The organism is Neorhizobium sp. BETTINA12A, from assembly GCF_023006485.1.
Lineage (GTDB): Bacteria > Pseudomonadota > Alphaproteobacteria > Rhizobiales > Rhizobiaceae > Neorhizobium.
In genome coordinates this window covers 1-47,767 of the sequence record NZ_JALBGW010000030.1, presented here as the reverse complement: position 1 = coordinate 47,767, position 47,767 = coordinate 1, and the positions used below count along the sequence as shown (strand labels likewise).

Below are 47,767 nucleotides of genomic sequence, written 5' to 3'. Positions count from 1 at the left end.
AGGTGCGCTCCGAGGGTGCCCTCACCGGCTGGGCGGCCGTGGTGGGCGCGGGCGACGACGCCGCTTTCCGTCGTTTCGTCGAACGTATCCGCGCCACCTCCGTCTCGTTCGACACCAACAGCAAAATGCTCAGCCTTTCGCCGCCGGACCGCGAAACACTGACGCTCTTTTATGCCGGCGAACTCACCGTCGGCGGAGAGCCGCGACCCTTCATCCACGACCAGCCCGTGCCGATCCTGACCTATGACAGCACGACCGCCGGCGACGGCGACCATCCATTCTATGCATAAAGGACATTCCGACCGATGGATTCGATGACCCTCAACAAACCGGCCCTGCAGGAGACGATCGATCAGGTCGCGGTCGCGTTCAGCCGCCTCAAGGGCATCAAGGAAGGCCTCGCTGGTGCCGATGCCAGCGGTGGTATCCAGTTCGACGAATGGGACTGGGAAGTCGGCGTCGGCCTCTACGGCTTCCTGCGTCGTGCTCTTGCCGCCGGCGACTGGAAGGCCATCGACGACCTCGTCGCCTGGTACGGCCGGCAAATCGGCCGGGGCCTGCCGCCGCGGCAGATCAACAGCACGGCCCCCATGCTGCCGCTTGCCATTCTCATCGAACATGTCGACCGGCCGGATTTCCGTGCGCTCGTCGAGGATTGGGCGGACTGGCTTGTCCACCGGCTTCCGAAGACCGAGGACGGCGGCTTTCAGCACGTCGTCAAGGAACGGCTGAACGACGGCGAGCTCTGGGACGATACGCTGTTTATGGCCGCACTGTTTCTGGCACGCGCGGGCGTCGCCTGCGGGCGTCGCGACTGGATCGACGAGGCCGTCTACCAGTTCATGGTGCATGCCCGCTATCTGTCCGATCCGGTCACCGGGCTCTGGTATCACGGCTGGACCTTCAACGGCCGGCACAATTTCGCCAGGGCCTTCTGGGCGCGCGGCAACGCCTGGATCACGGTTGCCATTCCCGAACTGTTCGAGCTCGTTCCCGATCTCGAGGAAAAGGACAAGCGGTTCCTGTCGAACGTGCTTGCAAGCCAGGTGCGTTCGCTGAAGCGACTGCAGCGCCCCGACGGCATGTTCCATACGCTGCTCGACGACCCGACATCTCCCCTTGAAACATCGGCGACGGCCGGGATCGCCTACGGCATCCTGCGCGGCATCGATGCGGGCATCCTGGATGCCTCCAATCGGGTGCATGCGGAACGCGCGCTGGCGGCCGTGCTCTCACAGGTCGACGACGAGGGCGTCGTCCAGGGCGTCTCGGACGGCACGCCGATGGGGCACGATCTGGATTTCTATCGTCGTATCCCCAACCTGCCGACCCCCTATGGGCAGGCGCTGACGATGCTGCTTCTGACGGAAGTCCTGCTCGAGGGCGGGGAGGGCGCATGAACAGGTTCCCGTCCCTTCTCATCGAGCCTGTGCAGGAGGACGAGACGGCGCGCATTCAGGCGGCAATCGACCAGATGGCCGCGCGCGGAGGCGGCTGCGTGGAACTTACCGAAGGTATCCACAATACGCGCGGGCTGAGGCTGCAATCCGGCGTCGAGCTTCATCTGGCCAGCGGCGCGATCCTGCGCCCGGCCGCCGACTACGGAGCTTATGATAAGACGTCGGTTTCGGTTGTCGCCGAGAAGTCGAACCGCGCCATGATCGTCGCAGGAAACGCGACGGACATAGCCTTGACTGGCCCTGGACGGATCGAGGCGGGAGGTGAACATTTCATCGCCGGCAACGATGAGGCGATGGGCACCTTTGTCCCGGCGGAATACCGCCCGCGGGTGGTGGTCTTCGAATCCTGCCGCGGCGTCAGGATCGAGCGATTGGAAATCGTCGATTCGCCGATGTGGACTCTGCACCTGGTCAATTGCGACGACGTTTATGTCGGCGGCGTAAAGATCTCGAACAACCGGCGCATGCCGAACACCGACGGCCTCGTGCTCGACGCCTGCCGGCATACGGTTGTGGAGGACTGCGACATAGCGACCGCGGATGACGGCATCTGCCTGAAGACCAGCGCCGGACCCGACGGACAAGCGATCGGAGAATGCGAAAACGTGCTCGTGCGCCGCTGCCTGGTCGAAAGCAACAGCTGCGCGCTGAAGATCGGCACGGAATCCTACGGCGATTTCACCGACGTTGTCTTCGAGGACTGCCGCGTCCAGAATTCAAACCGCGGACTGGGGCTGTTTTCGCGCGACGGCGGCCACATGACCAATATCCGCTTCTCGCGGATAGAAGTCGATTGCCACGAGACGCTCGATGGCTTCTGGGGATCGGGCGAAGCGCTGACGGTGACGGTGGTGGATCGCATCCCCACCCGCCGGGCCGGCGCCGTTCGAAACCTGATCGTCGAGGACCTGCGCGGCCAAATGGACGGGGCGATCGCGCTCGTCTCGACGTCCGCCGCAGGAATCGACGGCGTCAGGCTTTCGCGGCTGCGACTGCGGCAGAGAAGAGGCCCGCTCGGCACCGGACTTCGCTATGATCTGCGGCCGACCAACGCGGATATCGCACCGAGCGCGGACGCTGCCGGCCGGGCGAATGCATGGACGAAGGGCGCGGACGGGCGGGTGGTCGGCCTTATCGACTACCCGGGCGGCATGCCGGCGCTTTTTACCGCCGGCATAGAGGAGATTACGATCGAGGAGGCGCATTTCGAGAGGCCGCAACCGATACCGGAAGGCTGGAACGTCGAGAGCGTCGTCCATAAAGTGACTGAACCTGACGGGAGCAGGGAATGGGAAATCTGAAACTTACGAATGTCACCAAGGCGTTCGGCGCGCTGACCGTTCTGCACGGCATCGACCTGACGATCGACAACGGCAAGTTCGTCGTTTTCGTCGGTCCATCCGGCTGCGGCAAGTCGACCCTTCTGAGGATCATTGCGGGGCTGGAGGACATCAGCGCCGGCGGCATCGAGATCGGCGGGCGCGACGTGGTCCAGCTTTCGCCGGCAGAACGGAAGATCGCCATGGTCTTCCAGTCCTATGCGCTTTATCCCCATATGAGCGTGCGCAAGAACCTCGCCTTCGGGCTCGAAAACCTGAAATTCAAGCGCAGTGAAATCGAGACGCGGATCGGGGAGGCGGCCCGCATGCTGGCGATCGAGCCCTATCTGGATCGCAAGCCACGGCAGCTTTCCGGCGGCCAGCGCCAGCGGGTCGCGATCGGCCGCGCCATCGTGCGCAACCCGGACATCTTCCTCTTCGACGAGCCGCTCTCGAACCTCGACGCGGCGCTGCGCGTACAGACAAGGGCGGAAATCACCCGGCTGCATCGCCAGCTGAGAACGACGATGATCTACGTCACCCACGACCAGGTGGAGGCGATGACCATGGCCGACGAGATCGTCGTGCTCAATGCCGGCCGGATCGAGCAGGTCGGAACGCCGCTCGAACTCTTCGACAACCCGAGGAACCTCTTCGTGGCGGGCTTCTTGGGATCCCCACGGATGAACATGCTCAAGGGCCAGGTGACGGCGATGGGCGAAGCCGGGGTGACGATCGACGCCGGCTACGGCGCTCCGCTCACCGCGTCGATCGACCCCACCGCGGCGAAGATAGGCCAGGCCGTGCTTGTCGGCATACGGCCCGCGCATTTTTCGGTCGGCGACCAAGGACTGCCGTTCGTCGTCCAGTATCACGAGAGCCTCGGGACCGAGACCTATGTCTACGGGACGCTCGAGGGACGGGACGAACAGATCATCGTCCACCAGACCGGCCATTTCGCGCCGCGGCCCGGCGACCTTCTGCGGATCATGCCGCTATCCGGCCGGGTGCACGTCTTCGATCCCGATAGCGGCCTGGCTCTGCCGCAATCCGTTCGCCAACGGAGTGATGTCCATGAGCACGCCTAAGGCGACCGATCTCGGCGGCCGTGCCCTCGACTTCGTCATGGGCATCGTCGAGGCGCCCATCAACGGGTTCGAGCGGCTGATGGGCAAGAAGCGGATGCCCTATCTGTTCCTCGCGCCGAACCTCATCCTTTTCGGCATCTTCACCTTCCTCCCCATCGCCATCGCGGTCGGCTACGCCTTTACCGGCGGCACCGGCCTTTTCGTGTCGGAGCGGCCTTTCGTCGGCTTCGATAATTTCCGCCAGCTCCTGCAGTGCGAGGACTACCTTCGTCCGGGTAGCTGCCGCGAATCCCTGTTCTGGACGGCGGTCTGGAACACGCTCTGGTTCGTCGGCTTCAACGTTGCCGCGACGCTGCTCGTGGCATTGGTGACGGCGCTCATCCTCAACCGGGCGATGGCCGCCCGCGGTTTCTTCCGGGCCATGTTCTTTTATCCCGTCCTGCTGTCGCCGGTCGTCATCGGCCTGATCTGGAAGTGGTTCCTGGACCGCAACGGCCTGCTCAACGCCTTCCTGCAAATGCTCGGCGTGCCGCCGGAAATCTTCCTGCTGGACGTCGGCTGGTCACGCTTCTTCGTGGTGGTCGTTTCGGTCTGGTTCCACATGGGCTTTTATACGCTGATCCTTCTCGCCGGCCTGCAGGCCATTCCGAAGGATCTCTACGAAGCCGCCTCGATCGACGCGGCTTCGCCCCGGCGCACGCTTTTGCGGATCACGCTTCCGCTTCTCGGGCCGAACCTGCTCGTCGTGCTGATCCTCCTGATGATCCGCTCGGTCCAGATATTCGATGAAGCCTGGGTGCTGACCAATGGCGGCGGGCCCGGCACCGCGAACAGCTTCATCGTGCAGTACATCTACCAGATGGCCTTCGGCAGCGACCTGCGCCTTTTCGGCCTCGCCTCGGCGGCCTCGGTACTGATGGGCCTCGTGCTGCTGGCCCTGACGCTCATACAGCTGCGGCTTGGCCGCAAGATGGAGTCCTGACCATGTCGCAAGGCCTCTCACCCATCGCCTTCCTGACCCGCACCCGCCGGCCGGGCCGGATCGGCGTCACCGACATGCTCTCCTGGGCTTGGCTGATCCTGGGCACGCTTGCCGTGCTCATTCCGGTAGTCTGGGCGGGCCTTTCCTCGTTCAAGCCCGCCGCCGAGATCACCCGCTTTCCGCCGACGCTGCTGCCGCGTGCGGCGGTTCAGCAGACCGTACCGGGTTTCGACGCCCCGCTCAGCCTCTGGACCGTCGACGTCGACGGCCAACGGCGCGAGATGGCGATGGTGCGGCGCATCGGGCTGAAAGCCCAGATGGTCGATCCGAGCAATCCCGGACCGCCGGTCAGCGTCGACGTCAAGAACATGTCGCCGGTCCAGCGGCTTACGATCGCGACCGAGAACTATACCGATCCGCTCACCCGGTTCGACTTCCTCACCTTTCTGAAGAATTCGGTCTTCGTTACCTTCGTGGCGACGCTGCTGACGCTCGTCGTCAACGCGCTTGCGGCTTTCGCGCTGTCGAAATACCGGTTCCGGGGCGAGAAGGCGATTTTCGTGTTGATCATCTCGACGCTGATGATCCCCCTGACGGTGGTCATGGTCCCGGCCTATCTGGTCGTCGTCGGCGTCGGCCTGGTGGACAGTCTGTGGGGCATCATCATTCCGACCGTTGCCTCGCCGACTGGGGTCTTCCTGCTGCGCCAGTACATGCTTACCATCCCCGACGAACTCATCGAGGCGGCCCGTGTCGACGCGGCAAGCGAGTTCCGGATCTTCTGGCGCATCATCCTGCCGCTGACGGCACCGGCGCTCGCGGTGCTGGCGATCTTTTCCGTCCTGTGGCGGTGGAACGACTTTCTCTGGCCTTTGATCGTCTTGAGCAGCCGCGAAAACTTCACCCTGCAGGTCGGGCTCAACGCCTTCCAGGGCGAGTTCTCCGTGCAGTGGAACTACATCCTCGCCATGACCTTCCTGAGCCTGGCACCGGTCACGGTCGTCTTCCTGTTCCTGCAGAAATACATCACCACCGGCATTGCCGGCACCGGAATGAAGTGAGGTTCACCTGCGGGGCGGAGCGACGCTGCCCCGCAGCACCAGCTTGCAGCCGAGTTCCAGCCGGTAGGCCGGCCGCAGCGGATCGTTGGCGACGAGCCGTTGTTCCAGAAGGCTGATTGCGGCGGCCCCCAGCCGGTCGGTCGGCAACTGGACCGTCGAGAGCGGCGGTGTGCTGAACTCGCCGGGCACGATGTCGTCGAAGCCGAGCACGGACATTTCTTCCGGCACGCGCATGCCGAATACCGCAAGCGCCCTCAGGCAGCCGAGCGCCAGGTTATCGGCGGCGCAGAAGATCGCGGTCGCGCCGCGCAGGCTGCTATCTTCGGAAAGCAATTGGCGGATCGCCTGCTCGCCCTGGTGGGGCTCGTATCCCTCCGCCTCGACGATCATCTCTGGCGATATGGCAAGGCCGGCCGAAAGATGCGCATCGGCGTAGCCGTCATATCGGCGGCGAATGGTGGTCCTGCCCTTCCACGTCAGATGCAGGATGCGGCGATGGCCGAGCGAAAGCAGGTGCTCGGTTCCCTGGCGGGCGCCGAAGCGGTTTTCACCGGTGACCGTATCGACCAGCATCGAAGGGTCCTCGCCATTCAGGATGACGAGCGGTATGCGACCTGCGGCAAGGACGCGGATCAGTTCCGGCCGGTCGTCGTTGAGGATGACGATGCCGTCGACATTTTCGACCTGCGCCATGCGGCGCACCTCGCTCGCGTCGATCCGGCTGCCGGTGCTGACGAAAGGGACGATCCGGATGCTGAGCCGCTCGCATTCCTGGCGCAGGCTGTTGAGCATCGTCCAGCTGACGAGATTGACGTCGCTGTGAGGCGCCGCATCGCTGGTAATCGCCAGGAGGATCGTGCGAAGCGTGGCGATCGTCGCCCGGCTTCTGCGCTTTTCCAGATATCCCAGCCTTTGCGCGGAATTAAGAACCCGCTCCCGAACTTCTATGGATATGGGCGCGGTTCCGTTGAGAACATGGGACGCGGTACTGAGCGAAACACCGGCATCCAGAGCCACATCTTTCAAGCCTATCTTGGCTTTCAATAGAATTTCTTTCGATTTAAGCTGGGTTTTCGAAGCGCCAATACGAGCAAACAATGTCTCGCATTGTTCGTGCCGGCCATTTGGATATCCCCGCGCAGACCTGTTGCCGGAGCGATGCCTCATCCCCGCTGATGCAATGAACTTCTCCATCATGCATGTTTGCAGCGGTCCAACGCAAGACAATCTTGACGCTGCCTTCCGCCGAAAATCTGCGTCGGGTTGTTGTGGAATCGCTTCGTCTCCACCCTAAGCACCGTCTTTCTATAGGTGGCTCGTCGGTCCGCGTGTGATGAGAGCTCAATTAATTATAGCAGCTTTCTGGCCGTCGATGATCACCAACGGTGCGGAGCCTGGAGGTCAACAGTGACATCGTGACCGTATCGCACGGAAGTGTCGAACGCTCTGCACTTTTTCCTTCCGTCCGCGCGCCGGTGCTTTATCTGATGACGGCGAGTGAATATACAGGTTTTAACGGTGCCGTTCAAAGCTAGGAGCAACCGCGATGATCGCAACCTATATCGACGAGTTCATCATGTTTTGCGCCGGGCTGTGGATGACGTCCCTGGGCTTTGGCTATCTGTCCTTGTCGCGAAATCCGGCGCACAAGTTGCCGGTGGTTCGTCATTTCAGGTGGATGGGCCCCTTGCTGCTCGTCATCGCCGTTATCCTGGCGATCGCCTCATGACCTCATGATCAGAAGCAATGTGCGCGGTTAAATTTGGGCCATGAATAGTATGTTACTCTGTAGGGCTTGCGGATTGGAGAAAACGGAATCGGTCGTCCACGGCGGCTCGTATATCCTGCGATGCGCTGCCTGCGGAGAAATGATTGTCGCGACATCGTTCATAGCAATGCTGGAGTTGGATCACGAATGTTCGGCCTTCATTGATCCGGGTCCGGGAAAACACCCGCCGCCGGAGATGCTCATCGCCCGCGGACCTCTCCGGCAGATCGCAGCGGCGATCATTGCTGCGGCGATGGACGGAACTTTGATACGGTTGTCTCCCTAGCGCACAGGATTGACGCCGCCCGGGTTCGATAGCTTTCCCCTCGGCTTTCAAGCCTGCGGCGTCGTTGCTTCCGGATCCGGCCGCGGTCTTTCGGGCCGTTGTTCCTGGATCAGCTGCAGGGTGCCGTCATTGGGGCACGGTTGCCGAGTGCCCACAGCCTGCTGATCATCTAGCGTTAGATGTCCAGTCTCCTGGCAGCGTCACGTTCGGATGTTCAGCAATGTCATCAAGGATTTGGAAGCCAGGCAGGCCCCACCAGGACACTGTCTACATCTCGGTTCGGGAGTTGGGGCGTCCACATTGGAACTCCCACAGCGGTGGCGTAGTTCGGCGTCTTCAGTGATCACAGCATTGGAAACGGCATGGAAACGCGGAAAACGAGTCGTGGCAGTGACCGTTCGAAAGCATAGTTCGGAGCTGGTACGATGATCTGATCGGATGCTGCGTCGCATTGGCGATAGCAGGGCTCTTCATTGGAGCCATCGTCATTTATGGCGGGATCCACGCTTGTTAGCGGTCTTGTCGCGAGGGCAGGGGTCGCCTGCTGCGCCAAGGCTATAGATTGCCGGCGCGAAAGTGGCTATTTGCAAGCCTTGCTGCGATACCGAACGCGTCGCCGAACACATCACCGCAGACACCCGAGGCCTCTCAAAGTGAAAAAAGTCCAGCGCAGCTTTGCCGTCGAGTACAGATCGGGTCGGCGAAAACTCAATTCCAATCCGAACTCGATCTGGGGAGACATGGACCTCAAATCCGTGGCGCAGGATCTGCGGGACGAGGCAATGCCATTTATGTCTTCAACTCCTCAGACCAGAAGCAGCGAAATGCTTGTACCCGCAGAACAACAGGCGGCAGTGTTGTTGACACTGCCGAACGAGCAGGAGACAAATGCATCGGCTTTACAGGAGACCATAATGGCCGACGATATTGACACGATAAGCGATGCTGACACGCCGGCCGTAGCGGCGCCCGCGCCGAAGAAAGAGCGCAAACCTCGCGCCAAAAAGGCGGCGCTTGAGACGGCCTCAGCTGCAGTTTCGGCGCAACCGGCAGCGGCTTCGAATGCCGTAGCTGCAAAGCCGAAGAGAGGACGCAAGGCAAAGTCCGACGAAGGTGCGCCAAGCGCCAAACGTGCGCCTGTCAAACGTGCTCCGAAGGTTGTGCAGGTGGCGGCTACTCCTTCGACGGCGGTCGTTGACGAGTTTGCGGATCTCCTGCAGCTGGAAGAGGAAAACCAGAGACTGCGCAAGCAGCTGGCCGAGAAGCTGCGTGCTGAAAATGCCGATCTGCGAAAGCGGCTCAACCTCGGTTGATCGACAGCCGTCGGTCAAGCGCCGGCCGCATTCTCATGTTTATCGAAATGAACATTTTGGCGGCGGTTCGTTCTGCCGCCAAGGCTTTTGGCCGCAGCCTGGCTGTGGGGTAGAATACGAGGTCGAATAAAATGGCGTCTCCATGGAAACTTCTTGCCCGGCTGGTGTCGCCGCGACGTCAGCAGAGGCAAGAACAGGGGCCGGCCGATGACGTGAAGCCGAACGTCTTGGCTATCGCCAAACCGACAGAAACCGCTGCTGAAAACGGATTGAACACAGCGGATCCTCCGATCAACGAAGAGCCGGTCGCTTACGGTCGATCGGAGGCGGTGTCGGCGGACCCGGATCATTCCAAAGAAACGGCAGGCGGTGTTCACGGCACGGCAGATATCGAAGGCGCCAAGCCCGTGGAGGCGGCTGATCCGGCCTTATCCGATAACGCCAACCCGGCCGCACGCGACGCACCGAAACCCTCGCAGACTGGCGAAGGTGCAACGCGAAAGCGCAAAAGCCGGGGCAAGACAGCGGCAGGGGGTGAAGCCGTTCCGCCAGCCTCTCCTGGCCTTCCCACCGTTTCTGGTGACGCAATCCGCCTTGATGAGGAGATCAGGCTGCTGCGCGACCAGCTGACGCGCAAGCTTCAGCTGCAGAATGCACAACTGAAGAGGATGCTGGAACGGTTCGACCGCTGAATATGTCACCGGATCCACCTTTCCGTACTAATTCCAATCCGACCGCCGTGCCAGTCTAAGCTTGTAAATCCAGACCGGGGAGATCTGTGTGTCCGCTAAACCAAGGCAATGTAAATTCTTCAATCGACCGGATCTCCAGCGTTTGTTGAATGGTTTTTCGCTTGCGATCATCCGATAGGAGCTACTTGGCGCCCTGCGATTGCAATTCATCCAGTATGCTGTAGCGGCCAACTAAGATCCCCAGTGGCAGTATCGTGAACGCTTGTGTTCCGTCCTGGACACGGACAAGGCGCTCAACGATTAGCGACCTCAGTCGGTCGTGGCGGAAGTTCGGCGGCATGGTACTGCCCTTGGCCGCGATCTCCTCAGCGAGGGTAGCAAGCCCGTTCACGAGCGTCTTGTTGCTCCGCCACCCTTCCTAAGCTGCAGTGCGGTATTCATTCTGGGCGGCCTCCCAGACTTCCCTCGCTGCATCCATGTTCACTGCAGCGATGCCCAGGCCGACGATTAGGTCGGGCCATCCCGAGTTCCAGACAAAGTTTATGACGAAGCCCGCCCCCATGATGGCAATGTTGGCGAGGGCATCATTGCGTGCGGAAAGGAAAGCCGCCTTTGTGAGACTGCCGCTCTCGTGACGGAACGCTGCCAGCATGAGGGCACAGGACAGGTTGATCGCGAGTGCTCCTGCACCGGTAATGGTCAAAAGGAAGGGCTGTGGAGGGGCTGGATCGACGAAGCTCTGGTAGGCGGCCAACAGCGTTGCAATGCCGGGAACCATTAGTGTCAGCGATAGCGCGATCCCAACGCGAGCCCGGTTCTTGAGCGACCATCCAAGCGCGAGTAGGATCAGCAGGTTGACTGAAGCATCTTCAAGGAAATCAACGCTGTCCGCAAACAGCGACACGGAGCCGATTTTGAGCGCTACAGCGAACTCGATCCCGAAGTATCCCAGATTCAAGAGCGCCACAAGGGCGGCGATCTTGCGTAGTGGAGTGTCGAGGTATCGGTTCAGCACTGGCCTGGCTCCGCAGCAATTGACTTGTAACTTTATCCCGCAACCATTGAGCCCGCGATACCGTGGACATCGCCTCTAGAATCCTTGATTGTCCCCGCTCATGTCATGAGTGAGGATCTGCTCGAGTTGGGTTTGGGTGAGGCCGCGGCTTCGCCTGATATTCGCAGCCAAGCCGAGCGCCTTCTGTCCGATTTCGCTGTCAAGCGTCTTCTCGTTCTTCCGGCACCAGTTTTCAACAGCTCCCATCACGTCCTCCAGTTGATCGTCGGTCAGGTTGAGAAGCGATTGCACGAGCATCGTTTGCTGCCAATCAGAGGAAATCGCATCACGTAAACGAGGATTCAGGTGACGCCTGGCGGATGGCTCTGCTCTGCAGCAATTCGCCCTGCCGTTCGAGGATCGGATAGGCGGTCGCTGCCACAAGATGTGAGTTGATCTGCTTGAAGTCGCGGAGCAGGTCGAGGTGGAGCGAGCTTGTTTCGGTGGTATCTAGATCGCCCGTTCGCATGCGCCTGAAATGGTCGCTCATCCCTTCGCGTTCCGCCTTGCGGAAGACGATCTTTTCATCCGCAAGCATTCTGGCCACACGTTCGTCCTGAGACATAAACAATGCGGAGGCGGTCCTGAGATTTGTGGAGAGGCGGTCAATCAGATCTGACAGTTCGCGCTGCCCCTCTTTCGAAAACTTAAGGCCGCGGCGCAGCCTTTTGGCCAAATGGGGAAGGACGTTCTGGTCAAGCACATCGCCCGCGTTTTCGAGGCCGGTAGAAAAAATCAAAATTTCATCGAGCCGATGTTGATCGGACTCACTGAGTTCATCTCGATCAATCGAGGTTAGATATTGTTTCACTGCCCTGTTAAGTCGGTCCAGGATCGTGTCCATCTTTCGCAAGGAAGAAAGTGCACGTCGATCGTTGCTTGTCAGAGCTGCTTTCGTTCCCGCCAACATGTCGCCGAGTATGTCCACAAGCCGCAGCACTTCTCTAGCGGCAGCTTGCAACGCGACGACCGGCGTCTCTTTGGCAGATGCGTCGAGATAACGGGGACGGCCAGGATCGGTCGCGTCGATCTTCTGCGGCAATAGTCTGACCAAAAGGTTGGCGAAAGGCGTAAGGAATGGCATGACTGCGACGGCGACGATGAGATTGAATGCAGTATGAAAATTCGCGACTATCCGAGCGCCGTCGGTATCGATTGCCGTCATCCAACTGACGACAGGTGAGAGTGCTGCGAAGACGATACCAATCCCTGCAAGACGCGTTGCGAGGTTTCCCAAAGGCAGCCGTTTGGCGGAATAATCACCCGTGGTATTGCCTTCCACAACCGGATTTATCGCTGTGCCGAGATTGGCCCCGAGAGTGAGTGCGAAGGCCTGATAAGGATCGATCAATCCTTTGCTGCATAAAGACATGACGAGCAAGACTACGGCAACGCTCGAATGTGCTGCCCAGGTCAGAATGGCGGCGAGTATCACGCTTGATGCGGGCGTCTTGGAAATTGCCGAAAGCACGGCTTCGAAAGCCGGCGTGTCCGCGTATTCAGTCAGCACCGCAAGCAATTGGTGTAGCGCAAGCAGCATAAAGCCGAGACCGACAAAAACACGCCCCAGGTCGTGGATTTGCGGGTTTTGACCACGGCGAAACATCAGCGCACCCAGGAGAATGAGCGCGGGCGACATAGCGGCGACGTCGAAGGACAGGGCCTGAACGATCAAGGTCGTTCCAACGTTCGCGCCAAGCATAACAGCGAGCGCCGGCACGAGATCGACTAGCCCGCCAGCAGCAAAGCCCGATGCCATCAAGCCTGTGGCCGTGCTGCTTTGCAAGATCGCGGTCACACCCAGTCCGGCCAGAAATGCTTTGAAGCGGTTGCTCAGGGCATGACCCAAGAACGACCTCAGGCTGGGACCAAAGGCTCGCTGGATCCCGGTCTGGACCATTCTCGTGCCCCAGAGAAGAAGGGCGATGTGTCCTGCAAGTGCGAGGATGGCGATGATGAAGGTCATTTTGGAGGCACCGGCCACGAATTTCCCTCGATATCCAGAATCCACGTAGCCGCATGCCTGGCGGCCTCAATGAGCACCGGCTTCGGCGCCTTGTACCACTCTTTTTCGGGAAGCCTTCGCTGTGTCCGGACAAACGCGATGGCACTTTCGAGCGTGGGGAATTCCTGCGGCAAAGTCGCGTGCAGGAAAAGCGAGACGACGACGACGGAGCGGGATCTCCCCCCTCGGCAATTGATAAGCACGCCGCCTTGTTCGCGGCGCGGATAGGATGGCTTTTCGGGCAAAACTTGCTCGAGCGCCGCTTTCAGAATGTAATAGGCGGCGAGCATCTGTGTGTCGGGATTTCCGCTGCCGTCAATGAGGCCGATTTTGTAGTAACGGATTTCCCCCGGCCCGTAGACACTACCCTCATGGTCCGCAACCAGTGTCGCTGGCTGCACGTAGTTGAAGTCAAGATTGACTGCGCAGTTGACGACAGTGGTGATGCCGTGCTCGCGCAGCATGGGTAGATCGCTCGCACCTTCCTTGCCGGAGATGTAGAGGTCCACACCATAGGCCGGATGCTTTTCATAGATGAGGCTCAGCTTTTCGAGCGATTGCGCTTCATCTTTTTCGGCAATGAATTCGTTCTTTGTGCTCAACATGTCCGTCACGCCGCCCCGTTGCTCCCCGAAACCTTGCCGTTGCGAGCGTTAGAGATTTCCCGCGCGATCCGATTGAGGGTGGGGTAGTCTCCTCCATTGCCGGTAGCGACATAACCTGGGCACATGAAGTCAGCGCTGCCTGGCGGCACCTTTCCTAACGTCATGGGCTCGTAACGACCACCCGCGTTCTTCAGGATCAGGATTGCGGCCGCCACATCCCAGGCGTTGACGCCGAAACCTGCCGCCGCGTCGATAAAACCGGCCGCCACATGTGCGATGCTAAGTGCCGCGCTACCCGGCCGGCGCACGGTTGAGAATGTGTCAACGAGATCGCCAAGATGGGCCAGAGCAATGTCTCGTCCGTCGAGATGAAAATCGCGCGACACGGGATAGCCGGTGATCAGCGTCGCACGCCGCTCGTCGTCTGCGGCTTTTGATTGTATGAGCCGGCCGTTCAGGTAGGAATGCTCGAGATCGGCTGAGAACAGTGCGTTCGCAACCGGATCGAACACCACTCCGGCCATGAGGGTGCCATCCCGAACCGCCGCAATAGATACGCACCAGAAAGCAAAACCGCTGGCGAAGTTCGCCGTGCCATCGATGGGATCGACATACCATTGGATGTCGCCATCGCCGATCTGTCCGCCTTCTTCCCCAAGGATGGCCGAATTTGGCTCGTTGTCGAGAATGATGTTGCGGATGGTAGTTTCAGCGTTCTTGTCGTGCACGGTGACGACATCGTGCAGGTCGCGTTTGTAGCCTATCTCCATATCCGATCTGAAAGCAGCCATGAGCGGCGCCTGCACCGCGCTGGCAGCCATCATCGCCACAGCCATGAGGCGCTTTGCCTCCGCCACGCGCTGTTCTCGAGTTTCTGGAAAATCGTCCGAAGCTTTCTGCAAACTGGTCATGTCATCTTTCCATCATCAAGGTCCCGACACGCGGACAGGGTCGACCGCGTGCCGGCATGGGTCATTTGCTGTAGTTCAAGCGCCAGAAGTCCTGCCATTCCTCACGGCGTTCGAAATCCGTCAAGCCGGTCGATGCTTCATAGGCAAAGAGACGGTTGGAGACAGCCGCCAATCCCGACGGCTCGTTGGCAAGCATTTTTACATCGATATTGGTAGGCAGCTTGCCATCCTTCATCTGTGGGGCGATGCCCTCTTCCGTCAGAGCGTAACGAATGAAGAGCTTCGCCATATTGGGGCTCTTCGTCTTGGAGGCGATCAGACCGAGTTTGGTATAGGTCCAACCCACCCAAGGCTGCAGATCCTTGCAAAGACCGAGCTTGTAGCCTTTGTCCTTGTTGTCCCTGAACTTGGCGGAACTCAGGAGCCCGAAGAATGGTGTCCTCTGCCCCGGCGCACCGATCGCTTCCGAAGCAGGATCGTCACCATCGACCAGCAATGGCGCATTTGCCGCGACCGCCTTGATCCAGGCTGCGGATGCGCTTTTTTCCTTGGTCTCGAACGGCTTACCATAAAGCATCTTATAGGCGTCTGAGACCTTGCCGTCGGCATGCTTCTCCATCTGGCTGAACCAGTCCGTGTAGGTGCTCTTGGTCAGCGGATCGACAAGCACGACCTTGCCCTTCCATTTCGGACCAGTAATCTCCCAGATGTTTTCGACCGGGCATTTATCATAGACCTCCGTATTGTAAGCCCAGACGTTGGCATTGGTGGAGATCGCCAGCGGATTCTGGAACTCCGTGGGAATCTTCGCCTTCATGTCATCCGGCAGGTAGCTCTGCGCGAAGCCCTGCGGCAGCAACTGCGCGAGCGCTGCCGGAGTGTCGGTGATTAGCGCGACGTCGCCCTGAACATTGCCGGCCTGGCTTTCGCGGATGATCATTTCGAGCTGGTTGTTTGCCGAAACTTTCACCCCAGTCGCCTTGAGCCCGTATTTTTTGGTAAAGCCTTCCGCCATTTCGACAATCTTGCCGGTGCTGTCATAGACGTTGATCGGCTTTTCCGTCTTCGCGGCTTCGATCAACGCGTTGAGATCGTCTGCAGCGCGTGCGTGCGGAACACCGAGCCCCACTGCAAGAGCAAAGACCGAAATTTTCATGCGTTTTTTTGCAATCACTTCGTTCACCTTCCCCTCCCAAGGAATGGCGCGAACAGGGGTTCGCGCTTGTTCATTTCCTGTAGTTGACGCGCCAGAGGTCCTGCCAGCTTTCGCGCCTGTCGAGATCGTCGTCTGACGTTGTGGATTCGAAAGTCATCAGCCGGCCGAGATATGCCGAGACCCCTGACGGCTCATCCGCAGACAGGCTGATCTTGGAATTGCCGGAGAGCTTTCCGTCCACTGTCTGTGGCGCGACGCCTTCCTCCGTCATCAGATAGCGGATGAACAGCTTGGCTGCGTTGGGGCTCTTCGTCTTTGCAGCAATCAGGCCGAAGCCCGGATAAAGAAAACCTGCAAACGGCTTGATATCGGTACACATACCGAGCTTGAGACCGCTCGTGATATTGTCACGGTATTTGGCCGTGGAGGTGATAACGAAGAAGGGGTTCGGCTGATTGGGCGCACCAGCGGCATTGGCAACCGTGGCGGAGTCCGACAGCAAAGGGCCGTTCTTGGCAAAGGCTTTTACCCAGGTAGCGGTTGCGCTTTCCTTGCCTGTATCGAGCTTCTTGCCGTAGCGGAGTTCATAGGCACGCGCCATGTCTCCGTCATGATGCTTTTCCATCTGGTTGAACCAGTCGGCATAGAGCGGCTTGTCGAACAGGTCGAGCATGGCAACCTTGCTCTTCCACTCCGGTTCGGTCAATTGCCAGACGTTGTCGATGGGGCATTTGGCATATCTCTGGGTGTTGTAGGTCCAGACATGCGGGTCAGAGACGACCACGAGCGGGTTGCGGTATTTTTCCGGGATGTCGGCGGCAATATCGGGCGGCGTCCAGCTTGTGGCGATGCCCTCCGGCAAGAGCTGCCCCATGGCCGAGGCGACATCGGTCGCGACGCTGATGTCGCCAACGACGTTCCCCGCCTGATGCTCGCGGATCATAAGTTCGATCTGCGTGGCCTCATTGACCTTCTTGCCGGTCGCCTTCACTCCATATTTCTCGGAAAATGCCTTCGCCGTCTCGACGATCTTTCCGGTTACGGCATAGACCGTGATGGGCTGTTCCTTGCGTGCCGCCTCAATGAGGGTATCGAGATTGAATCTATCGTCTTGCGCCGCCGCGATGCCGGCAGGCAGCAAGGCAGCCAATGCCCAACCCGCCACACCGGGAGTCCTATGCTTTCTCCACGTCTTCATTTGTCCCTCCCGTTACTTTCGATAGTTCAAGCGCCAGAAATCCTGCCATGCGTCCCGTTCATCCCAGTCGTTAAGGCTTGTCGCCATCTGGTAAGGAAGAACCTGGCTAAGCAGGGCACCGACCCCTGACGGTTCGCCCGCAGGCAGGGAGACGTCACGGTTGGTGGATATCTTACCGTCTTCTGCCTGGGGTGCGATGCCTTCGGCAGTCATGATGTAGTGGATGAACAGCCTTGCGGCATTAGGGCTCTTGGTGCCCTTGGCGATCAGGCCGATCCCTGGATACATCCATCCCAGCCACGGCTTCAGATCCTTGCAAAGACCGAGCTTCATGCCCTTGTCCTTGTTGTCACGAAACTTCGCCGAACTGATCATTCCCATGAAAGGCTGGGTCTGTCCCGGTGCGGCGACGGCATCGGCCGCGCCGGCGTCGGCGTCGGTGAGAAGCGGACTGTTGGCGGCGAGTGCTTTGACCCATGCAGCGGTGGCACTGCTTTCGTCCGGAGCCAGATCTTTGCCGTAAAGCTCCTTGTAGGCAGCGGCGATCTTATCGTCGCCGTGCTTCGACATCTGGTTAAACCAATCGATGTAGGATGACTTTCCCAGCGGATCCTGCATCGCCACTTTGCCCTTCCACTTGGGCTCGGTAAGCTGCCAAATGTTGGTCACGGGGCACTTGTCAAAAAGAGCGGTGTTGTAAGCCCAGACGTTGGCGCTCGTGACGACTGTCAGAGGGGCCTGATATTCCGCCGGGATTTTGGAAGCCATGTCCGGCGGCAGCCAGCTTTCCGCGAAACCCTGCGGCAGAAGTTGAGCCATGGCCGCTGGAGCGTCGCTTACGATCGAGACGTCGCCCTGAACGTTCTTCGCCTGGGCCTCACGGATCATCATTTCTAGCTGGGCCGCTGCCTTGACCTTCGCTCCCTCTGCGCGAAGCCCGTATTTGGCCGAAAAGGCTTTCGCCATGTCTACGATCTTGCCGGTGCTGTCGTAGACAGTGATCGGGGCCTCCTTTTTGGCCGCTTCGACCAGGGCCTGCAGATCAAAGGCGTCTGCTGCGATCGATCCTCCAGCCGTTCCAGTCAGAAATGCCGCCGAGAGAAGCATCGCCTGCGCCCTTCGGTAAAATGTGTTGTTCATGCGAGAAATCATCGACCTTTCCTCCCTTGAGTCGTCGTTTTCCTTGCAGTGATTCAGTTAATGGCTGCGTCTCTAAGGAGGCTGTCCGCTTCGGCGATCCTCCTGCCGGCCTTGTCAAAAACGTGCAGCGCGCCCGTTTCCGCATAGAAATGTGTTTTTGTGCCAAGCTCTACCCGAGGCAGTACCGACGTCGTCAGAAAGAGCGTGTTGTTGTCGCTTCTGAGCTCGAGGATCCAGCTTCCGCCTGTCGGCAGCACGCCCGTCACGATCATCTCGCCGCTGAAACTGCCGGACGGGATCTGCACCTTGTCGGCAGTATAGCCGATTGCCTCTGGGCGGAGACCGATCGCACCGATTCCCTTCAGCGACGGATGTCGCGCGGAGAGGAATACGGCCGCCTCCCGGGCGACGTCGGTCATGTCGGCGGTGTCCAGATCGAGGATGTTGATCGGGGGACTGCCGACAAATTCCGCAACGAAACGATTGGCCGGGCGATCGTAGATCTCGTTCGGAGTGCCCATCTGCTGAAGAGTGCCATTGTTCATGACGGCGATCGTGGTCGCGAGCGTCATTGCCTCCCATTGATCATGGGTGACGAAGACGATCGTCGTCTTGAATTCCTTGTGAATACGTTTGAGCTCCGCGCGCATTTCAAGGCGCAAGCGGGCATCAAGGTTGGAAAGCGGCTCGTCGAGCAAGAGAACACCGGGATTGACCGCGAGCATCCGGGCGAGAGCCACGCGCTGCTGCTGGCCCCCCGAAAGCTGGGACGGATAGCGGTCCCGATATTTGGCGATGTCGAGCGCCTGCATGACCTGTTCAACCCGCGCTTCGCGCTCGGCCTTCGGCAGCTTGCGCAGACGCAGGCCGAAATCCGTATTGCGTTCGATCGTCATGTGCGGCCAGAGGGCATAGCTCTGGAAGACGAGGCCCATTTCACGCTTTTCCGGCGGTACGAAGACACCCTCCTGAACTGAGTCCACAACCCTCTCGCCGATCCTGATTTCGCCACCGGATAGGTTCTCCAATCCGGCGATCATCCGCAGCGTCGTTGTCTTGCCGCAGCCCGATGGTCCCAGAAGGCACATGAACTCGCCATCGCCGATTTCGAGATCCAGATCGGAGACTGCATTGGCTGAATTGACGCCGTAATTTTTCTGTGCGCCGTTGAGATTGATAGTCGGCATCAGCTTCCGAGTCCTTCTGCGAGATTGGTTTTGGTGAGTTTTTGGGCCGCCAGCGTTCCGAGATAGGCGATCGTCGCGATCATGAGCACGACAGCATTGGCCGCCTGCGTGTAGTGGTAGTCGACGAGGCGCAGCGAATAGGTCGTCAAAACGTCGGTGCTTGGCACGGCGAGGATAACGAACAGGCTCAACCCCTTGATGCCGGAGATGAACGGCAGCAGAACGCCGGTGACGAGCGACCCCTTCTGGATCGGGATGACAATCAAAATCATGCGGCGGAGCCACCCTGCGCCAGCAATCTGCGCAGCCTCTTCAGGCTCCTTGCCAAGCTGAGTCATGGCGGAGATGCCCGCACGGGAGGCGTAAGGCATCTGGTCGGCGATCAGCGCCAGCACCAGGATGGTCACCGTGCCGTAGAGAGCCGGCATGGGACCGCGCGGGACGGCAAATAGCGACAGATAAGCAGCAGCAAATGCGATGCCGGGAACAAGATAGGGCAAAAAGGTGACCTGCCGCAGATATATCGACAACGCGCGGACCGGCGTGCGGATGACGACATATCCCACCAGCAGACCGAGAATACCGGAGGTGAGCGATGCAAGACCGACGATCGTCAGGGTGTTCTTGGCGGCAGACCAGAGGTCCGGGCTCAGGAGCACGCCTGTCTGCAGCGCGACGGTATTGAGGTTGGTGCCAATCCAGTAGTCGAGTGTGAAATTGTCGAGCGTGAAGCGCGCCGGCATCTTCATGACCGTCGACAGAAACAGGGTCACGAGCGGCAAGCCGACACTCAGAACAAAAATAGCCGCCGCGAATACCGTCGCAGGAAGTCGCATCTTGCCAAGGCGGTTCTGCCGGTTCATCGACCCCTTGGAGCCGACTGTGACGAAGCGGCGCGCTTCCCGCACAAGCCGCGCATCGATTATCAACGTTATGATGCCGATGATCATGATCGATGCGGCGACGACGCCAGCGACACCCGTCTGACGGGAGGCAATGCTGCGGAACAGCGATGTGGAAAGGACTTCGAATTTTACCGGCAGGCCGAGTACGTAAGGCACACCGAATTCGCCGAGGCATTTTGCAAAAATCAGAACCATCGACGAGAGGAGTGCCGGGCGCATCAGCGGCAGGATGATCTTGAGAGCGACCTGATATCGCCGGGCGCCCAGAATTCGAGCGGAGTCCTCGAGCTGCGAATCGAAGCGACGAAGAGCCGAGCCAAATAGCAGAAGGACGAACGGCGTATAGTGGAGGGCCAGGATAATGGTGATCGGGAAGCGGCCATAAGCGACCCAATCCGGCGGCGTGAAGCCCGTGGCCTCGAACCATCCCGGCTGGCCGCCGACGGTACGGTTCTTGAAAAGGGTCGTCCAAGCAAGCGCAAACGTCCACGCAGGCAGCATGTAGGGAACGATCAGGGCGGTTGCGAACCAGCGTCGGCCAAACATATCCGTCCGGCTGATCAGCCAGGCGAGAATCCCGCCAATGACGAGAGACAGCAATATGGCGCCGACCGCCACCGTCAATGTATTGAACAACGGCCGCCAGAAGAGATCCACCGAAACAGGCGACATGAAGACGCGGTCGAGATAATAGCTCGTTAGATCACCGATATCCTTGCCGAGCCGCCGTTCATGCCCGAACTGTACGCGAACGGCGTCGAGTACGATCGAGACGATCGGTACGGCGATAAGGTAGGTGAATAGAAGTGCGGTCAGCACGCCGATCAGCGTTGTGGGTTCGCGTGATGCGACCTTCGCCCGGTAACGCCACCCCTGCCAGGCGGTAGGCTGGCGCGTGCCGCCACTGGCGGGCGACGCCTTCGTTGCTTCACTGAATAAGGCCATTCTCTTCCCCTTTGGAATTCGGAATGCGACGATCGGGTAGCGAGCGGCGACATTGCGTGCAGGGAAGTGGCGCGAGACTGTCGTCCGATATACCGGGCAGGACCGGCATCTGCAGGACAGAAGTCGCGTTGATCTATACCAATCCTCCCTGCTCGCATCCATCGTCGGCATCGCTGCCCACCTGGATATCGATCTTCGCAAACTCCCCAAGCGAAGGCCGACCATCGCGAACCCGCGCAGAACAAAAATTCTATTTAAGTCCCGCCCATGGAATGCATAATCTGCTCGCGTGGAATTTTTGTCAATAAAAAAATGCACACGTGATCATCGAGTTAAGCCACTGGTTCTTATTGATTTATTTTAATGTCTGACAAGATTTTTGTACGCCTCCGTCCTGACGCAGACAAATTTGCTGCGATGGGCTTTCGTATGGCGAGTGCCGATAAGTAGGCTTGTTGTGAGCGCTTGCAGACATCTTGATTTCCGGACACTTATGTAAGCGCCGCCACGCAGGTGGCGCAGGATGAACGAAACCGGAAGTTCGGCGACAGGAGGGTGTATGGCGCGAGCGTTCGTGACGGCTGAAGAAGTGGCAAGGCGGGCCGGGGTCTCCCGTTCCGCAGTCTCGCGGACGTTCACCGAAGGCGGAAGTGTTTCGCCCGCGGTCAAGCGCAAGGTCCTTAAGGCAGCTCGGGAACTCGGTTATCGGGTGAACCGGTTGGCGCAGGGCCTGAACAATGACCGGTCGAACTTGATCGGCGTCGTCGGTGCCAATCTATCTTCGCCCTTTATCGCGAAACAGCTGGATCTCCTGAGCATCGCGCTTTTGCGAAAGGGCATGCAATGTCTTCTTCTCAATGCAGCCGATGCCCGCAGGGACATTGCGCCGCTGATCGAGCTTCTGTTCGAATTTCGGGCCAGGGCAATTGTCGTTCTCTCCGGCGAGCCACCCTCAACCATCATTGATCAATGCACGGCAAACGGCGTCAGGCTCGTTCTTATCAACCAGATGCTCGAACGCACTGACACGAGCCTGGTGCTGACGGATGATTCTCGCGGCGCGGATCTCGCGGCGCAACGCCTGCTGCAGGCGAAATGTACGAAAGTCGCGCTGGTGACAAGCGGTAGCAACACGCCCGCTCAGGTCCGCCGCGCGACGGCATTCAGCCAGCGGATGAAAGCCTCAGGCGCCGAGGTCATCCCGTGGTCGGAAGGACCGACGAGCTATGACAGCGGTTACCGGGCCGGCTGCGCGCTTCTCGAAGATCGCTCGATTAATGGCGCATTCTGCGTAACTGATCTTCTGGCGCTCGGATTTATGGACGCGGCCCGCAAGGAAGCGGGACGCAAGGTGCCCGAGGACCTGTCAGTCATCGGTTTCGATGACATTCCACAGGCCGCATGGAAGAGCTATGAATTGACGACTGTGGCGCAATCGTTCTCGGTCCTTACCGAGAGCGTGGTTGCGGCGCTCGAATCCGACGATCAGGAAACACGTCTTCAGGTCGTGCCGGTCGCAATGGTTGAGCGCAAGACAGTGCGGTAATGCCTGGCGATTGGCACCATTCGGTCATGCTGCAGAGCGGATTCAGGTTAACACGTCGTCTCGAATTCCTGCTTCAGAGAAATCTCGAAAGACTTGGCACCGCGCTCGGCACGATCCAGAAAATCGGCAAATGCACCGAGGAAAATAGCCAGAAATGTTTCGACCGTTCCGTCGCTGCCTTGAGCGGGGTCACGACCATAGGATTGCGCCAGCTTACGGTAAACATCACGCCTTTGCGCCGTGACGTCGCCCAAGGCCAGCACGGCCGCCTGCCTCAGGCAATACCAATCGACGATCGCGTCGATTATGCCGATTGCTGCCAGACCGTCATCCGCAGGCGCTTTGCCATCAATGATCCGGCAAACCTCTAGCAGATTCAGGTCCGATACCGCGTCGACGACATCCTCCGGCCATTCCTTGGGAAAGTAACGGTGATGGATGAGGGCCTCCTTATGTGCCCGTAAGTAGGCGCCGTAGTTCTTCGTGTCGAAAGCCGCATCCTGTGATGTGCCCGATCGATTGCTTTCCTGCCGATATGCGGCGAAGATGTTTTGATCAAGCGTCAGGCCAGAGAGTTCCACGGTTTCGACTTCGATGCTGTCGGGGCTGAGCCGCGCAACCTTGAAAGCGGCCGGATAGGCGACTATCGAGGGAACGGCAATGTTGACGATCTCACGCTCGCCGCGGCTCCGGCGGGTAATGCCCTCGACATGCAGGTGTCCGCTGAAATGCACGACCAGTCCAGCGTCCAGAAGTCCGTCGGCTACGGCGGCGCGCGGTGTTCTGCGAGCCACGTTTGTTTCTCCGAAAAGCACCCGTTCCGCGGCGGTCGCACCATCGAACGGATCGAGCGCAGGATAATGTGAAAACGCAAGGAGCGTCTTGCCCAGGGCTTTTGCTCGCGAAGAGACGTCAGCGATCCAATCGATGATGAAAGGCTTGCAGCGCAGAAGCGCGTTCCACCCCGCTGCGGTACTATCGACGAAGGCCGCTTCTTCCCCTGCAACGTAGGATCCGTCACGCGGCTCGAAAACGTTTGCGTCTATCATCAAAAGCCAGAGTCCGTCCTCCGGCTCGACGAGATAGGAGGCATCCATGAGGTGATAATGGTTGCGGCCATCAGGCGAAACGGCATCGTATCGCCGAGCCTCGATCGCATCGGACGCGCCGAAGGGCGTTTCCCAATGCAGATAATGCAGTTGGCGAAAGTAGCCGAACTCAGCCATCGCGTCCAGCCCAGCGGGATAACCTTCGCAAAACATGCCAGCGCTGAAAATGGTGCCAGGTGCCATATTTTGGCTATCACTGGTCACCTGCACGGCGTCGGCATTTTGCCCGACAAATTCCTTGGTGTGATGGCGGCCGGCGGGGCCGAAAATATCATGATTGCCGGGTAGGGCGTAGAAGTTCGTCCCGTTTTCGCGAACATGCCTGGTCAAGATCTTTCGAAGGCTTGCGAGCGTTTCACGCTGGCCATCGTCCGAATAGTCTCCGAGCAATACGACATGTCTTATCTCGCGCCGTTTCACCTCATCCAATGCGGCGAAGAGGGCCTGCGTACTTTCATTGAATACGCGCGTGGACTGGCGTGTGTCGACCCAGGTGCGAAGAGCCATCCGATCGCCTTCGATCGTGATGCCGGGAAAATCAAACCCGGCTTTGACATCATGAAAGTGTGCATCGGCGATGATGGCGATGGAAGGCAATTTAGGCATTGGAGATCGCATTGTCCGATGGAGCCGTCGTGATCAGGTCAATCCATTTCGATGCAAGACGAGCAGCCTCGTAAAGCATAGGCTTTGGCGTTTCGAACCACTCGTCGGGACGCAGTTGGCGATACTCACGAATATGGGCAACCGCCGCGTCCAATGTCGGATAAAGGTGCGGCTGCTGTTTGTGAAGGAACAGTGCCACAAGCGAAACAGAGCGACTGCGACCGCTGCGGCAATTGACGAGAATATTGCCGCCGTCGGGAAACGGATAGGTGTGCCGCTTCGGCATGCTCTGGCGCAGGGCGCCGTCGAGAATATAATAGGCGCCCAGCATCATCGTGTCCGGGCTGCCCTGGCCATCAATCAGTCCGAGCTTGTAGTAGCGGATACCTGCGTAGCCGCTCCCGTAAATCTCGTCGGATGCGGGCTCGTCCGGTGCCGTGACAAGATTGATGTCGAGATTGACGGCGCAGTTGACGACGACCGTGATGCCATGGCGGTTCAGCAATTCGCGATTGCTGGCGCCTTCCCTGCCGCCGATGTAAAGATCGGCGCCGTGTGGCCCGAGACCACGGCCGATTAGGCTGATATCCGGGCGAGTATAGATTGGGGCATCCATATCGTTTCCTTTCCGCCGGCAGCTTCAAGCCTCCCGACGCTTTATTGTTATCCTCTGGCGCGATGCAGGTCAGTGGTGAGGAGATGCGGCGCGGCGAGCGGAATTCGGCTTGCCTGGCTTACGCCAACGGCAATAGCCCTGGTCGAGGCGAGTACCGGACCGCCCTCGGCGAGAGTGCCAATTTCCATGAACGGGCAAACGGCGCCGCCGGCTTCTTCAACCAGCAAAAGCCCGGCAGCACAGTCCCAGGAGTTCATGTGCAACTCGACATAGGCATCGGAACGTCCATCGGCCACATAGGCGAGTGCCATAGCGCCGGATCCGGTTCGCCGGACGTTCGTGCCAAGTGCGAGAAGTTCGCCAATGGTCCGGATGTAGATTTCGTTCGGCACGCGGCCGGACCAACCCAATTCGACCGAAGCCGAATCGAAGCTTCTGGTGGCCGAAACGCTGATTTGCTTCTCATTCAGCGTCGCGCCGGCGCCACGGCAAGCGAAATAGAGCTCGTCTTGGGCCGGATTGTAGATCGCACCGATTTTCCAGTCGTAGTTCTCCACATAGGCAATCGAAATGCAAAAATGCGGAATGCCTCTGGCAAAATTGGCAGTACCGTCGATCGGGTCGACGACCCAAAGCCGATCGGTAACCTTCCCGCCTCCTTCTTCTCCGAGAAAGCCATCCACCGGAAAATGCTCGGAAATCGTGCTCCGGATCAGTGCTTCGGAGGCCGCATCCGTTTCGGTAAGAAAGTCCTGCGGACCCTTCATGGAAGTGGCGCGCCCGGTATTATCCTGAAAGCCCTTCAACACGAGCGCGCCGGCAGCCTTGATCACGTCCTTGCACAACAAGGCGCGACCCGACAGATCATTTGAATAGGAGGATTTGGCTGGCAATTGGGTTGTCCACTTGGTGCACACGTGTGCATTTACACGCAAGGTTAGAATTACCGTCACTCGTGAGCGGACGGAGGCCGGAAAATGATTTCATCGGCCTCGAGCGTTTTGCCGAGGCCGACATTGAGCGGACTATCCGCCGATTACGATGGTCTTGCTTTCCTTGACTGCGCGCAATGCCGCGTCGGCAAGCGCCAGTGCAATCAAGCCGTCCTCAGCCGAAGGCGAGGGCCCCGAGCCGCTTTCGAGGCTGTCGATGAAGGCGGAGATCTCCGCCGCATAAGCCTCGGTATAACGGGTCATGAAGAAATCATGCAGCGGCGGGCGGATATAGCCGTCCTTGTTGGCGACCTCAATCGAGACCGGCCGCTGGTTTTCGGCGGCCACGGACCCGAGCGATCCGTGCACCTCAATGCGCTGGTCATAACCGTAGCTCGCCCGGCGGGAGTTGGAGATGATGGCCTGCCTGCCGCTTTTCGTGGTCAGGATGAGGCTTGCGCTGTCATAATCGCCGAGCTCGCCGATTTTTGGGTCGACCAGGACGGCGCCGGACGCCATGACGCTGTGGATTTCCTCACCGAGCAGGAAACGCGCCATGTCGAAGTCGTGGATCGTCATGTCGCGGAAAATGCCACCTGAAACCTTGATATATTCGGCCGGCGGCGGGCCTGGATCGCGGCTGGTGATAGTCACCATTTCCACCTTGCCGATCCTGCCGTCGTCGATCGCCTTACGAACTGCAAGGAAATGTGGGTCGAAGCGGCGGTTGAAGCCGAGCATCACCTTGGCGCCGGTCTTGCGCACCGTTTCCAGGCAGGCTTTGGCGCGGTCCACGTCGAGATCGATCGGCTTTTCGCAGAAAATCGCCTTGCCAGCCTTGGCGAAACGCTCGATCAGGTCGGCATGAGTATTGGTCGGCGTGCAGATAATGACCGCGTCGATATCCTTGTCCGTCTCGACGGCTTCGATCGTGCTAACGGCGCAGCCGGCGCTATCGGCGATCGCCTTTGCCGCATCCGCCATGGCGTCGACGACCGCGACTAGGTTCGCACGCTTGTCTTGCGTGATGGCACGCGCATGCACTTTGCCGATACGGCCTGCGCCGACAAGCGCCAGTTTCGTGACCATGATGTCCTCCCATTGTAGCTCGACGGATCCCATCGCAAGCGTCCGGCCCCAGTCATTTCGGCCTTTTCCTTGGTCGCTGCGAAGATCATTATCGCTTGTCCAAAGCAGATTTGGAACATATATTCTATTTTGCTAGATCGTCATTGTGTTTATGTCAAGCGGGATCAAGGAGGAAAGCGTGGCGAATTTCTCACCACCGGCCAATGTAAAGGCTTTCGAGGAGCGGCTTCTCGAGGTTTCGGAAAACCTGCCGAAACGCTTACGCCAATGTGCCGACTACGTCGCGGCAAACAAGGATAGGATCGCCGTCTCAACCGTTGCCGAAATGGCCGAAGGTGCAGGGGTGCAGCCTTCAGCTTTCATGCGCTTTTGCCAAATTTTAGGGTTCTCCGGCTTTTCCGAAATGCAGCGGCTGTTTCGCGAAACCTATGTGGGTGGGTGGCCGGACTATTCCACCCGGCTACTGCATCTGAGGGAAAAACCAGAAGGAAGCCCGTCCGCTCTGCTGGGCGAATTTGTCGAGGCCGGCAGGGCATCGATTGAAAGTCTGCTGAGCACGGTGGACCCGGTCGCTCTCAACGAAGGCGCCAATCTGCTTGTGGCTGCGGGAATGATCCATATCATTGGTCTCGGACGTTCGTTCTCGGTGGCGACATACGTTGCCTATCTCTTTGAGAAAATGGAAGTTCCTGCGGTTCTGCATACTTCGCTAGGTAAACTGGACAATCGGCATGCGATTCGAGAAGGCGATGCGCTGTTGGCGTTCACCTTTGCGCCTTATTCGGCGCCGACACTTGAACTTGTCGAAGACGTGGCTGCACGCAAGATTCCAATTGTAGCCGTAACTGACTCTGCGATTGGCCCGCTTGCGAAATTTCGCCCAACGACGCTTCTGGTTTCCGAGATTGATTTTGGGGCTTTCCGATCGCCCGCCGCAACGCTCTGTCTGGCAACTGCGCTCGCCGTCATCGTCGGTACGGCAAAATCGCAGAGGGCTTGAATTTTTATGTTGTGCTCTCTTAAAATGGAATTTATGATCCATTTTAAGTCTCGATAAAATGCCGCGGAGGGTGGCGCTATCTTGAGAGGGAGGAAATCTTGGCGTCACTGGATCTCATCACGATCGGCCGCTCGTCCGTTGATCTCTACGGCGTGCAGGTTGGCGGGCGTCTGGAGGATATGGCCTCCTTCAACAAATATATCGGCGGCTCGCCGACGAACATCGCCGCGGGTGCGGCAAGGCTCGGGCTGAAATCGGCGCTGATCACCCGCGTCGGCGCCGAGCATATGGGCCGGTTCATCCGCGAGCAGCTCGTCCGCGAGAAGGTCGACGTGCGCGGCGTCAAGACCGATCCGGAGCGGCTGACGGCACTCGTTTTGCTCGGCATCCGCGACCAGCATCAGTTTCCGCTGATCTTTTATCGCGAGAACTGCGCCGATATGGCGCTTTGCGAGGACGATATCGATCCCGGCTTTATTGCAGAAGCGGGCTGCGTCTGCGTCACGGGCACCCATCTTTCCCATCCGAACACCGAGGCTGCCGTCTTGAAGGCGCTGCGGCTCGCCCGCGAGAATGGCGCCCGCACGGCCCTCGATATCGACTATCGTCCGAACCTGTGGGGCCTTGCGGGCCACGAGGCGGGAGAAAGCCGCTTTATCGAGTCCGGCAAGGTGACTGCCAAGCTGCAGTCCAGTCTGCATCTGTTCGACCTGCTGGTCGGGACGGAAGAGGAATTTCATATCGCCGGCGGTTCGACCGACACGCTCGAGGCGCTGAGAGCGGTTCGCGCCGTTTCCAAGGCGACGCTGGTCTGCAAGCGCGGCCCGATGGGCGCCGTCGTCTTTGAAGGCGAGATTCCCGACAGTCTCGACAAGGGCCAGACGGGGCAGGGTTTTCCAATCGAGGTCTTCAACGTGCTCGGTGCCGGCGACGGCTTCATGGCGGGCCTGCTGAAGGGCTGGCTCACCGGCGAGGACTGGCCGACGGCGCTGAAATACGCCAACGCCTGCGGCGCCTTCGCCGTCTCGCGCCACGGCTGCACGCCGGCCTATCCGAGCTGGGAAGAGCTGCAGTATTTCTTCCGCACCGGCATCCGGGACAGGGCGCTGCGCAAGGACGGCGCGCTTGAGCAGGTGCACTGGTCGACCAACCGGACGGGCGCGTGGCCGCAATTGCGGGTCTTCGCCTTCGATCACCGCATGCAACTCGAAGCGATCGCCGATGAGGCGGGACAAAGTTCGGAGCGGATCGACGAGTTCAAGGCACTGTGCCTGAAGGCCGCGCTCGACGTATCGGACGGCAGGCAGGGCTACGGCATTCTTTGCGACGGGCGGCTCGGACGCGAGACGCTTTACAAGGCGACGGGCACGGGATTGTGGATCGGCCGGCCGGTGGAATGGCCAGGCTCGCGCCCGCTGACCCTGGAGCCCGAGCTTGGTCCCGATCTCGGTGGCATCACAGAATGGCCGGTCGAGAATGTTGCCAAGGTTCTCTGCTTCTACCATCCCGATGACCCGGCAGAGATGCGGGAGAAACAGGAAGAGGTGATCCAGCGCCTGTTTGCCGCCACCCGCCGCAACCGGCTGGAAATGCTGCTGGAGGTGATCCCGTCCAAGGTCGGACCGGTCAACGATCGAACCGTTGCCGATATCATCGAGCGTTTTTATGAGATCGGCGTCTATCCCGATTGGTGGAAGCTCGAACCGATGACGAGCGAGGCCGCCTGGGCGAATGCCTGCGCCGCCATCGAGAAACATGATTCCTATGTGCGCGGCATCGTCGTGCTGGGGCTCGATGCGCCGATGGCGGAGCTGGAGGAAAGTTTTGCCACCGCGGCAGGCTTCGACCTTGTGAAGGGTTTTGCCGTCGGCCGGACGATTTTCGGCGATGCGGCGCGGCGGTGGTTTGCCGGCGCGATCGGTGATGACGAGGCGGTGGCCGACATGGTGCGAAAATACCGCGAACTCTGCACGGCCTGGGACACGGCACGCGCAAGAGCGGGCAGCGGAGGAGGAAGCAGCCAATGACAACAGTGAGACTGACCGCCGCGCAGGCGATGGTGCGCTATCTCGCAAACCAGATGACGGAGGAGGGCGTGCCCTTTATCGCCGGTGTCTGGGCGATCTTCGGCCACGGCAATGTCGCCGGCATGGGCGAAGCGCTGGCGGGCATCCGGCCGGACCTGCCTACCTATCGCGGCCAGAACGAGCAGTCGATGGCCCATGCGGCGATCGCCTATTCCAAACAGCTTCGCCGCAGCCGAGCGATGGCGGTGACCTCTTCGATCGGACCGGGCGCGCTCAACATGGTCACGGCGGCAGCACTTGCGCATGTGAACCGCCTGCCGGTGCTCTTCATCCCAGGCGATGTCTTCGCCAATCGCGGCCCCGATCCGGTTCTGCAGCAGATCGAGAATTTCGGCGATGGTCTTGCCAGTGTCAACGACTGCTTCCGACCGGTCAGCCGTTATTTCGACCGCATCAGCCGGCCGGAACATCTTTTGACTGCACTGCCGCGCGCCATGCGGACCCTGACCGATCCTGCCGATTGCGGCCCAGTGACATTGGCTTTCTGCCAGGATACCCAGGCCGAGGCCTATGATTATCCGGAAAGTTTCTTCGAGCCGAAGACGTGGCATTGGCGCCGGCCGCGGCCGGATGAGAACGAGCTTGAGCGTGCAGTCGAGGCGATCCGAGCAGCAAAAAATCCGGTCATCGTCGCCGGCGGTGGCGTGCATTTTTCCGGCGCGACCGGGGCGCTCGCGGCGTTTGCGAGCCGGCACAATATCCCGGTCGTCGAGACGCAGGCCGGCAAGTCGGCGCTGCCCTGGGACCATACATCCAATTTCGGCCCGGTCGGCGTGACCGGCGCTTCGAGCGCCAATGCCGTTTGCGAAAACGCCGATCTGGTGATTGGCGTCGGCACACGGTTCCAGGATTTCACCACCGGCTCCTGGGCGCTCTTCAAGAATCCGACGCGCCGTATCCTGTCGCTCAATGTCCAGCCCTATGACAGCGCCAAGCACGAAGCGATCCCGCTCGTCTCGGACGCGAAGGTCGGGCTGGAGCTGGTGAGTGCGGCGCTCGGCGATGATCGTTTCCGAGGAGTGGATGCCGGCCTCAAGGAGGACTGGTTCGCCAATGCGGATGCCGTCACCGCTGCCCCCGAGGATGGCAATCTGCTGCCGACCGACATGCAGGTGATCGGTGCAGTCCAGCGCGCCTCGCGCGACAATACGGTCGTCATGTGCGCCGCCGGCACCATGCCGGGCGAGCTGCATCAGCTCTGGAAGGCGGGAAGGCCGCTCTCCTACCATATGGAATACGGCTTCTCCTGCATGGGCTACGAGATCGCCGGCGGGCTCGGCATCAAGATGGCGGAGCCGGATCGCGACGTGATCGTCATGATCGGCGACGGCTCCTACATGATGATGAACTCCGAGCTTGCGACGGCCGTTGCCATGGGCGTCAAGATCACCGTCGTGATCACCGACAACCGCGGTTACGGCTGCATCAACCGGCTGCAGATGGCGACCGGCGGCGAGCAGTTCAACAACCTCTATGCGCACACCAATCAGGCGAACCCGATGCAGATCGATTTCGCCGCCCATGCCGCCGCAATGGGCGCCGATGCCCGCAAGGTCTCCTCGATCGCCGATCTGGAAGCGGCATTGAACGGTGCGCGGGAAGCGAAGGTCGCAACCGTTATTGTCATCGACACCGATCCCTATCCGACGCCTGAAGGCGGGGGATACTGGTGGGACGTCGCGGTGCCGGAGGTCTCGACCCGCGCTGAAGTCACGCAAGCTCGCGCCGCCTACGAAGCCGCACTCAAGGAAAGACGCTGACATGATCCTCTACGGTACCAATCCCATCGCCTGGTCGAACGACGACGACCGTTCGCTTGGCGCCCATATCAGCCTCGACCAGTGCCTCGACGAGACCGCCAAGATCGGTTTTGACGGCATCGAGAAGGGCCACAAGTTTCCGCAGGAGCCGGCGGCGCTCAAGGCCGTGCTGGAGCCGCGCGGGCTGCGCTATGTTTCCGGCTGGCACTCCCTGAACCTGCTCGTCAACTCCGTCGAGGACGAGAAACGAGCGATGCAGCCGGCGCTCGATCTCCTCAAGGCGATGGGTTCGAAAGTCATCATCGTCTGCGAGACGTCGAATGCCATCCACGGCGACGACGGCAAGGCCGTCAACGACCGTCCGAAACTCCCCGACAGCGAGTGGAAATCCTTCGGCGCCGGCGTCGAGGCGCTGGCGGAGTTTGCGGCCGAGCAGGGCATCAGCCTCGTCTATCACCACCACATGGGCACGATCATCGAGAGCGAAGCCGAGATCGACAGGCTGATGGCAAATACCGGCCCGCATGCAAAACTCCTGCTCGATACCGGCCATTGCCTGTTCGGCGGCGGTAACCCGGAGCGCGCCGCAAGCAATCACATGGCCCGCGTCGGCCATATCCATGCCAAGAACGTCCGCCCAGACGTCGCCGCGCAGGTGCGGAACGAAGGCCTTTCTTTTCTCGAAGGCGTGCGCCGTGGCGTCTTCACCGTCCCGGGCGACAAGGAAGGCGGCGTGAGTTTCCCCCCGGTGCTGAAGGTCGCCGCCGACCATGGTTATGAAGGCTGGCTGGTGATCGAGGCCGAGCAGGACCCGGACGTGCGCAATCCCTTCGAATACCAGAGCATGGGCCTCTCGTCGCTGAAGGTGATGGCGCAGGCAGCCGGCCTCGACAAGGGGAGGGGCGACGCATGACGAACCTGCTGCGCAAGCCGAAAGACGCATCCGGCAAGGTGCATGACGTCACGCCGAAGGATGCCGGCTGGGGTTATGTCGGCTTTGGCCTCTACCGCCTCAAGCCGGGCGAAAGCGCTGCCGAAAAGACCGGCGAGACGGAAGTCATCCTCGTGCTGGTCGAGGGCAAGGCGGATATCTCCGGAGGCGGCAAGGCTTTCGGCGAGCTCGGCGACCGGATGAATGTCTTCGAGCGCAAGCCACCCCACTGCGTCTATGTGCCCGCTGGTTCCGACTGGAGCGCCAAAGCGACCACCGAATGCACGCTCGCTGTCTGCACCGCGCCGGCCAAGCCCGGACGCGAAGCGGCAGTGATCGGGCCGGAAGGGCTTTCCCTCAATACCCGCGGCAAGGACGCCAATACCCGCTACATCTTCCCGATCGCCATGGAGGAAAGGGACGTCGCCGACAGCCTTCTGGTCACCGAGGTGTTCACCCCGGCCGGCAACTGGTCGTCCTATCCGCCCCACCGGCATGACGAGGATAATTTCCCCGATATGACCTATCTGGAAGAGACCTATTACCACCGGCTGAACCCGGCGCAGGGGTTCGGCTTCCAGCGGGTCTTTACCGAAGACGGCTCGCTTGACGAGACCATGGCCGTTTCGGACCACGATCTCGTGCTGGTGCCAAAAGGCCATCATCCCTGCGGCGCGCCTTATGGCTACGAGATGTATTATCTGAACGTCATGGCCGGCCCGATCCGCAAATGGCGGTTCAAGAACCACCCGGACCATGACTGGATCTTCAGAAGGGACAATCCCTAAGCCGGTTGCCTAAATCAGTTCTCTGGGATGCTCGGCGATGTCGCCGATCTCGGCCATATAGGTGTCGAGCTTGTCGAGCATCTCGCGGAAAATTCCCGCATAGGCCGGATCGTCCGCGACGTTTCTCAATTCGTGCGGATCTTCCACGCAATCGAATAATTCCCATTCCGGGGGGGCGCCATTCGGTCTGGCGCCTGGCTGTCCCAGATCGTCATTGTACCAGTAGATGAGCTTGTAGCGGGCGTCGCGCACCCCGTAATGCGCCCAGGCGCCGTGGATGGCATCGTTGTGCATCCAATAGCGATGGTACACCAATTGCTGCCAGTCGCTCGGGGTCCGCCCCTCCAGCACAGGTCGCATCGACCGCCCTTGCATGAAGGAAGGCGTCCGCACCCTTGCATAGTCCAGGAAGGTGGGCGCAAAATCGACGTTGCAGGCGAGATCACGACTGGTCGTGCCACCCGGAATCGCCGCCGGATAACGCGCCAAAAACGGCATCTGCAGACTTTCCTCATACATGAAACGCTTGTCGAACCAGCCGTGCTCACCAAGGAAGAAGCCCTGGTCGGAGGTGTAGATCACCAGCGTGTTCTCGGTCAGGCCTTTTTCGTCGAGGTAGTCGAGCAGGCGGCCGACATTGTCGTCGATCGATTGAACCGTCCGGAGGTAGCGCTTCATGTAGCGTTGATATTTGAATTCTGCGAAAGCCTGTGGATCGGTGAAGGTGTAATTCCGGCCGGTCGAAGCGCATACCACAGTGATGCTTTCGCCACTTTTAAGTTCCGGCACGCGGCGAATCGGGATCTGATCCAGCATCAGTTCTCCCGTGATGGTGGCAGGCCCCTCCGGCTGCACGAGCCCGAGATCCTCCCAGTTGAGATCGGAACGAACGCGCATGCGGGCGGCGGCGGCCGCTGCCGCACGGCCGGAATAATCGTCGTTGAACGTCGACGGCAGCGGAAGATCCTCTTCCGCCCAGAGATGATTGTGTTTGTGGTCGGGCACGAAATTACGATGGGGCGCCTTGTGGTGGCACATCAGAAAGAACGGGCGGCCGTCGCCTTGTTCGATGAAATCGATCGATTTGTCGGTGATGATATCGGTGACATAGCCGGGAATTCGGCGCCGGCCATCACGATCGATGAAGGCCGGGTCCCAATAATCACCCTGCCCTGGAACGACGGCCCAGTCATCGAACCCCTTCGGCTCGTGGAGAGGCCCTTCGCCGAGATGCCATTTGCCGAAGATGCCGGTACGGTATCCTGCCGCTTTCAAAAGTTTGGCCACGTTGGGGATGCGATTGTTCATGTGCGTCACGAGCGTCGTGACGCCATTGACGTGGTTATGCGTGCCGGTCAGGATCGCGGCCCGCGACGGCGTGCAGATCGAGTTCGTGACATAGGTCGCGTCATGTCTCACACCCTCCTTCGCCAGCCGATCGATATTTGGGGTGTGGTTGAGACCTGCGCCATAGGCCGAGATTGCCCGCGCGGCATGGTCATCCGACATGATGAAAAGGATATTCGGTCGCAAGTATTCCTCCCTCGCACGCGGCAGGAATACGTATGATCGCAACCATCGAGCCCGTCCGCCTTGGTCAAGGATACAGCGTCAGGTCATGCGCAAATAATGCAATTTCAGAAGCAAGCGATGCGAAAAACTGATCACTGCTGACCGCTTCGCCCGGTCTCCGGTGACTTCTCGAGATGAAAGAGCTCCCTGCAGAGTGCGATCAGCTGGCGCACCGGAGCCCAGTCACCGAGTTCTTCGCGATAGATCACCCCCGTCCGCGTATGCCTGTAATTGAGGTTGACCGGCACCGGAACGATGCGCGGGCAGGACGTCGCAAGCACGGCCGCATCGGGCAGCAGGCAGAGGCAATCGCTCCGCTGAAGGATGGACAATGTCGAATGCAGGCTCTCGCAGCTCAACCGGATATCGGGCTCCCGCCCCAGCCGCTCGAAAAGACCGTGCTGGGTGGTGGCCTGATAGATCGGAAGCTCGGAATGAACGAGCCAGGGATAATCGAGCAGGCGCTCCGGCGGAACCGCTCCTGCCGCATCACGGGCGGCGAAGATCGGATGATCCTCGCGCGCCATGACATTGTTGATCACCTTCGTCAGCGGAAGCGCAACGAGGCGGAAGTCTTGCGGATCATCGACCGTCATTCCCGTGAACAGCATATCGAGGCGCCCCTCCAGGAGATCGGTGATCGAGGTCGCATAACGGCTGTTCCTGAGCTCGAAGACGATCTTGGGGAACCGTCGCTGCATGTCGACGAGCAGCTCCGGCAGGATTGCGGGGCGCCACATCGGCCCGGCGCCGATCCGCAGATAGGCCTTGCCTATCGCCCTGTCGGACATAAGTTCCTGCTCGGCCACTTCCCAGTGGCGCATCATCCGCAGTGATTCTGACAAGACCTTCTCGCCGAACAGCGTCGGACGCACACCACGTGCATGCCGCTCCAGAAGCGGCCGCCCGAAATGGGCCTCCAATTGGGCGAGAGATCGAGACAAGGCGGGCTGCGTGAGGTTCAGCCGTTCGGCGGCACGACGGAGACTGCCTTCCTCCACGATCGCCTGGAGACGGAAGAGGTGGGTGATCTGGTCCAGCATGGCAGTGATAAGCTTCGTTTATCGGTCACGCCGTTAATTGCATTTTTCCTGCATTGCCTCAACTGCTATGGCATTCGGAATGCCAAGAATGCGTATTTGGCAGGATCTTATTCGCTACATGCAGCCTGTCTGGCCGGGGAGCGGGCAAGTCAGGCTCTCGGGGAGGAGAGCATGCGAAACCGATTGATTTTGTCCGCCTTGACGGCGGTTTTTTTATCCGTGCCGCCAGTCGCCAAAGCAGAAGTCGGGAACAACCCCGAGACGCTTGCGCTCGCTGGCATTCTGGATAACGACACCTTCGACCGTGCCGGCCTTTCCATCGGCCATCGCGCCCAGTACTGGATGCCGGTCTTCGACACGCTGCTCTATACCGCACCGGACGGCAAGACGATGCCAAACCTGGCCACGGAATGGCACTTTAACGGCGATGGTACGGAGCTGACGCTCAAGCTGCGCGAAGGCGTCAAATTCACCGACGGAACGCCTTTCAACGCCGAGGCGGTGAAGGCAAACCTCGAATATCTGCGCGATGGCGTCGGGCAGAACACCTGGATGGCTGGCGCCGTCCAGAATGTCGAGATCGTAGGCCCGGCAGAGCTGAAGCTGCACCTCAAGGAACCAGATCCGGGCATGCTCTTCAACCTGGCGACCGTGGGCGGCGCGATGGCGAGCCCCGCGACGCTCGGCAAGGCTGATTCCAAGATGCTCCCGATCGGCTCCGGGCCTTACATCTACGACACGGCGCGCTCGGTGACCGGGCGGCAATACGTCTACAAGCGCAATCCGGATTATTGGAATGCCGGCGCCTTTCCGTTCGAAACCATGACGATCACGCCGATCAACGATCTCAGCGCGCGGATGAATGCGCTGAAATCCGGTCAGGTGGATGCCGCCGCGGGCGAAGGACAGGTCGTCACCGAGGCCGAGGCGAGCAAACTGACCGTCTCCAGATTGCCCGTGGACTGGCTGGGTCTGTTTCTCTCCGACCGCGACGGCAAAATGGTAAAGGCGCTGTCCGACGTCCGCGTCCGGCGCGCGCTCAATATGGCATTCGATGAAAAAGCGATCCTGAAGTTCGTCGCCAGGGGTTATGGCGAAGTCACGGATCAACCTTTCGTCCCGCCGAGCGAGGCATTTGATCCATCGCTCGACGGGACCTATCACTACGACCCGAAGGCGGCCCGTGCCCTGCTTGCCGAAGCGGGTTATCCCAACGGCTTCAGCGTCACGATGCCGGATATCGGCACGCTTGCTGCCTATACGCCGATCATCACCCAGCAGCTCAAGGATATCGGCGTCACCGTCAGCTGGGTGAAAGTTCCGCCGAACGTCACGATCGCCGAGTTGCTGTCGGGCAAATACCCGATGTTCCTTTTTCGTCTGGGGAGCCAGTCGCCTTGGGCCGACTTCAACAAATTCGCCTTCGCAAACTCCCCCTGGAACACCTCCAAGGCAAAGGACGAAAAACTGGAGGCTCTCCTGAAGACAGCCCAGTATACGCCTCCAGGCAAGGAGCAGAATGCCGCGATGCAGGCTGCCAATCGATATATGGTCGAGAATGCCTTCTTTGCGCCGTGGTTCCGCATCGACAGCATCTACATTTCCAACGCTGAGGTGAAGGTCCAGATGCAGGCGCAGAACATCGTGCCTTGGCCGCGCAATTATGCGCCCGCAAAGTGAGCTCGGACGCCGATGGTACGTTATCTTCTGAGACGGGTGGCTTCCGGCATCGCGCTGCTTTGCCTGGTCTCGACCGTAACCTTCATGATGGTTTTCGGCGCCACGGGCAACGTCGCCCGCAACATCCTCGGTGAGAACGCGACGGTCGACCAGCTGAAGGCGCTGAACAGCCGGCTGGGGCTCGACCGACCGCTGATGGTCCAATTCGGGGATTGGGTGAGCCATGTCGTTCGCGGCGACCTCGGCCCGTCATGGACGATGAGCGAGAGCGTGGCGTCGGCACTTGCGAGCCGGCTGCCCGTCACCCTGTCAATGGTGACCATCGCCGTGGCGCTGATGGCGCTCCTTTCGGCTATGCTCGGCATCGCCGCGGCTGTCCGGGGCGGCTGGGCGGACCGCGCAATCCAGATCGTCAGCGTCGCAGGTTTCGCCATGCCGAATTTCTGGCTCGGCCTGCTGCTGGTCCTCACCTTCTCGGTCAAGTTCGGCTGGCTGCCGGCGACGGGTTATGTTTCGTTCAGTGCCTCGCCGTCCGCGTGGGCGGCTTCCCTGGTGCTTCCCGTAACGGCGCTGGTGCTTTCGGGGATAGCCTCGGCCTCCCAGCAGATCCGGGGCGCGGTCATCGATGCGCTCAAGCAGGATTACGTGCGCACACTCCGCGCCCGCGGCGTCAGCCCCCGTTCGGTGCTCTACCGCCATGCGCTGCGCAATGCGATGCCGGCGGCGCTGACGGTCCTTTCGGTTCAGTTCATCGCCCTTCTCGGTGGTGCCGCCGTCATCGAGCGCGTGTTCGCCATTCCCGGCATGGGTTCGTTGACGGTCTCGGCTGCGCTGATCGGCGACGTTCCCGTGCTCATGGGAGTGGTCGTGACCCTCATCATCGTGGTCGTCCTGGTGAACATACTGGTCGACTTCCTCAACGCATGGGCAAATCCGAAGGTGAGGATGTCATGAGCGACATCAACACCGCCCAGCCGCCAATCCCCGCCGCTTCGCAGCGCCGTCATTTCGTCCGTTCGGTGCTCACCAATCCGACAGGCCTTGTCGCTGCGCTGGCGCTTCTGATCGTCATCGCATCGGCGATCTTCGCGCCTCTGCTTGCCCCCAACGATCCGTCCGCCGTCCAGATATTCAAGGTCAATGCCGTCGCCGGCGACGGTTATCTCCTCGGCGGCGACGGTTCGGGACGTGACATATGGAGCCGTCTCCTTCATGGCGGCCGCAACACATTCCTCGGTGCGCTGATCACGGTCGTCATCGCCGCATCCATCGGGGTGACGGCGGGGCTCTTCGCCGGCTTTTACGGCAGGAAGCTCGATCTGGTCGCCCGCTGGATCTCCGACGGCATCATGGCACTGCCGGCGCTGATCGTCTTGCTCGCCTTCTATCAGGCGCTCGGGGCCTCGATCTACCTGTCGATGGCGGTTTTCGGAGTGATGCTGTCGCCCGGCTTCTTCCGGCTTACGCGCAACCTCGTCAATGGCGTCAAGCACGAGCTCTATATCGATGCCGCGCGCGTCTCAGGTCTCAGCGATCTCAGGATCATCACGAAGCACATCCTGCTTTCGGTGCGGGCGCCGGTGGTCATCCAGACCTCCATCGTCGCGGGCATTGCCATCGTCGTCCAGTCCGGTCTCGAATTCCTCGGGCTGGGCGACCCAAGCACGCCGACCTGGGGCGGCATGCTGCAGGACGCCTTCTCCAACATCTATGTCTCGCCGCAGGCGATCCTCTGGCCGGGGCTGGCAATCACGGCGACGGTCGCTTCGCTGGTGCTGCTTGCGAACGCCATTCGCGATCGCATGCAGCAGGGCGGCGTTCAGGTCAGGGCGCCGAAAGTCCTTCCCCTGGCGGTGAGCGAACCGCTGCCGCAAACCGCATCCGACGTGCTCCTCGACGTGCGCGATCTGGTCGTTGCCTATCCCGCGAACGACGGCTGGCGCGAAGTCGTCAAGGGCGTGAGCCTCAGCCTCAGGCGCGGCGAAGTTCTGGGGCTTGTCGGCGAAAGCGGATCAGGCAAGAGCCAGACGGCGTTTTCCATCCTCGGACTTTTGTCGCCCGGGGGTCGTGTGCTTTCCGGCTCCATCCAGTTCGACGGTATCGAACTGGGAAAGTCTTCCGAAGATGAGCTGCGTGCCCTTCGCGGCAAGCGCATCGCCTATGTCCCCCAGGAGCCGATGGCCAATCTCGATCCGGCGTTCCGGATCGGATTCCAGCTCGTCGAGCCGATGATGACAGTGCTCGGGATTTCTAGGGCGGAAGCGACACAGCGGGCGCTGAAACTGCTTGCCCGCGTGAAGCTGCCGGACCCCGAACGGGTGTTTCGCGCCTATCCACACGAGATTTCGGGGGGCATGGCCCAGCGCGTCCTCATTGCCGGTGCGGTCGCCTGCAGTCCCGACCTTCTGATCGCCGACGAACCGACCACCGCGCTTGACGTAACCGTGCAGGCGGAAGTGCTCGACCTTCTGCGCGACCTGCAAAAGGAGTTCAACATGGCGGTCATGCTGGTGACCCACAATTTCGGTGTCGTGGCGGATAGCTGCGACCGGGTGGCCGTCATGAAGGACGGCAGGATCGTGGAAATCAATACCGTGGCAGACCTCTTTGCCGCGCCGGCGCACGACTACACCCGCATGCTTCTCGGATCCGTTCTCGAAGATGGCAGGACGCGCACATATCGACTACCGATGACGGAGGAGATGCGCACATGAACGATCAGATCCTTGTCGATTGCCGCGACGTCAACGTCCATTTCGGCGCCCACCATGTCCTGAAGCACGTCAATCTCACCATCCGCCCCGGTGAAACCGTAGGGCTGGTGGGCGAGAGCGGATCGGGCAAGACGACGCTCGGACGCGCCATTCTCGGCATCGGCCCGGTCAGCTCCGGCGAGATAGTGTTCGACGGCGAGAATATCGCCGGAGTTCCGCCCCGCGCCCGCAAAGGCCAGGCCGCCATCCAGGCGGTCTTCCAGGATCCCTACAGTTCGCTCAACCCGTCGATGACGATCGAGGACATCCTGACGGAACCGATTGTTGCGCGCCGGCTCGCCTCGCGTGCCGATGCCTCCCGACAGGTCCGCAAGCTGCTCGATCAGGTCGCCCTGCCAAGCGACGCGGCGGACCGGTTTGCCCGCGAGTTTTCCGGCGGCCAGCGCCAGCGGATTGCCATTGCCCGTGCGCTGGCGCTGTCCCCGCGCCTCATCGTCTGCGATGAACCGGTCTCGGCACTCGATCTTTCCACTCAGTCGCGGGTCATGGACCTGTTCATCGAGATCCAGGAGCGGACGGGCGTCGCCTATCTTTTCGTTTCCCACGATCTGGCTGCGGTGCGTCACATCTCGCATCGTGTTGCGGTCATGCGCTTCGGCGAGATTGTCGAATTCGGAGAATGCGATCAGGTGACGGCGCGCCCCGCTCACGACTACACCAAGCGCCTGCTTCTCGCCGCGCCCGTCGCCGATCCCGCAAGGCAGGCGGAACGGCGCGCGGCGTTCCGCGCCCTCGCAATAACGGCTTAAACCATGCGCGCCATCGTCCTGATGTTCGACAGCCTCAACCGCCGCCTTCTGCCGCCCTATGGCGACAGGACGGCCCATGCCCCGAATTTCGGGCGGCTTGCGGAAAAGACGGCCACGTTCGACCGCTGTTATGCCGGTTCCATGCCCTGCATGCCGGCCCGGCGCGAAATGCATACCGGCAGGTACAACTTTCTTCACCGGTCCTGGTCGCCAATCGAGCCGTTCGACGACAGCGTGCCGGAATTGCTGAGAAACGCCGGTGTCTACACGCACCTCGTCACCGACCATCAGCATTATTGGGAGGATGGGGGCGCAACCTATCACACGCGCTTTTCTTCGCACGAGTTCTTTCGCGGCCAGGAAGGCGACCTTTGGAAAGGCATTGTCGAAGGTGTGGATCGCACACGTCTCGTCGACTTCCTCTACCAGATGAAGCGGCAGGACCCGATCAACCGGACCTATCTCAGGGACGAGCGTGACCACCCGCAAACGCGGACATTCGATGCCGGGCTGCAATTCATCGAAACCAATGCCGGCCAGGACGATTGGATGCTGCAGCTCGAGACCTTCGATCCGCACGAGCCGTTTTTCAGCTATGCCGAATATCACGCGCTCTATCCCGATACCGGCGAGGATTTCGACTGGCCGCCCTATGATCGCGTCACCGAGGCGGAAGAACGGGTCCTCCAGGCGCGGCATCGCTATTTGGCGCTGCTTTCGATGTGCGACCGCAATCTCGGCCGGCTGCTCGACATGATGGACGAGAAGAACATGTGGGACGATACGATGCTGATCGTCTGCACGGACCATGGTTATATGCTCGGCGAAAGGGGCTGGTGGGGTAAATCCGTCATGCCGTGGTACGACGAGACGATCCACACGCCTTTCTTCGTCTGGGATCCGCGGGCAAGGGTTGCCGGCGAACGGCGCTCCGCACTCGTTCAGACCATAGACATTGCGCCGACGCTCCTCGACCTCTTCGGCCTCCGGCCGACGCCCGATATGCAGGGAAAACCGCTCCTCGAGACGGTCAGAAACGATGCCCCGGTTCGCAAGGCCGGACTGTTCGGGAATTTCGGGGGGCACGTGTGTGTCACCGACGGCCGTTACGTCTACATGCGATGCTGCGCCATCGAGGACAATTCGCCGCTCCATGAATATACGCTGATGCCGACCCACATGCGCGCCCGCTTCTCCCCGGACGAACTGTCGAAGGCGGAGCTCGCGCCGCCTTTCTCTTTCACCAAGGGAGCCCTCGTCCTGCGCATACCGGGATGGACGATCCGCGGACCCTGGGTTTTCGGGACCCTGCTCTACGATCTTGAGACGGATCCCGAGCAGAAAAATCCGCTCAGAGATGATAGAATTGAATTGCGGATGGCCGAGCTGCTCGTCGATCTGATGCGTGCCTCCGATGCACCCTCCGATCAGTTCAAACGGCTCGGCCTTCCGGAGACGGGACCGGTGCGCGGCGAACACCTGCTCATCGAAAAACAATGGGCGCAGGTCGTTTCCGGCCAGCGCAGCGTGGCGAAGGCGAGCGATTTTCCACAAGGGGCTCGGGTGGCGAACATCCCCATCGCGAAGCTTATGGCCGACGAAACGACGCGCCGCATCTTGATTGCGGAGGTTCCTCGTCTTGCGTCCAAGCCGCTGCCCGCGCCACTCGCCGCAAAGACGCTGGTGCAGGCAGCAACGGTTTGGCAGGAACTGGACCTGGAAAAGCTCGAGGCGCTTGAGCGCGCGCTCACAGAGCATGTTTGAACGGAGGCATCGATGCCATCGACACTGGATCATCTGACGAAATCGCCCTTCAACCTCGATCGCGAAGCCCTCGACTGGGTGACCCGGACGTTCCAGGCCCTGGACGACACCGCCCGCGCAGCCCAGCTTTTTAATCTCAATTCGCGCGGTGACGACCGCGAGGCGGAGATCGTCCGCCTCGGCGAGCTGCAGCCTGGCGGCATCACCCGTTATTTCGGCGCGAATGGTACGAGGGAACGCGCGCGTATGGCAGCGGTTCAGGCCGGGGCCACGGTCCCTCTGCTCGTTTCCGCCGATCTTGAAGGCTCACGCATGAGCCTCTCCTTCGGCACGGCCGTTCCCAACCCGCTGGCCCTGGCCGCCGTCGACGATGTCGAACTGACCGAGGCGATCTCCGACCTGATGGCGCGCGAAGCCCGTTCCGTCGGGATCAACTGGTCCTTCACACCGGTGCTGGATATCAACGCGGCCTTTCGCAGCCCGATCGTGGCAACCCGCGGATATGGCTCGGATCCGGCGCTGATCGAACGTCATGCACTGGCGCAGATGCGCGTCTTCCAGCGCCTTGGCCTTGCCGCGACCGTGAAACATTGGCCGGGCGAAGGCTATGACGAACGCGACCAGCACCTGGTCACAACGATCAATCCGCTGTCGATGGAAGAATGGCGAGCCACTTTCGGTGTGCTCTACAAGGCCGCCATCGATCAGGGGGTCAAGTCGGTCATGTCGGCGCATATCGCGCTGCCGGCTTATGTCCTGGAGCGCGATCCCGATGCAGGCGAAGAAGCCTATCTGCCGGCTTCAGTCTCTGCGCCGCTCAATACCGCGCTCCTGCGGGGCGAGTTCGGCTTCAACGGCCTGATCGTCTCCGACGCCAGTGAGATGGCAGGCCTTTCGGGCGTGATGCCGGCGCATGACGCGAAGATCGAGATCATCGCGAGCGGCTGCGACATGGTTCTTTTCTCTTCCAAACCGGAGGCGGAAATCGCTGCCGTGCGTGACGCCGCCCATTCGGGGCGCATTCCGGCGGAGCGTTTCCACGATGCCGTCACACGCGTCCTCGCCCTCAAGGCCTCACTCGGCCTGCATCGCAGCGTCGAGATGCCGGTCCGTGCAAGTGAGGCGTCGTCCCAGGAATTGGCCAACGAGGCTTTTGCTCGCGCGCCCACGCTGGTGAAGGACAGGAACGGTACGCTGCCGCTCGATCCCGAAAAGCATCGCCGCATCCTCGTCGTTTCCGGCGGGATCGTCGAGCCGATGCAGAATGCGAGGCTGGATTTCAAGCTGCCGGAAATGCTGGCCGCCGAGGGCTTCGAGGTGACCCTTAACCCCTATGGCACGCCGCTCGATACGGACGGGCACGACCTCGTCCTCTATCTGTTCGGCGAAGAGACGCTTCTGACGCGCGGGCGCATCTTTCTGGATTGGCGGGCACTTCACGGGGATTTCAGGGCCGCCATGAACCGGCCTTGGACGAGCCTGCCGACGGTGATGATTTCCTTCGGTTTTCCCTATTATCTCTACGATGCCCCCCGGGTGCCGACCTATATCAATGCCTATTCCACCCATGAGGCGATGCAGGCCGCTGTGGTGGAGGCGCTGATGGGGCGGAGGCCGTGGAACCGGAGGAGCCCCGTCGATCCTTTTGCCGGAGCGCCTGACGCGCGATACTGATGGCATCCGGCATGCATGCTGGACGAGGCATGCATGCCTCTAACCGACCAGACCGAGGCGCCACCTGCGATCAAGGGCCATTGTTCTTTCCGGCTACGATGTCATAGGCGATCCGGAAGCCCGTATTGCTCGAGGCGCTATCCGGGGAAAGGCCCATTCGCGCTGCGATCCGGTACCGATAGCAGTAACTTTTGTGGCAGAGGAACGAACCGCCCTTCAGCACCTTGTCGGAAAAGCGCTTGGCATGCTCGTTTCGCGTCTTCGCCTGTTTCGACAGCGAGCGCACCTTGAAAGGGTCGGCGGTCCATTCCCAGACATTGCCGGCGAGATTGTAGAAACCGGCCTCATTCGGGGCGAAGCTGCGCGCCGGCGCGGTGCCGAAATATCCGTCCTGCAGCGTGTTGGTGTCGGGAAAGCGGCCCTGCCAGATATTGCAGAAGATCGCTTCGTCGGTCGGCTCTTCCTCGCCCCAGGGATACCGCCGGCGGCGGTTGCCGCCACGCGCCGCATGCTCCCATTCCGCTTCTGTCGGCAGACGGCCGCCGACCCATCGCGCGAACGCGAGCGCATCGTTCCAGGAGACGTGGGTGACCGGATGGTCAAGCCGATCGTCGATGGAACTGCCGCGGCCTTCCGGCTGCCGCCATGTGGCGCCGTCGACGCGCGTCCACCAAGGGGTTCCGATAACGCCACCCGTCGCAAGGCTGAGGTCACCGAGCAGCGATGCGAACACAGCCGACGAGCCGAACCGCTCCGATTCCGTCACATGGCCGGTCGCCTCGACGAACTGGGCAAACCGACGGATGGTGACCGTCTCGACCTCGAGGTGAAAATCCTGCAACGAAATCCTGCGCTCCGGCCCCTCGCCATCGGCGGAGATTACCGGGTCATGGGTCCCAACGAATGTCTCGCCCCCCTCGACGGCAATCGCTTCCCCTCGGATGCCGGCAGAGACCGTGTTTGCCGGTACGCCAGATATTGCCTGCTCCGTCTCCCGCCTTGATCCTGAACAGCATCCACTCATTGCGTCTTCCTGATGTATCTTATTTCGTCTTGCGGATTTTCCAGGCCGCCAGATTTCTGCTCTTCCGCTATCCACGACTTCGCTTTGGCAAACATATAAACGCTCCATTGCGGGAATGCCAAAAGCATTTGGGCGATCGAATGATAGACGGGCTTTCGTCCTTTCAGCGGGCCATTGTTCCTTGAGGGAGCTCTGTTGACTAATTGATCAACTCGGCTGACAAAGGCGGCGATAAAGAGAGGGAACATTCATGGCCAACGAAGAAAACATCGAGCTTTCTACCGTGTCTGCGACGGCTGAATCCGCGCCGACGCCGTCCGTTGCCAAGAAGGCGGCCTCTCGACGAAAAAAGGCTTCGGTCGAACCTGTTCGCGCCACATCGAAAGCGGCTTCACCAACGAGGTCTAAAAGGCATACCGACGAAGGCAAGCTTGAAAAGCTGGGACAGATCGACGCCCAGCTGGCAAACGGGGTAACGCTCAAGGACGCAGTCAAGACCGTCGGTATTTCGGACCAAACATATTACCAATGGAAGAAGGCCGCAAAGTCCGAGGGCGCCGTTCGGAAAGCGCCTGTTTCTGTTCCCGTTACCGACGATCTTGCCGAGTTCACCCAGCTCGAAGAGGAGAACCAACGGCTTCGCAAGCTGTTAGCGGAAAAGTTGCGCACCGAGAATGCAGAACTGCGCAGACGACTCGGTCTTGAGTGAAGCCGACACCGGAATCTCGCGTCATGTGCCCAATTTGACTACAAGGTTCATTGGCTAGCCGATAAAGACAAAAGGCTTGTGGGACCCGCTCGATAGCGCAGGACTCGGCAATCGACATATCCACGCTGAGAGACAGATGAAGACCACACGGCGCAACTTTGTTGTCGAGTACAAAACCAATCGACGGCAGCCGAAGACCCCAGCAAACTCGATCTGGGGTGATACGGATTTGAGGGCACTGGCCCGGGCGGTGGAAAGCGACACGTCGCTGCCACATCGCATCCAGCCGATTGAGGAGCGCCCGCGAACCTCCGCCAATGCCGCGGTCACGTCCGAACGAGTGAAACTGGAGCCGAGCATTGAAAACGGCCATCGCGCCGACGATCCAGGAACAATCCTTTCATTGGACGGCGAAGCCGGTTCATCGCCGCCGCCTCAAATCGAATTGCCGGCGGCAATTGATGCTCAGCCATCCCCCGAAATGGTAGCGGTAGTAAGAGATCACGTACCGTTGTCGAGCGCCGAGAAGCCGCACGTAAACGTTCAGACCATCGAAATTGTCACGCCGTCCGAAAAGGACCATCCTCAGCGATTGAGTGTCCATCTGCCGGACGTGGTTTCGGATGACGATCTGGCGGCGCTCGACGCCGAGAACAGGCGGCTCAAAAAGCTGCTGGCCGACAAACTTCGGACCGAGAACGCTCGCCTGACGAACATGCTTCAGCGGCTCGGCAGCTTATAGTCGGCTTGAGAAGTCGGACCCAGCCAACCGGACATCTCCAACACAGGTTCCGAACTACCGTCAATCGGGAACCACGACCAGTTTGCCGACGAAATTCTTGGCCATGAAGTCCGTTTGGGCGTTGTGGAATTTCGACAACGGATAAACGCCGCCGACGAGCGGTCGGACCTTTCCGCTTTCGATATAGCCGACGAGGCGGCGAAAATCGGCGCGGCTTCCCTGGCTGGAACCGTGCAGCTCCAGCTGCTTCAGATACATCGTCCTGAGATCGAGCTGGACGACCGGGCCTGCAATGGCCCCCGCGGTCGTGTAACGGCCCTCGGGGCGAAGGATTTTCAGAAGATCGTTGAACATCGGGCCGGCCACGAGATCCGCGACCACGTCGATCGGCGCCCCGCCCGTAGCTTCGGTCACCGCCTCGGCAAGGTCGCCTTCCCCGCGCGTCACCACGGCCTCGGCGCCGATCTCGAGTACGGCGGTTTCCTTGCCAGGGCCGG

At 60.4% G+C, this 47,767-nt stretch carries 42 protein-coding genes and 1 pseudogene; 24 read left to right on the top strand and 19 right to left on the bottom strand.

Annotation, left to right across the window (positions count from 1 at the left end; genetic code table 11):
• From MOV61_RS11105 to MOV61_RS11080, 6 genes and pseudogenes are all read left to right on the top strand, one after another.
• A pseudogene (locus MOV61_RS11105) lies at positions 1-290 on the top strand (hypothetical protein); the annotation flags it as partial.
• A 15-nt stretch (positions 291-305) separates the two neighbouring features.
• Positions 306-1,400, top strand: coding sequence for a glycoside hydrolase family 105 protein (locus MOV61_RS11100; RefSeq protein ID WP_247136612.1), 1,095 nt, complete (start codon positions 306-308; stop codon positions 1,398-1,400).
• Entirely contained in the window at positions 1,397-2,761 is a 1,365-nt protein-coding gene (locus MOV61_RS11095; protein ID WP_247136611.1) for a glycoside hydrolase family 28 protein, read from the top strand. The genes MOV61_RS11100 and MOV61_RS11095 overlap by 4 nt, the downstream gene beginning before the upstream one ends.
• Positions 2,749-3,867: an ABC transporter ATP-binding protein gene (locus MOV61_RS11090; RefSeq protein WP_247136610.1), complete on the top strand. Its 1,119-nt coding sequence runs from the start codon at positions 2,749-2,751 to the stop codon at positions 3,865-3,867. Before MOV61_RS11095 ends, MOV61_RS11090 begins: the two co-directional genes overlap by 13 nt.
• On the top strand, positions 3,854-4,849 hold the full coding sequence (locus MOV61_RS11085; protein ID WP_247136609.1) for a carbohydrate ABC transporter permease: 996 nt from the start codon (positions 3,854-3,856) through the stop codon (positions 4,847-4,849). Before MOV61_RS11090 ends, MOV61_RS11085 begins: the two co-directional genes overlap by 14 nt.
• A gap of 2 nt (positions 4,850-4,851) precedes the next feature.
• Complete coding sequence (locus tag MOV61_RS11080) at positions 4,852-5,910, top strand: carbohydrate ABC transporter permease (protein WP_247136608.1); 1,059 nt, start codon at positions 4,852-4,854, stop codon at positions 5,908-5,910.
• Positions 5,911-5,913: 3 nt separating this feature from the next.
• Here MOV61_RS11080 and MOV61_RS11075 read toward each other — a convergent pair whose 3' ends face one another.
• Positions 5,914-7,077 carry a LacI family DNA-binding transcriptional regulator gene (locus MOV61_RS11075; RefSeq protein WP_408962371.1) on the bottom strand — a complete coding sequence of 388 codons (1,164 nt, stop codon included), beginning with the start codon at positions 7,075-7,077 and terminating at the stop codon, positions 5,914-5,916.
• 379 nt (positions 7,078-7,456) lie between these two features.
• On the opposite strand from MOV61_RS11075, the gene MOV61_RS11070 reads away from it, so the two are divergent.
• The 4 genes from MOV61_RS11070 (at position 7,457) to MOV61_RS11055 (ending at position 9,969) form a co-directional block, all read left to right on the top strand.
• Positions 7,457-7,639 (top strand): hypothetical protein, encoded by a 183-nt coding sequence (locus MOV61_RS11070; RefSeq protein WP_040125505.1) that lies wholly within the window; start codon positions 7,457-7,459, stop codon positions 7,637-7,639.
• Between the two features lie 40 nt (positions 7,640-7,679).
• A complete protein-coding gene (locus tag MOV61_RS11065; RefSeq protein WP_040125504.1) occupies positions 7,680-7,964 on the top strand; it encodes a hypothetical protein in 285 nt (94 codons plus the stop codon).
• A gap of 653 nt (positions 7,965-8,617) precedes the next feature.
• Positions 8,618-9,277: a transcriptional regulator gene (locus MOV61_RS11060; protein WP_040125503.1), complete on the top strand. Its 660-nt coding sequence runs from the start codon at positions 8,618-8,620 to the stop codon at positions 9,275-9,277.
• A 131-nt stretch (positions 9,278-9,408) separates the two neighbouring features.
• A complete protein-coding gene (locus MOV61_RS11055) occupies positions 9,409-9,969 on the top strand; it encodes a hypothetical protein (RefSeq protein WP_040125502.1) in 561 nt (186 codons plus the stop codon).
• A 418-nt stretch (positions 9,970-10,387) separates the two neighbouring features.
• On the opposite strand, the gene MOV61_RS11050 is transcribed toward MOV61_RS11055, so the two are convergent.
• The 10 genes from MOV61_RS11050 to MOV61_RS11005 form a co-directional block, all read right to left on the bottom strand.
• Complete coding sequence (locus MOV61_RS11050; RefSeq protein ID WP_040125500.1) at positions 10,388-10,984, bottom strand: cation transporter; 597 nt, start codon at positions 10,982-10,984, stop codon at positions 10,388-10,390.
• 75 nt (positions 10,985-11,059) lie between these two features.
• Positions 11,060-11,281, bottom strand: a complete 222-nt coding sequence (locus tag MOV61_RS11045; RefSeq protein WP_040125499.1) for a hypothetical protein — start codon at positions 11,279-11,281, stop codon at positions 11,060-11,062.
• A gap of 28 nt (positions 11,282-11,309) precedes the next feature.
• On the bottom strand, positions 11,310-12,989 hold the full coding sequence (locus tag MOV61_RS11040; protein WP_040125498.1) for a Na/Pi cotransporter family protein: 1,680 nt from the start codon (positions 12,987-12,989) through the stop codon (positions 11,310-11,312).
• A complete protein-coding gene (locus MOV61_RS11035) occupies positions 12,986-13,633 on the bottom strand; it encodes a dual specificity protein phosphatase (protein WP_051900634.1) in 648 nt (215 codons plus the stop codon). The genes MOV61_RS11040 and MOV61_RS11035 overlap by 4 nt, the downstream gene beginning before the upstream one ends.
• A gap of 5 nt (positions 13,634-13,638) precedes the next feature.
• Positions 13,639-14,544 carry an inositol monophosphatase gene (locus MOV61_RS11030; protein WP_051900628.1) on the bottom strand — a complete coding sequence of 302 codons (906 nt, stop codon included), beginning with the start codon at positions 14,542-14,544 and terminating at the stop codon, positions 13,639-13,641.
• 61 nt (positions 14,545-14,605) lie between these two features.
• Positions 14,606-15,700: an ABC transporter substrate-binding protein gene (locus MOV61_RS11025; RefSeq protein WP_051900627.1), complete on the bottom strand. Its 1,095-nt coding sequence runs from the start codon at positions 15,698-15,700 to the stop codon at positions 14,606-14,608.
• A gap of 70 nt (positions 15,701-15,770) precedes the next feature.
• Positions 15,771-16,898, bottom strand: coding sequence for an ABC transporter substrate-binding protein (locus MOV61_RS11020; RefSeq protein WP_080719384.1), 1,128 nt, complete (start codon positions 16,896-16,898; stop codon positions 15,771-15,773).
• Positions 16,899-16,910: 12 nt separating this feature from the next.
• Positions 16,911-18,005, bottom strand: a complete 1,095-nt coding sequence (locus MOV61_RS11015; protein WP_040125905.1) for an ABC transporter substrate-binding protein — start codon at positions 18,003-18,005, stop codon at positions 16,911-16,913.
• A gap of 86 nt (positions 18,006-18,091) precedes the next feature.
• Positions 18,092-19,225 (bottom strand): ABC transporter ATP-binding protein, encoded by a 1,134-nt coding sequence (locus tag MOV61_RS11010; RefSeq protein ID WP_040125496.1) that lies wholly within the window; start codon positions 19,223-19,225, stop codon positions 18,092-18,094.
• Positions 19,225-21,075 (bottom strand): iron ABC transporter permease, encoded by a 1,851-nt coding sequence (locus MOV61_RS11005; RefSeq protein ID WP_247038636.1) that lies wholly within the window; start codon positions 21,073-21,075, stop codon positions 19,225-19,227. The genes MOV61_RS11010 and MOV61_RS11005 overlap by 1 nt, the downstream gene beginning before the upstream one ends.
• Before the next feature lie 559 nt (positions 21,076-21,634).
• On the opposite strand from MOV61_RS11005, the gene MOV61_RS11000 reads away from it, so the two are divergent.
• A complete protein-coding gene (locus MOV61_RS11000; protein WP_040125494.1) occupies positions 21,635-22,621 on the top strand; it encodes a LacI family DNA-binding transcriptional regulator in 987 nt (328 codons plus the stop codon).
• 47 nt (positions 22,622-22,668) lie between these two features.
• Here the strand turns inward: MOV61_RS11000 and MOV61_RS10995 are convergent, their stop codons facing one another.
• From MOV61_RS10995 to iolG, 4 genes are all read right to left on the bottom strand, one after another.
• The gene (locus tag MOV61_RS10995; RefSeq protein WP_040125493.1) at positions 22,669-24,336 is read right to left on the bottom strand and encodes a metallophosphoesterase; all 1,668 of its coding nucleotides are present in this window, start codon (positions 24,334-24,336) and stop codon (positions 22,669-22,671) included.
• A complete protein-coding gene (locus tag MOV61_RS10990; RefSeq protein WP_247136606.1) occupies positions 24,329-24,952 on the bottom strand; it encodes a dual specificity protein phosphatase in 624 nt (207 codons plus the stop codon). Before MOV61_RS10990 ends, MOV61_RS10995 begins: the two co-directional genes overlap by 8 nt.
• A 47-nt stretch (positions 24,953-24,999) precedes the next feature.
• Positions 25,000-25,845: an inositol monophosphatase family protein gene (locus tag MOV61_RS10985; protein WP_040125492.1), complete on the bottom strand. Its 846-nt coding sequence runs from the start codon at positions 25,843-25,845 to the stop codon at positions 25,000-25,002.
• Between the two features lie 132 nt (positions 25,846-25,977).
• On the bottom strand, positions 25,978-26,973 hold the full coding sequence (iolG, locus tag MOV61_RS10980) for an inositol 2-dehydrogenase (protein WP_040125491.1): 996 nt from the start codon (positions 26,971-26,973) through the stop codon (positions 25,978-25,980).
• A 151-nt stretch (positions 26,974-27,124) separates the two neighbouring features.
• Between iolG and MOV61_RS10975 the strand changes: the two genes are divergently transcribed.
• From MOV61_RS10975 to iolB, 5 genes are all read left to right on the top strand, one after another.
• The gene (locus tag MOV61_RS10975; RefSeq protein ID WP_051900623.1) at positions 27,125-27,973 is read left to right on the top strand and encodes a MurR/RpiR family transcriptional regulator; all 849 of its coding nucleotides are present in this window, start codon (positions 27,125-27,127) and stop codon (positions 27,971-27,973) included.
• A gap of 98 nt (positions 27,974-28,071) precedes the next feature.
• On the top strand, positions 28,072-30,000 hold the full coding sequence (gene iolC, locus MOV61_RS10970; RefSeq protein WP_247136605.1) for a bifunctional 5-dehydro-2-deoxygluconokinase/5-dehydro-2-deoxyphosphogluconate aldolase: 1,929 nt from the start codon (positions 28,072-28,074) through the stop codon (positions 29,998-30,000).
• On the top strand, positions 29,997-31,820 hold the full coding sequence (gene iolD, locus MOV61_RS10965; protein ID WP_247136604.1) for a 3D-(3,5/4)-trihydroxycyclohexane-1,2-dione acylhydrolase (decyclizing): 1,824 nt from the start codon (positions 29,997-29,999) through the stop codon (positions 31,818-31,820). The genes iolC and iolD overlap by 4 nt, the downstream gene beginning before the upstream one ends.
• Before the next feature lies 1 nt (position 31,821).
• Positions 31,822-32,733, top strand: a complete 912-nt coding sequence (iolE, locus tag MOV61_RS10960; protein ID WP_247136603.1) for a myo-inosose-2 dehydratase — start codon at positions 31,822-31,824, stop codon at positions 32,731-32,733.
• Entirely contained in the window at positions 32,730-33,539 is an 810-nt protein-coding gene (gene iolB, locus MOV61_RS10955) for a 5-deoxy-glucuronate isomerase (protein WP_247136602.1), read from the top strand. The genes iolE and iolB overlap by 4 nt, the downstream gene beginning before the upstream one ends.
• A 9-nt stretch (positions 33,540-33,548) precedes the next feature.
• On the opposite strand, the gene MOV61_RS10950 is transcribed toward iolB, so the two are convergent.
• Positions 33,549-35,072, bottom strand: coding sequence for a sulfatase (locus tag MOV61_RS10950; RefSeq protein ID WP_258718861.1), 1,524 nt, complete (start codon positions 35,070-35,072; stop codon positions 33,549-33,551).
• Between the two features lie 131 nt (positions 35,073-35,203).
• Positions 35,204-36,154, bottom strand: a complete 951-nt coding sequence (locus MOV61_RS10945; protein ID WP_247136601.1) for a LysR family transcriptional regulator — start codon at positions 36,152-36,154, stop codon at positions 35,204-35,206.
• Between the two features lie 171 nt (positions 36,155-36,325).
• On the opposite strand from MOV61_RS10945, the gene MOV61_RS10940 reads away from it, so the two are divergent.
• The 6 genes from MOV61_RS10940 to MOV61_RS10915 are packed head-to-tail and all read left to right on the top strand — an operon-like array spanning position 36,326 to position 44,795.
• Complete coding sequence (locus tag MOV61_RS10940; RefSeq protein WP_247136600.1) at positions 36,326-37,834, top strand: ABC transporter substrate-binding protein; 1,509 nt, start codon at positions 36,326-36,328, stop codon at positions 37,832-37,834.
• 12 nt (positions 37,835-37,846) lie between these two features.
• The gene (locus MOV61_RS10935; protein WP_247136599.1) at positions 37,847-38,788 is read left to right on the top strand and encodes an ABC transporter permease; all 942 of its coding nucleotides are present in this window, start codon (positions 37,847-37,849) and stop codon (positions 38,786-38,788) included.
• Complete coding sequence (locus MOV61_RS10930; protein WP_247136598.1) at positions 38,785-40,548, top strand: dipeptide/oligopeptide/nickel ABC transporter permease/ATP-binding protein; 1,764 nt, start codon at positions 38,785-38,787, stop codon at positions 40,546-40,548. Before MOV61_RS10935 ends, MOV61_RS10930 begins: the two co-directional genes overlap by 4 nt.
• A complete protein-coding gene (locus MOV61_RS10925) occupies positions 40,545-41,357 on the top strand; it encodes an ATP-binding cassette domain-containing protein (protein WP_247136597.1) in 813 nt (270 codons plus the stop codon). The genes MOV61_RS10930 and MOV61_RS10925 overlap by 4 nt, the downstream gene beginning before the upstream one ends.
• Positions 41,358-41,360: 3 nt before the next feature.
• Positions 41,361-43,121 (top strand): sulfatase-like hydrolase/transferase, encoded by a 1,761-nt coding sequence (locus MOV61_RS10920; protein ID WP_247136596.1) that lies wholly within the window; start codon positions 41,361-41,363, stop codon positions 43,119-43,121.
• A gap of 12 nt (positions 43,122-43,133) precedes the next feature.
• Complete coding sequence (locus tag MOV61_RS10915; protein ID WP_247136595.1) at positions 43,134-44,795, top strand: glycoside hydrolase family 3 protein; 1,662 nt, start codon at positions 43,134-43,136, stop codon at positions 44,793-44,795.
• A gap of 70 nt (positions 44,796-44,865) precedes the next feature.
• Here MOV61_RS10915 and MOV61_RS10910 read toward each other — a convergent pair whose 3' ends face one another.
• Positions 44,866-45,819: a formylglycine-generating enzyme family protein gene (locus MOV61_RS10910; RefSeq protein ID WP_247136594.1), complete on the bottom strand. Its 954-nt coding sequence runs from the start codon at positions 45,817-45,819 to the stop codon at positions 44,866-44,868.
• A 250-nt stretch (positions 45,820-46,069) separates the two neighbouring features.
• Here MOV61_RS10910 and MOV61_RS10905 point away from each other — a divergent pair, with 250 nt between their 5' ends.
• Together MOV61_RS10905 and MOV61_RS10900 are read left to right on the top strand one after the other, a co-directional pair.
• Positions 46,070-46,528 carry a transposase gene (locus MOV61_RS10905; protein ID WP_247136593.1) on the top strand — a complete coding sequence of 153 codons (459 nt, stop codon included), beginning with the start codon at positions 46,070-46,072 and terminating at the stop codon, positions 46,526-46,528.
• 136 nt (positions 46,529-46,664) lie between these two features.
• Positions 46,665-47,270 (top strand): hypothetical protein, encoded by a 606-nt coding sequence (locus MOV61_RS10900; RefSeq protein WP_247136592.1) that lies wholly within the window; start codon positions 46,665-46,667, stop codon positions 47,268-47,270.
• Between the two features lie 60 nt (positions 47,271-47,330).
• On the opposite strand, the gene MOV61_RS10895 is transcribed toward MOV61_RS10900, so the two are convergent.
• Positions 47,331-47,767 (bottom strand): zinc-binding dehydrogenase (locus tag MOV61_RS10895; protein WP_247136591.1); only part of this gene is annotated, 437 nt, incomplete at its 5' end.

What these genes read in the sequence shown, in the direction of transcription:
- MOV61_RS11100 (WP_247136612.1), top strand. Translation starts at nt 306, where the DNA reads ATGGATTCGATGACCCTCAACAAACCGGCCCTGCAGGAGACGATCGAT.
- MOV61_RS11095 (WP_247136611.1), top strand. Translation starts at nt 1,397, where the DNA reads ATGAACAGGTTCCCGTCCCTTCTCATCGAGCCTGTGCAGGAGGACGAG.
- MOV61_RS11090 (WP_247136610.1), top strand. Translation starts at nt 2,749, where the DNA reads ATGGGAAATCTGAAACTTACGAATGTCACCAAGGCGTTCGGCGCGCTG.
- MOV61_RS11085 (WP_247136609.1), top strand. Translation starts at nt 3,854, where the DNA reads ATGAGCACGCCTAAGGCGACCGATCTCGGCGGCCGTGCCCTCGACTTC.
- MOV61_RS11080 (WP_247136608.1), top strand. Translation starts at nt 4,852, where the DNA reads ATGTCGCAAGGCCTCTCACCCATCGCCTTCCTGACCCGCACCCGCCGG.
- MOV61_RS11075 (WP_408962371.1), bottom strand. Translation starts at nt 7,077, where the DNA reads ATGAGGCATCGCTCCGGCAACAGGTCTGCGCGGGGATATCCAAATGGC.
- MOV61_RS11070 (WP_040125505.1), top strand. Translation starts at nt 7,457, where the DNA reads ATGATCGCAACCTATATCGACGAGTTCATCATGTTTTGCGCCGGGCTG.
- MOV61_RS11065 (WP_040125504.1), top strand. Translation starts at nt 7,680, where the DNA reads ATGAATAGTATGTTACTCTGTAGGGCTTGCGGATTGGAGAAAACGGAA.
- MOV61_RS11055 (WP_040125502.1), top strand. Translation starts at nt 9,409, where the DNA reads ATGGCGTCTCCATGGAAACTTCTTGCCCGGCTGGTGTCGCCGCGACGT.
- MOV61_RS11045 (WP_040125499.1), bottom strand. Translation starts at nt 11,281, where the DNA reads ATGCTCGTGCAATCGCTTCTCAACCTGACCGACGATCAACTGGAGGAC.
- MOV61_RS11040 (WP_040125498.1), bottom strand. Translation starts at nt 12,989, where the DNA reads ATGACCTTCATCATCGCCATCCTCGCACTTGCAGGACACATCGCCCTT.
- MOV61_RS11035 (WP_051900634.1), bottom strand. Translation starts at nt 13,633, where the DNA reads ATGTTGAGCACAAAGAACGAATTCATTGCCGAAAAAGATGAAGCGCAA.
- MOV61_RS11030 (WP_051900628.1), bottom strand. Translation starts at nt 14,544, where the DNA reads ATGACCAGTTTGCAGAAAGCTTCGGACGATTTTCCAGAAACTCGAGAA.
- MOV61_RS11025 (WP_051900627.1), bottom strand. Translation starts at nt 15,700, where the DNA reads ATGAAAATTTCGGTCTTTGCTCTTGCAGTGGGGCTCGGTGTTCCGCAC.
- MOV61_RS11020 (WP_080719384.1), bottom strand. Translation starts at nt 16,898, where the DNA reads ATGAAGACGTGGAGAAAGCATAGGACTCCCGGTGTGGCGGGTTGGGCA.
- MOV61_RS11015 (WP_040125905.1), bottom strand. Translation starts at nt 18,005, where the DNA reads ATGCTTCTCTCGGCGGCATTTCTGACTGGAACGGCTGGAGGATCGATC.
- MOV61_RS11010 (WP_040125496.1), bottom strand. Translation starts at nt 19,225, where the DNA reads ATGCCGACTATCAATCTCAACGGCGCACAGAAAAATTACGGCGTCAAT.
- MOV61_RS11005 (WP_247038636.1), bottom strand. Translation starts at nt 21,075, where the DNA reads ATGGCCTTATTCAGTGAAGCAACGAAGGCGTCGCCCGCCAGTGGCGGC.
- MOV61_RS11000 (WP_040125494.1), top strand. Translation starts at nt 21,635, where the DNA reads ATGGCGCGAGCGTTCGTGACGGCTGAAGAAGTGGCAAGGCGGGCCGGG.
- MOV61_RS10995 (WP_040125493.1), bottom strand. Translation starts at nt 24,336, where the DNA reads ATGCCTAAATTGCCTTCCATCGCCATCATCGCCGATGCACACTTTCAT.
- MOV61_RS10990 (WP_247136606.1), bottom strand. Translation starts at nt 24,952, where the DNA reads ATGGATGCCCCAATCTATACTCGCCCGGATATCAGCCTAATCGGCCGT.
- iolG (WP_040125491.1), bottom strand. Translation starts at nt 26,973, where the DNA reads ATGGTCACGAAACTGGCGCTTGTCGGCGCAGGCCGTATCGGCAAAGTG.
- MOV61_RS10975 (WP_051900623.1), top strand. Translation starts at nt 27,125, where the DNA reads ATGTCAAGCGGGATCAAGGAGGAAAGCGTGGCGAATTTCTCACCACCG.
- iolD (WP_247136604.1), top strand. Translation starts at nt 29,997, where the DNA reads ATGACAACAGTGAGACTGACCGCCGCGCAGGCGATGGTGCGCTATCTC.
- iolE (WP_247136603.1), top strand. Translation starts at nt 31,822, where the DNA reads ATGATCCTCTACGGTACCAATCCCATCGCCTGGTCGAACGACGACGAC.
- iolB (WP_247136602.1), top strand. Translation starts at nt 32,730, where the DNA reads ATGACGAACCTGCTGCGCAAGCCGAAAGACGCATCCGGCAAGGTGCAT.
- MOV61_RS10945 (WP_247136601.1), bottom strand. Translation starts at nt 36,154, where the DNA reads ATGCTGGACCAGATCACCCACCTCTTCCGTCTCCAGGCGATCGTGGAG.
- MOV61_RS10940 (WP_247136600.1), top strand. Translation starts at nt 36,326, where the DNA reads ATGCGAAACCGATTGATTTTGTCCGCCTTGACGGCGGTTTTTTTATCC.
- MOV61_RS10935 (WP_247136599.1), top strand. Translation starts at nt 37,847, where the DNA reads ATGGTACGTTATCTTCTGAGACGGGTGGCTTCCGGCATCGCGCTGCTT.
- MOV61_RS10930 (WP_247136598.1), top strand. Translation starts at nt 38,785, where the DNA reads ATGAGCGACATCAACACCGCCCAGCCGCCAATCCCCGCCGCTTCGCAG.
- MOV61_RS10925 (WP_247136597.1), top strand. Translation starts at nt 40,545, where the DNA reads ATGAACGATCAGATCCTTGTCGATTGCCGCGACGTCAACGTCCATTTC.
- MOV61_RS10920 (WP_247136596.1), top strand. Translation starts at nt 41,361, where the DNA reads ATGCGCGCCATCGTCCTGATGTTCGACAGCCTCAACCGCCGCCTTCTG.
- MOV61_RS10915 (WP_247136595.1), top strand. Translation starts at nt 43,134, where the DNA reads ATGCCATCGACACTGGATCATCTGACGAAATCGCCCTTCAACCTCGAT.
- MOV61_RS10910 (WP_247136594.1), bottom strand. Translation starts at nt 45,819, where the DNA reads ATGAGTGGATGCTGTTCAGGATCAAGGCGGGAGACGGAGCAGGCAATA.
- MOV61_RS10905 (WP_247136593.1), top strand. Translation starts at nt 46,070, where the DNA reads ATGGCCAACGAAGAAAACATCGAGCTTTCTACCGTGTCTGCGACGGCT.
- MOV61_RS10900 (WP_247136592.1), top strand. Translation starts at nt 46,665, where the DNA reads ATGAAGACCACACGGCGCAACTTTGTTGTCGAGTACAAAACCAATCGA.